The 57,671-nt window shown below is 39.6% G+C and carries 54 protein-coding genes and 3 pseudogenes (2 of these 57 cut by a window edge); 47 read left to right on the top strand and 10 right to left on the bottom strand.

Annotation, left to right across the window (positions count from 1 at the left end):
* Nucleotides 1–1,116, bottom strand: partial view of a DNA cytosine methyltransferase gene (locus BANVL01_RS09565; RefSeq protein WP_066085689.1) — the 5' portion only. 21 nt of this gene lie to the left of the window's left edge; only the first 1,116 of its 1,137 coding nucleotides appear in the window; the start codon lies at nt 1,114–1,116; the stop codon falls past the left edge of the window.
* A 341-nt stretch (nt 1,117–1,457) separates the two neighbouring features.
* Here BANVL01_RS09565 and BANVL01_RS28755 point away from each other — a divergent pair.
* Together BANVL01_RS28755 and BANVL01_RS28750 are read left to right on the top strand one after the other, a co-directional pair.
* Nucleotides 1,458–1,589, top strand: a pseudogene (locus tag BANVL01_RS28755) (DUF4865 family protein); the annotation flags it as partial.
* Complete coding sequence (locus BANVL01_RS28750) at nt 1,564–1,686, top strand: DinB family protein (protein WP_082804932.1); 123 nt, start codon at nt 1,564–1,566, stop codon at nt 1,684–1,686. The pseudogene BANVL01_RS28755 and the gene BANVL01_RS28750, both read left to right, overlap by 26 nt.
* 80 nt (nt 1,687–1,766) lie before the next feature.
* Here BANVL01_RS28750 and BANVL01_RS09560 read toward each other — a convergent pair whose 3' ends face one another.
* The 4 genes from BANVL01_RS09560 to BANVL01_RS09545 form a co-directional block, all read right to left on the bottom strand.
* The gene (locus BANVL01_RS09560) at nt 1,767–3,197 is read right to left on the bottom strand and encodes a PQQ-dependent sugar dehydrogenase (RefSeq protein ID WP_066085691.1); all 1,431 of its coding nucleotides are present in this window, start codon (nt 3,195–3,197) and stop codon (nt 1,767–1,769) included.
* Nucleotides 3,198–3,415: 218 nt separating this feature from the next.
* Nucleotides 3,416–4,102, bottom strand: coding sequence for a hypothetical protein (locus tag BANVL01_RS09555; protein WP_066085693.1), 687 nt, complete (start codon nt 4,100–4,102; stop codon nt 3,416–3,418).
* Nucleotides 4,099–4,995 (bottom strand): ABC transporter ATP-binding protein, encoded by an 897-nt coding sequence (locus BANVL01_RS09550; RefSeq protein ID WP_066085696.1) that lies wholly within the window; start codon nt 4,993–4,995, stop codon nt 4,099–4,101. Before BANVL01_RS09550 ends, BANVL01_RS09555 begins: the two co-directional genes overlap by 4 nt.
* Nucleotides 4,992–5,363 (bottom strand): GntR family transcriptional regulator, encoded by a 372-nt coding sequence (locus BANVL01_RS09545; protein ID WP_066085699.1) that lies wholly within the window; start codon nt 5,361–5,363, stop codon nt 4,992–4,994. The genes BANVL01_RS09550 and BANVL01_RS09545 overlap by 4 nt, the downstream gene beginning before the upstream one ends.
* A 227-nt stretch (nt 5,364–5,590) precedes the next feature.
* Here BANVL01_RS09545 and BANVL01_RS09540 point away from each other — a divergent pair, with 227 nt between their 5' ends.
* Nucleotides 5,591–6,508: a VOC family protein gene (locus BANVL01_RS09540; RefSeq protein WP_066085703.1), complete on the top strand. Its 918-nt coding sequence runs from the start codon at nt 5,591–5,593 to the stop codon at nt 6,506–6,508.
* An 80-nt stretch (nt 6,509–6,588) separates the two neighbouring features.
* Here the strand turns inward: BANVL01_RS09540 and BANVL01_RS09535 are convergent, their stop codons facing one another.
* Nucleotides 6,589–6,882: an EthD family reductase gene (locus BANVL01_RS09535; protein WP_235845523.1), complete on the bottom strand. Its 294-nt coding sequence runs from the start codon at nt 6,880–6,882 to the stop codon at nt 6,589–6,591.
* A gap of 411 nt (nt 6,883–7,293) precedes the next feature.
* On the opposite strand from BANVL01_RS09535, the gene BANVL01_RS09530 reads away from it, so the two are divergent.
* From BANVL01_RS09530 to BANVL01_RS26685, 10 genes are all read left to right on the top strand, one after another.
* A complete protein-coding gene (locus BANVL01_RS09530) occupies nt 7,294–8,367 on the top strand; it encodes a Wadjet anti-phage system protein JetD domain-containing protein (RefSeq protein ID WP_156482241.1) in 1,074 nt (357 codons plus the stop codon).
* Nucleotides 8,358–9,872, top strand: coding sequence for a hypothetical protein (locus BANVL01_RS09525; protein ID WP_235845522.1), 1,515 nt, complete (start codon nt 8,358–8,360; stop codon nt 9,870–9,872). The genes BANVL01_RS09530 and BANVL01_RS09525 overlap by 10 nt, the downstream gene beginning before the upstream one ends.
* Complete coding sequence (locus BANVL01_RS09520) at nt 9,869–10,615, top strand: DUF6063 family protein (RefSeq protein ID WP_066085710.1); 747 nt, start codon at nt 9,869–9,871, stop codon at nt 10,613–10,615. Before BANVL01_RS09525 ends, BANVL01_RS09520 begins: the two co-directional genes overlap by 4 nt.
* A complete protein-coding gene (locus tag BANVL01_RS09515) occupies nt 10,593–15,059 on the top strand; it encodes a hypothetical protein (RefSeq protein WP_066085716.1) in 4,467 nt (1,488 codons plus the stop codon). The genes BANVL01_RS09520 and BANVL01_RS09515 overlap by 23 nt, the downstream gene beginning before the upstream one ends.
* A 382-nt stretch (nt 15,060–15,441) precedes the next feature.
* Nucleotides 15,442–16,626 carry a branched-chain amino acid ABC transporter substrate-binding protein gene (locus tag BANVL01_RS09510; protein ID WP_066085718.1) on the top strand — a complete coding sequence of 395 codons (1,185 nt, stop codon included), beginning with the start codon at nt 15,442–15,444 and terminating at the stop codon, nt 16,624–16,626.
* A gap of 265 nt (nt 16,627–16,891) precedes the next feature.
* Nucleotides 16,892–17,878: a branched-chain amino acid ABC transporter permease gene (locus BANVL01_RS09505; protein ID WP_066085721.1), complete on the top strand. Its 987-nt coding sequence runs from the start codon at nt 16,892–16,894 to the stop codon at nt 17,876–17,878.
* 9 nt (nt 17,879–17,887) lie between these two features.
* On the top strand, nt 17,888–19,192 hold the full coding sequence (locus BANVL01_RS09500) for a branched-chain amino acid ABC transporter permease (RefSeq protein ID WP_066085724.1): 1,305 nt from the start codon (nt 17,888–17,890) through the stop codon (nt 19,190–19,192).
* Nucleotides 19,193–19,196: 4 nt separating this feature from the next.
* Complete coding sequence (locus BANVL01_RS09495) at nt 19,197–19,973, top strand: ABC transporter ATP-binding protein (protein WP_066085727.1); 777 nt, start codon at nt 19,197–19,199, stop codon at nt 19,971–19,973.
* A gap of 12 nt (nt 19,974–19,985) precedes the next feature.
* Nucleotides 19,986–20,687 (top strand): ABC transporter ATP-binding protein, encoded by a 702-nt coding sequence (locus BANVL01_RS09490; RefSeq protein WP_066085729.1) that lies wholly within the window; start codon nt 19,986–19,988, stop codon nt 20,685–20,687.
* Between the two features lie 100 nt (nt 20,688–20,787).
* Entirely contained in the window at nt 20,788–20,895 is a 108-nt protein-coding gene (locus tag BANVL01_RS26685; RefSeq protein WP_082804931.1) for a YjcZ family sporulation protein, read from the top strand.
* A gap of 201 nt (nt 20,896–21,096) precedes the next feature.
* On the opposite strand, the gene BANVL01_RS09485 is transcribed toward BANVL01_RS26685, so the two are convergent.
* On the bottom strand, nt 21,097–21,474 hold the full coding sequence (locus tag BANVL01_RS09485) for a hypothetical protein (RefSeq protein WP_066085734.1): 378 nt from the start codon (nt 21,472–21,474) through the stop codon (nt 21,097–21,099).
* Between the two features lie 259 nt (nt 21,475–21,733).
* Here BANVL01_RS09485 and BANVL01_RS09480 point away from each other — a divergent pair, with 259 nt between their 5' ends.
* The 5 genes from BANVL01_RS09480 (at nt 21,734) to BANVL01_RS09460 (ending at nt 23,956) form a co-directional block, all read left to right on the top strand.
* On the top strand, nt 21,734–22,129 hold the full coding sequence (locus tag BANVL01_RS09480; protein ID WP_066085737.1) for a PepSY domain-containing protein: 396 nt from the start codon (nt 21,734–21,736) through the stop codon (nt 22,127–22,129).
* A gap of 71 nt (nt 22,130–22,200) precedes the next feature.
* Nucleotides 22,201–22,680, top strand: a complete 480-nt coding sequence (locus BANVL01_RS09475) for a hypothetical protein (RefSeq protein WP_066085741.1) — start codon at nt 22,201–22,203, stop codon at nt 22,678–22,680.
* A gap of 80 nt (nt 22,681–22,760) precedes the next feature.
* On the top strand, nt 22,761–23,138 hold the full coding sequence (locus BANVL01_RS09470) for a fluoride efflux transporter FluC (protein WP_066147826.1): 378 nt from the start codon (nt 22,761–22,763) through the stop codon (nt 23,136–23,138).
* Between the two features lie 4 nt (nt 23,139–23,142).
* Entirely contained in the window at nt 23,143–23,502 is a 360-nt protein-coding gene (locus BANVL01_RS09465) for a fluoride efflux transporter FluC (RefSeq protein ID WP_066085747.1), read from the top strand.
* Nucleotides 23,503–23,617: 115 nt separating this feature from the next.
* Nucleotides 23,618–23,956, top strand: coding sequence for a hypothetical protein (locus BANVL01_RS09460; protein ID WP_156487432.1), 339 nt, complete (start codon nt 23,618–23,620; stop codon nt 23,954–23,956).
* Between the two features lie 156 nt (nt 23,957–24,112).
* Here BANVL01_RS09460 and BANVL01_RS09455 read toward each other — a convergent pair.
* Nucleotides 24,113–24,289, bottom strand: a pseudogene (locus tag BANVL01_RS09455) (MBL fold metallo-hydrolase); the annotation flags it as partial.
* A 96-nt stretch (nt 24,290–24,385) separates the two neighbouring features.
* Here BANVL01_RS09455 and BANVL01_RS09450 point away from each other — a divergent pair.
* Nucleotides 24,386–26,014, top strand: coding sequence for an ABC1 kinase family protein (locus tag BANVL01_RS09450; protein WP_066085759.1), 1,629 nt, complete (start codon nt 24,386–24,388; stop codon nt 26,012–26,014).
* A gap of 182 nt (nt 26,015–26,196) precedes the next feature.
* Here BANVL01_RS09450 and BANVL01_RS09445 read toward each other — a convergent pair whose 3' ends face one another.
* Nucleotides 26,197–27,327 carry a polysaccharide deacetylase family protein gene (locus BANVL01_RS09445; RefSeq protein ID WP_066085763.1) on the bottom strand — a complete coding sequence of 377 codons (1,131 nt, stop codon included), beginning with the start codon at nt 27,325–27,327 and terminating at the stop codon, nt 26,197–26,199.
* 315 nt (nt 27,328–27,642) lie between these two features.
* On the opposite strand from BANVL01_RS09445, the gene aspA reads away from it, so the two are divergent.
* From aspA to BANVL01_RS09360, 18 genes are all read left to right on the top strand, one after another.
* On the top strand, nt 27,643–29,067 hold the full coding sequence (gene aspA / locus BANVL01_RS09440; protein ID WP_066085766.1) for an aspartate ammonia-lyase: 1,425 nt from the start codon (nt 27,643–27,645) through the stop codon (nt 29,065–29,067).
* 416 nt (nt 29,068–29,483) lie between these two features.
* The gene (locus tag BANVL01_RS09435; protein WP_066096367.1) at nt 29,484–30,473 is read left to right on the top strand and encodes a VanW family protein; all 990 of its coding nucleotides are present in this window, start codon (nt 29,484–29,486) and stop codon (nt 30,471–30,473) included.
* Nucleotides 30,474–30,979: 506 nt separating this feature from the next.
* Nucleotides 30,980–31,153, top strand: a complete 174-nt coding sequence (locus BANVL01_RS27710; RefSeq protein ID WP_169803151.1) for a hypothetical protein — start codon at nt 30,980–30,982, stop codon at nt 31,151–31,153.
* A gap of 116 nt (nt 31,154–31,269) precedes the next feature.
* The gene (locus tag BANVL01_RS09430) at nt 31,270–31,617 is read left to right on the top strand and encodes a PadR family transcriptional regulator (RefSeq protein ID WP_066085769.1); all 348 of its coding nucleotides are present in this window, start codon (nt 31,270–31,272) and stop codon (nt 31,615–31,617) included.
* Nucleotides 31,598–32,236, top strand: a complete 639-nt coding sequence (locus tag BANVL01_RS09425; protein ID WP_066085774.1) for an HAAS signaling domain-containing protein — start codon at nt 31,598–31,600, stop codon at nt 32,234–32,236. Before BANVL01_RS09430 ends, BANVL01_RS09425 begins: the two co-directional genes overlap by 20 nt.
* A gap of 70 nt (nt 32,237–32,306) precedes the next feature.
* Complete coding sequence (locus BANVL01_RS09420) at nt 32,307–33,767, top strand: DUF4153 domain-containing protein (RefSeq protein WP_066085776.1); 1,461 nt, start codon at nt 32,307–32,309, stop codon at nt 33,765–33,767.
* A gap of 1,090 nt (nt 33,768–34,857) precedes the next feature.
* The gene (locus tag BANVL01_RS09415) at nt 34,858–35,733 is read left to right on the top strand and encodes an ABC transporter permease subunit (RefSeq protein ID WP_066085780.1); all 876 of its coding nucleotides are present in this window, start codon (nt 34,858–34,860) and stop codon (nt 35,731–35,733) included.
* Nucleotides 35,730–36,731, top strand: a complete 1,002-nt coding sequence (locus tag BANVL01_RS09410; protein WP_066085783.1) for an ABC transporter permease subunit — start codon at nt 35,730–35,732, stop codon at nt 36,729–36,731. The genes BANVL01_RS09415 and BANVL01_RS09410 overlap by 4 nt, the downstream gene beginning before the upstream one ends.
* 308 nt (nt 36,732–37,039) lie before the next feature.
* Complete coding sequence (locus BANVL01_RS09405; protein ID WP_066085785.1) at nt 37,040–38,788, top strand: SulP family inorganic anion transporter; 1,749 nt, start codon at nt 37,040–37,042, stop codon at nt 38,786–38,788.
* A 23-nt stretch (nt 38,789–38,811) separates the two neighbouring features.
* Nucleotides 38,812–39,165, top strand: coding sequence for an ArsR/SmtB family transcription factor (locus BANVL01_RS09400; protein ID WP_066085788.1), 354 nt, complete (start codon nt 38,812–38,814; stop codon nt 39,163–39,165).
* A 159-nt stretch (nt 39,166–39,324) separates the two neighbouring features.
* Entirely contained in the window at nt 39,325–41,136 is a 1,812-nt protein-coding gene (locus BANVL01_RS09395) for a TIGR04190 family B12-binding domain/radical SAM domain protein (RefSeq protein ID WP_066085791.1), read from the top strand.
* Between the two features lie 362 nt (nt 41,137–41,498).
* On the top strand, nt 41,499–41,699 hold the full coding sequence (locus tag BANVL01_RS09390; RefSeq protein ID WP_007083969.1) for a cold-shock protein: 201 nt from the start codon (nt 41,499–41,501) through the stop codon (nt 41,697–41,699).
* 160 nt (nt 41,700–41,859) lie between these two features.
* Nucleotides 41,860–43,005: an exonuclease SbcCD subunit D gene (locus tag BANVL01_RS09385; RefSeq protein WP_066085796.1), complete on the top strand. Its 1,146-nt coding sequence runs from the start codon at nt 41,860–41,862 to the stop codon at nt 43,003–43,005.
* Nucleotides 43,002–46,139 carry an SbcC/MukB-like Walker B domain-containing protein gene (locus tag BANVL01_RS09380; protein WP_066085802.1) on the top strand — a complete coding sequence of 1,046 codons (3,138 nt, stop codon included), beginning with the start codon at nt 43,002–43,004 and terminating at the stop codon, nt 46,137–46,139. The genes BANVL01_RS09385 and BANVL01_RS09380 overlap by 4 nt, the downstream gene beginning before the upstream one ends.
* Nucleotides 46,140–46,481: 342 nt before the next feature.
* Nucleotides 46,482–46,802 carry a PadR family transcriptional regulator gene (locus BANVL01_RS09375; RefSeq protein ID WP_066085805.1) on the top strand — a complete coding sequence of 107 codons (321 nt, stop codon included), beginning with the start codon at nt 46,482–46,484 and terminating at the stop codon, nt 46,800–46,802.
* A 71-nt stretch (nt 46,803–46,873) separates the two neighbouring features.
* The gene (locus BANVL01_RS09370) at nt 46,874–47,215 is read left to right on the top strand and encodes a DUF1048 domain-containing protein (protein ID WP_066085808.1); all 342 of its coding nucleotides are present in this window, start codon (nt 46,874–46,876) and stop codon (nt 47,213–47,215) included.
* Nucleotides 47,216–47,386: 171 nt separating this feature from the next.
* Nucleotides 47,387–48,148, top strand: coding sequence for an ABC transporter ATP-binding protein (locus BANVL01_RS09365; RefSeq protein ID WP_066085811.1), 762 nt, complete (start codon nt 47,387–47,389; stop codon nt 48,146–48,148).
* Nucleotides 48,149–48,898 (top strand): ABC transporter permease, encoded by a 750-nt coding sequence (locus BANVL01_RS09360; RefSeq protein WP_066085816.1) that lies wholly within the window; start codon nt 48,149–48,151, stop codon nt 48,896–48,898.
* Between the two features lie 349 nt (nt 48,899–49,247).
* Here BANVL01_RS09360 and BANVL01_RS09355 read toward each other — a convergent pair whose 3' ends face one another.
* A complete protein-coding gene (locus BANVL01_RS09355; protein WP_066085819.1) occupies nt 49,248–50,903 on the bottom strand; it encodes an FAD-binding dehydrogenase in 1,656 nt (551 codons plus the stop codon).
* Nucleotides 50,904–51,144: 241 nt separating this feature from the next.
* Here BANVL01_RS09355 and BANVL01_RS09350 point away from each other — a divergent pair, with 241 nt between their 5' ends.
* The 10 genes and pseudogenes from BANVL01_RS09350 to BANVL01_RS09310 all read left to right on the top strand — a co-directional run.
* Entirely contained in the window at nt 51,145–51,480 is a 336-nt protein-coding gene (locus BANVL01_RS09350) for a PadR family transcriptional regulator (RefSeq protein WP_425311808.1), read from the top strand.
* Complete coding sequence (locus tag BANVL01_RS09345; RefSeq protein WP_066085826.1) at nt 51,477–52,673, top strand: DUF2812 domain-containing protein; 1,197 nt, start codon at nt 51,477–51,479, stop codon at nt 52,671–52,673. Before BANVL01_RS09350 ends, BANVL01_RS09345 begins: the two co-directional genes overlap by 4 nt.
* Nucleotides 52,674–52,754: 81 nt before the next feature.
* Nucleotides 52,755–53,360 (top strand): hypothetical protein, encoded by a 606-nt coding sequence (locus BANVL01_RS09340; RefSeq protein ID WP_066085827.1) that lies wholly within the window; start codon nt 52,755–52,757, stop codon nt 53,358–53,360.
* 75 nt (nt 53,361–53,435) lie between these two features.
* Nucleotides 53,436–53,996 carry a sugar O-acetyltransferase gene (locus tag BANVL01_RS09335; RefSeq protein ID WP_066085831.1) on the top strand — a complete coding sequence of 187 codons (561 nt, stop codon included), beginning with the start codon at nt 53,436–53,438 and terminating at the stop codon, nt 53,994–53,996.
* 81 nt (nt 53,997–54,077) lie between these two features.
* Complete coding sequence (locus BANVL01_RS09330; protein ID WP_066085833.1) at nt 54,078–54,596, top strand: hypothetical protein; 519 nt, start codon at nt 54,078–54,080, stop codon at nt 54,594–54,596.
* Nucleotides 54,597–54,612: 16 nt separating this feature from the next.
* A complete protein-coding gene (locus BANVL01_RS09325; RefSeq protein WP_066085839.1) occupies nt 54,613–55,191 on the top strand; it encodes a uracil-DNA glycosylase in 579 nt (192 codons plus the stop codon).
* Between the two features lie 69 nt (nt 55,192–55,260).
* Nucleotides 55,261–55,917 (top strand): annotated as a pseudogene (locus BANVL01_RS28195) (HAD family hydrolase); the annotation flags it as partial.
* 21 nt (nt 55,918–55,938) lie between these two features.
* A complete protein-coding gene (locus BANVL01_RS28190; protein ID WP_169803161.1) occupies nt 55,939–56,394 on the top strand; it encodes a GNAT family N-acetyltransferase in 456 nt (151 codons plus the stop codon).
* 3 nt (nt 56,395–56,397) lie between these two features.
* Entirely contained in the window at nt 56,398–56,871 is a 474-nt protein-coding gene (locus BANVL01_RS09315) for a hypothetical protein (RefSeq protein WP_066085846.1), read from the top strand.
* A gap of 61 nt (nt 56,872–56,932) precedes the next feature.
* Nucleotides 56,933–57,671 carry the 5' portion of an NAD(P)-dependent alcohol dehydrogenase gene (locus BANVL01_RS09310; RefSeq protein ID WP_066085849.1) on the top strand. The gene runs 230 nt beyond the window's last position, so 739 of the gene's 969 nt are visible here — the first part of the coding sequence; the start codon lies at nt 56,933–56,935; its stop codon lies beyond the right edge, outside the window.

Here is a 57,671-nt window from a genome sequence, read left to right as displayed (position 1 = left end):
ATTTACTTGTGAATTTTCAATTTTTATTAACATTTCGTAAATGGACTCACCTAATACTTGAGCCAAACGAGTTGGAACAGCATTTCCGATTTGGGTGTATTGTTTTGTAAGAGTTCCAGCAACATAATAGTCTTCTGGAAACTCCTGAATCGCTAAGTATTCCTCTATACTTAACGGTCTATCTTCAAACGGATGACCTATGTTTGTACTCTTTTGAGCAGGTGACGTGAGAAGAGTAGGAGCTGGTTTTTTAATATCTACACGTCTAAAAAATCCTACTTTACCTCCACCAGACTCATATGCTCCACCCATAGCTTCTCGAACAACTTCTTCACCATATTGCCGAAGGTCTCTCCAGTTTCCTCCACCTTTTGGAATCATTTTCATCCATTTAAGACGATCAGCAGAATATTTAACGTGGTGGTGTTTTGTAACTTCTAACTCTTTCAAAACATCCCCAATGGTTCTCCATGGATTTTTCCCCTTTGAGCCAGTTTTATCATGAGTCGCTTCAGGGAATTCAAACTTAGTATTTAAATCGTTGCGGACACCAACAATAAAAACACGTTCACGGGTCTGGGCAACTCCATAATCGGCAGCATTTAACAGTTTGACGCTCACTTCATAGTTTCCAAAGTGCTCTAATATGTGTCGAAATGCACTGCCTTGTTGTTCATCAGGTTCAAGCGGTCTTTTCCCCCGTTCAGTCAATGGAACGTGCTTTAAAGCTGATGAAAGAAGTCCTCTCACATTTTCAAGAAGAAATACTTTGGGTTGCATTTCCTGGACAAGATCAGCAAATTTTAACATTGCTTGTCCTCTAGGATCTTCAAATGCTTGTCTCTTTCCAGCTGTGGAGAATGATTGACACGGACTCCCACCAATAAATAAGTCGATTTCCTCGTCTTCAGAGAGGCCAGCTTCTTCATATATGCGTTCACGAGAATAGTCCATAACATTTCCTTGTTTTACTGTTAGGTAAGGGAAGTTGGTTTGGAGTGTTTCGCAATATGTTGGTTCAATCTCAACAGCAAGTTTCACTTCAAAACCTGCTCTTTTAATTCCAATATCAAGTCCACCTGCACCTGCAAATAAGGATATTGCTTTTTTTACCATTTAATCACACCTACTAGATAGTTGTACTATTTTTAATAAATGTATTATAACATTTATCTTTAAATCGGTCCAGCAATTTAATTTCCATATTTAAAACGTTAGTTTATTATAATACCACAATATAAGGAAGACCGTCATAAATTTGGTCTTTCTTTACTAAACTATCAAACGGAACGGAATAGTTAGGGTCACTGCTAAAACACGGGATGAAGCCACAGATAGACTGTTGGATGAGATTTTTAGCGGAGCATTGCGTCAAACTACATCAAAGCCAATAAAATCCACACATGTGCTAGACAAACCTAAATAAATCTTAATACCGCCTAAAAGATGAGCTAAAAAGTGTAGGGGATTTGTTAGTTTACAATCCGGATAAATGGGGATATAGCCACTTCAGTTTTCACAATCTAATTCCAGTATTTGAATCTGGTAATCCAATTACAATCTATGAGATTTTACATGTTTCTCAATAATAGGTACCATAGAGGGAATATTTCAACGATGATACGGCAGCTAGGATATGGAAGAACAACAACAGAATTTATTTTTTTCTTAAGAATGAAAGGTTAATTCCGTTACAAAAAGCAAACAAGAGAGCAGGGGTGCTCTCTTGTTTTTTTGTGGTTTATCTATTAAATCGAATGTATAAATCATGGAACAATTTCAAAAACAGTACCTTGGTTAACATCAGTCACTTTCATTGAGCCATAAACCCCTAAATATAGTCTGGTTTGATCCAGATTCGTTCCCAAACTAACATAATAAGCTGACTGCGACCCAAAATTATAATCGGTTTCAATCACACTAAAATCATTTAGTTTACCATCTGTTCTTACCCTGGTATATGCTAAAACCCCTCTTACCGGAGGCCCCGATTCTTCATTCCGGGCAATATCGGTAAACACTACACTTCCCGTTAAAGTGGGGATTTCATTCCCCATAAAGGCTTGCACTCCTGTAAGTGCAGTTCCTCCAAACTTATCGGGGCGAGGGTCTGAATGAAAATAACTAGTTAGCGGCTGAAGACGCTTCACTGAAGTTTTTACTGCTTCATTGTAATAAGCAATTGTTTTCTCATCCGAAGTCGAATTTTCAGAGCAGCCCTTTATAGTCGAAGTAGGAAAAGCACCTTCCCACCCTCGCCAGCCAAGGTTTATAAATCCTTTTTGTTTAGGTTCATTGTTTCTTAAAGAAGCTTGAACAAGCTGGGTAACCGGTATTGGTCTATAATGAACAAATGAAAAAATCGTCTCAGCTAAATCCTGTCCGACATTCCCCACATATTTGATATACTGATTATAAATCCTTTGATATGAAATGCCTGGTATATTGCGGACCCCTTTGGCAATTACCGTAAGTGTATCCTGAATAGGTACGGGAAGTTCATTAAAACGTGTGACTACGGGTGGATTACCGATAAATGTATTCTTAACTACGTCAATTTCTATTATTTTTCCGGCTATTTCCATATTATCTTGGCTTGAATTAAATGGATCATAGCCTGCTCCGCCATCTCCGGTTGTTAAAACAAGTTTTCCTGTTTCAGGTGAAAAGTTTAAGCTATTGACACCATTATGATTGAAAAATGGTCTTCTTAAGTTAAGTAATGTCCGTCGTTTTTGAGGCTGCCCATTCGATTGTAAAATCCATTCTTCAACTGTATCAATATGATTATATTTAGTTTCTCTATTTGTCCACCTTAAGTTTAAGGTTTTTGGATCACACGGGTCAGGCTTAAAATGTTTAGTCAGTGCACCAGGACCTTGTGTTCCCGCGACTGAATAATGAAGATAAAATAGACCGTTATAAGTAAATTGGGGATGAAACGCCAGCCCCAACAATCCCCGTTCATCATATCCACCACGAGAAACTCCTGGTTCAGAAGTACCTAGTTTTATGATTTGCGGGCGTATATCTAAAAAAGTCCGTATAACTCCATTATCTATGTAAAAAATCTCTCCTACCTGGGTTGCAATAAATAATCTTTCAATTGAATCACCCGGAAGGATAGTTGTTTTTAAAACAGTGGGCAAATTGATTTTACTAACAATGGGCCGTAAACGAACCTTAACTTTTATCACCTAACTTTCCACTCCTTCTAATGGTTTTCTTTTACAAGAATATGATTAGAACAGTTCTATTAGTACCAAATGAGGCCAGGGCTGATAAGGCATAATACATATTTAACCGCACGGTGAATTTTTCACCCGTGCGGTTTTTATGATTTAATGAGTTAATTTTGCGTTTTTCCTTGTGAAACTTTTATGTGGAATATGATTTTTCGGGTAGTGGCACTGCATTAAATCACTGCCTTTCGCAGCATGCGGTAGGAGCCAAGTAGGTAGAGCAACGTGAAAGGGACAAGCCAATAGGCGATTTGTACAGCTGTACGACTGGTAAACCAACTAAAGATACTACCCCAAACTTCGTATTGGGAAATCAAGAAGAAAAATATACTTCCAATCAGAAGTAAGGCCAACGAGAAGATAAACATTCCTTTGCCGCCAAAACGCCGTGCAAAACTCGATATTAAAAAGCCTAGGAAGAACAAATTGAGAAGTATAATCATGTAGAGAATAAATTGTTCCGAGAGCGTACCATCATTAACATAAGGTAGATGAAAAAAGTGGAGTCTAGTGCCCCAGCCATTTGTCTGTTTTTCCAAAAGCGCTAATAAGAAAATCAAGCTGGCTATGAGCGTGCTGCTGATTGTTCCAAATAATGAGGAGCCAATAAAATAATCGATTCTTCTGATTGACATTCCAATAGCAAAAGAAAATGATTTCGCTACTAAGAAAATCCCTGCTATAAAGGTGTAAAAGAAAATAGAAGAAACACCACCTGTGTATAAATCTTTTTGATTAGTCATCAAGAAACTAATGATCAGATTAATAGCGAAACTTGAAAACAGAATAATCGCTGGAATATAAATCCATCCCCATTTATCACGATAATGAAGTTTTAATACACCTGAAATTCTTTTCACTTTGCAATCGCTCCCTTTTGTTCAGATTTTCCATTTGTCAAATGGATGACAAGCTGCTGCAAGGATACAGGTGAAATCTCGAGTCCGATTGCGGCCGCTTGTTTTCGATCAGTGTCATTTTGGCTGCGAATGACAGTGGCAGATAGCAATCCCCCAAACGGTTCACGATGCACGATTTCTTTTCCAATGAGAAACGCTTCCACCTTAGATGTTTGCCCAGTGACTGTGAAAGCCCAATCCCGTAATTCTTCTGCATCTTGATCAATAATCAGTTTCCCGTTGTCCATGACTAAAATATGTTCAAGCAGGTTACTCACTTCATCAATCAAATGGGTAGACAGAATCACCGTTCGTGGATGTTCAGCATAATCTTCCATCAGTCGATCGTAAAATATCCCTCTTGAAACGGCATCGAGTCCCAGGTATGGTTCATCAAAAATGGTTAGAGGTGCTCGACTGGCAAGCCCTATCACGATTCCCACTGCAGAAAGCATTCCTCGAGAGAGCTTCTTGATTCTTCGATTCAAAGGCAAGTTGAAATCCTTAATAAGCGACATTGAAAAATTGACATCCCAATTTGGAAATATGGATTTAGAAACTTCTAACACATCAAGGATATTGTAAAGATCGGGGTATTTCTGGCTCTCTTTAATAAAGCAAATTTGGCTAAGGACTTTAGCATTTTCATAGGGATTTTCCCCAAATACCTTCATATCACCACTCGTCGGAAAGATTTGTGCTGTGATCAATTTCATCAAAGTCGTTTTACCTGCACCGTTTCTGCCTAGAAGACCATAGATCTTATCTGCTTGAACGGAGAAACTAGTGTTGTGAACAGCTTTAAATGTTCCATACGATTTATCCAGCTGTTTTACTTCAATCACGTTTTTCATCGTTTTTTATCCCCTCTCTGAATCATATCAGTCAACTGATCTGTTGTAATGCCAAGTCTTTCTGCTTCACGAATCATTGTGATCACATACTGTTCGAAAAATTGTTCTTTCCGTTTTTCGATTACCATTGAACGTGCCCCTTTGGCAACAAACATTCCAATCCCCCTTTTTTTGTATAAAATGCCTTCATCCACCAACAAATTTACACCTTTTGCAGCAGTCGCAGGATTAATTTTGTAAAATACGGCGAACTGATTCGTTGAGGGAACTTGTGTTTCTTCTGGAAGCCCACCTTCAATAATGTCATCTTCAATCCGTTCTGCGATTTGGACAAAAATAGGCCGGCCATCGTCTATTAAGTTTTTCACTACATCACCACCACATCGGTTAGTTACTTATGTAATTAACCATATAACGAATGAAGCAGTATGTCAATAACTAAATAGAGAAATGTTAAAAATAGGTGTTTTTCTGCTTCGATCGAATATATGGAAATAATGAAGGTCAATCTTAAGCTGTAAAGGAATTCTTTACACTGAAATTTTGGTCCATTCTTGTTGTATAATAATTATCAGAAAATGAAGGAGGAATTACTATGCCAAATTCAAATCAAAAAATCGTTCCGCATTTATGGTATGACAAGGAGGCGAAAGAAGCAGCCGAGTTTTACGCTTCCATTTTCCCAGACTCAAAAATTACAGATGTAACATCAATCCACAATACACCCTCAGGGGACTCTTGTTTAGTCACTTTTGAGCTATGGGGGCAGAAGTTTATGGCAATCAGCGCAGGTCCTTTTTTCAAAATCAATCCGTCGTTATCTTTCATTGTCAACTTTGACCGATCACGGGATAAAGATGCAAGAGAAAAAATAGATGAGGTTTGGAACAGATTGTCCGAAGGCGGCACAGCGTTAATGCCACTTGAACAGTATCCGTTCAGCGAGAGGTATGGCTGGATTCAGGACAAGTATGGTTTGTCCTGGCAGTTAATCCTAACCAAACCAGAAGGTGAAGAGCGCCCTGCAATAGTACCATCACTTTTGTTTGTCGGTGATCAATGTGGTCATGCGGAAGAGGCGATTAGTTTTTATTTATCCGTATTTAAGAACTCAACGCAGGGCCTTATCGTCCGATACACTAAAGGCATGGAACCTGACAAAGAAGGAACAATCATGTTCTCTGATTTTAGCTTAGAAAATCAGTGGTTTGTCGCAATGGATAGCGCGCACGAGCATAAATTCAGTTTTAACGAGGCAATCTCATTTATGGTGTACTGCGACACGCAAGAAGAGATTGATTACTACTGGGAAAAGCTCTCGGCGGTTCCTGAAGCCGAGCAATGTGGCTGGCTAAAAGATAAGTTTGGTATATCCTGGCAGATTGTGCCGAGTGAGATGGACGCGATGATGAGCAAGGGCACACCTGAGCAACTTGCGCGCGTAACGCAAGCATTTCTTAAAATGAAGAAATTTGATCTTGTGGAATTACAGAAAGCATACAAGGGTGAATAAAACATTAAACGTAAATTTAACTAAAAAGCGAACATCTATTTAAAGATGTTCGCTTCAATTCTTATCTTTAATATCCGCACCTATTCAACAATCATAATAATAGGGGGTTTTTCCAAATACCGAAAAAGATTTGGACCATCTTCTTCAGCCTTTTTAGCTTCTGGACTTGCAAATGCTTCAGTTAGCTTTTCCATATTTTCGAATTCTAAAGTGGTAACAAGATATAAGTTTAATTGAGTATTCTGGGCACTAACGACACGTTGCACAGAATCTTTTATAATATTGGGGATACTCCTGCCAAGTGGAACATGTACATCAAAATAATGCTGATCAAATCCTTCCTTATCTTTTGGTTCCTCATACATAATAATCATTTTCGCCACTGCCCCATCACTCCTTTTGAAATATCTAGTATAATATATTTCATTATAAATATAATATTCTTCAAATGTATATATGAATGAAAACGGCTTTCACAAAAATTAAAACGTATTGATTTTGTGTTTTTGCTAACTCGAAATTACCGAAAGTTGACGGTATTCTCTGTCCAAAACTTGACAAGTATAATGGCCTTATAATTGTCAAATTTGGTAAAAAGGAAAAGACGCCTCCCATAATGAATAACCGACTTTTAATCTTCTATGACGAGCGAGTTGGTTCATTTGCCGTCTATTATTATGTTAAAAAAATTTCATTTACCAACAATATCGTAACTAGTTTATAATATAAGGATGTCCAAAATGGATATTAGGAGTCTATTCATGACACTAAGAAGAGGTAAGTAGGTGAGCACAATCGATATCATTGAATCACGGGTGAGAGGTTTTATCGCAGATATTCAACACCCTAACCAGAAAAAGAAAATAAATAGTAACGAGTTAGAATTTCAGTTGCGCAAGCTATTAGATAATTATTTTGAAATGGACGGTTATTCATTGTTTTATCGTGCAATCGAAACATTGCAAGCTGAAGGACAACTGATCCCTATTCAAAATAATCAATACAATGGTAAAACACCAGCGCTTGCCTTATATTACTGGGTAAATATAAAAGTTCAGGCCGCCAAATGGGATCGTCTCGAGATGATGAAATTAACTGATCAGTTTGATTTTTCCTATTATGAACGGCATCCCCAATGGCAAACGAAAGACGAATGGAATCGAATCCAGAAAGTATATATGTTTCTAAAGTCCAGTCAGGAACGGGAAATTGTATCGGTAGAAGAAAGAAGCCTCGAGCTCTTTGGCCATGAAAAATTCTTGATTGATAGTGTTAGCTTTTCTGATGGAAAAGGCTTTTTAGCTCGAATTGGAATAGCAGAAGACCAGCTTAAAATGGTGAACTATGGGGAGCCTTTTGTCTTTTGGATCAAACAAGGGAAAGAAATGAAAGATATTCAGAGAGTACTAATCGTCGAAAATCTATCTTTCTTTCATACTTCGATTAAATTATTGGAAGCGAATCAACTCGATTATGAACCTGAATTAATCATTTATGGGGAAGGTACTAAAATTGAGCGGAGCTTTTCCTTTTTCTTTCGAATGTTTCCGCCAAATGCCTATCTTTTCTACTACGCAGGAGATCTTGATGCCGCAGGATACGGGATCCTCATTCGGCTTATCGAAAAATATTCGGATTGCTGTATTCAGCCTGCCATAAAAATTTATCGAAAAATGCTCGGATGTCTAGAACAAAGGAATGACCAGAAAATGGGCCAATCACAGAACCTCAAATACCGTGATTTATTTTTTCAATGGTTTACGGAAGAGGAGCAAGCGTTATTACAGCAATTATGGCAGGAAAATAAGCGAATCCCACAAGAAGTGTTAACAATTGAAACATGGAGGAGATGGCTGTGAACGAATCATGGGAAGGTTTCGCCCAGCGTATGCAACGATTAAATCCATTGTTTGAGCTTGGCAGGGGAATGGAAGTAGGAGAGCTGAAGCCTCATATCCAAACGATTCTGATGCAAGTGCTCCTGACCATCTTTTATCGAGAATTAAATGATGATGATCATCGCCGCAAATCAGATATCAAATATATGGTAGAAGATTCCATTAAGCAAATGAAGCTTCTAGCAGACGAGAAGCAAATGGAACGGATTACAAGCGGGCTCCTGTATCAGGGGAAAGAAGAGTATAGTAAACCGTTTGAATCCTTATATTACGATGAAATAAGTCAATCTTGGGAAACTCAGGTCTTCCGTTATGTCACGATGGATGAATTATATACGAATTTAGAAATCGGCGGATCGATTGTTTATAAACTCACGGATGTCTCTCAGGAAATGATTTTTATGAGCAGGGAAATGGCGGAGGAATTCTCGATAACGATCGAACAACTCTATAGTATGCAGCTAATTAAAAATGGTAATTTTAGAAAAGCTACTCGAAACCTCGATCACCTCATTTCACGAGTAAACCGCTTAATGTCAAAAGAATTCACTTTTCAAAAGGAAATGATTAACAATCCTAAAATCTTATTGATCGAAGAAGAATGGCAAAGGGCCGACAATCGTGTAGAAATTGAAAAGCAATTTGAAGAAGAAAAAAATCATTTCCGTACCATTACAAGCATGATTGAAAAAACGAAGCGAAGAAATGAAGAAGATGATTATATTCAGAAAGAATTGATTCTTCTCCAAGAAAAAATTGGTCATACAAGGCAATTGCATGACCGTTTTGCCAAGCTCGTCATTCAAAATATCTCCTATGAGATGAAATTAAAAGCGGAAAACCCTTCGTTGTTTTGGGAAACGAGCCTGGTTTCATTTCGAGAACATCTTTATGAGAATTGGTTCATGAAGAAAGGGGTTCAAAGTTTCGAGACAATAGAAAAAGTCCTTTCTCCGTTATTTTCACCGAAGAATGAATTTATTTTACCGCTGGATTGGATATGGGGTGAACAAGAATTTGATGAAAAACAACTTACAGATGTTGTCATCGAAGAAGAGGCAGAAGAAAGCATTACTCGTCTCCGAGTAACGAACTGGGATTCTGTTATAAAGGCATGGAGTTATGTTTTTCAACATTTACAAACATACGGAGAATTTTCATTAGCTGATTTATCCACGATGCCATTAGAAGTGCAGGATTTATGGTTTGAAGAGTCTGAAACAATTGATTTATGGATGATGTTTGATAAAAAGCCGCTGAAGGTTCAAGTGCTGCATCGGAAGGAAGAAACATTAAGTGACGAGAGGGAAATTCTTCTTTATAAACTAATGCAGGAATATCCACAATTTCAAACTTTTGAAGGCTTGAAACTTTTTACCATGTTTGATCATCGAGCGGAGCCTCATCATTGGTATCAAATGAAAATTACCCCTTTCAAAATATGTGTACAGGAGGAGCAACGATGAATGCAGAATCAATCAAAAAAGCATCAGCTATCTATTTTACTCTATTAAAAGATAGAGTAATCGATGAAAATAGCGAACACTTTCAGACCTATTTTGATCCGGAAGTGAGACAGACTGTTCTTTTATTAGCTGATGAATCAGGTACATATATCATTGAATCGCCGAAACGGATTCACTTAGTTGTCCAGCCGACCGGCTCTGTCTTTGCTACGAATTTTACACATATGAAAGAAAAGCATAAGCAAGTCGAAACGAAAAAACACTTTCATCTTATGAGCGTTGTCATGATGGCTTTTTTAGCAGCCATAGACCGGAACCAGGCTGCGAAAATCCGCACGAAGCGGGAAGGGATTAGCTATTACGCATTAGAACGTCTTGTCAACGACCTCATCATGAATTGGGAAAGCATTCTGAAAGTGAAACCTGCCTTCGGTGAAGAAGAACGAATCGATATGAAGGAAGTTGTGACATCTTGGAAGTACATGGAAGTGGACACGGATGATTATGGGTTGAAAAAAGCCAATAGACGAACCAGAATCGGTTTAATTGCTAGTAGCATGCGCTTATTAGAGACAGAGGGCTTAATCGTCATTCTAGATCGGGATGATATTCCAAAGGCAATTCCAAAACAAGAGCTTTTTGAGCGAATTGAATACCTGTATCACGATTATGATCGTTATGAATTATTTAAAAAATTAATGACTATAGAGGAGGATGAGCATGCCGAAAATCCATCGAATTAGAATTGTTGGCCTGAAGTATGATGGCATGCAGAAGCAATATAAAGATACCACTTTTAACTTCCATAATGAAGAGACATCCACAAATGGTCTTATTGCGATGATGAATGGGGGTGGTAAAGGTGTATTCCTGCAAACCATCTTCCAAATCCTTAAACCTGGAACCTCGTGGGGAAAACAAAACAATCGTTATTATCAGCAGTTCTTTTTTAATAATAAAGAGCAATTTATTCCCTACACCTTTCATGTTCTTATTCAATGGGAATTGGACGGTTCGGACCACAGGCATCTGGTAACGGGAGGAATGTTCTCGGCCGAACAGCGGATTTCGATGAGTGAAGAAAGTGGAAATGAAAGCAAAACGTTGGAACAGGAAGCGAAAATTCTCCCGAATATTACCTTTTATACAAGAGAATTTGAACGGAAAGAAGAGGTTTCGCTTGAGCATATTCCACTTTATGAAAATGATGAGGTTGCGGAAACCGAAAGCTTGAAGGACTATTTAAAATGGAATGGATATGACGTTTACCGCGATACGAAGAAGCACTATCGTATTCTGGATACATACGGAATTAACCGTAAAGACTGGGATATTATGAAGGAGATTAACAAGGATGAAGGCGGCGTTGGGAAATTCTTTGAGGGAGCTGAGGATGATCATTCCCTGTTCCAAAAACGAATCATTCCTACGGTTAGTCAAGTCTTGCATCGGACGGAACATCAAAAGAACGATCTTATCGAGATTTTCAAGAGTCAGGCCAGTATCGCCAAGGATCTGCCCGTTCTTTTGAAAAGAGAACAAGCACATAAGGAATTTTTAGAAGACATTGTCCCTTTTGAAGAGAACCTAGCTAAAGGGGTAGAGCATAAAGAAATTGTTCATGAAAGTGTTAAGGTAGGAAGACAACTTTTGGGTGCTTTAGAGCATTTGAAGCAAACGGAAGAGGAATCGCAGCTTACTATAGCGAAAGACATGGAAAAATTAACGATAAGGCAAGCAGATTTACGCTATCAAAAAGACAATTTAGAGTTTGCAAAAGCTCACAGAGAGGTACGAGATTGGGAGAAGAAATTAGTAGAAGAAAGGAATAAGCACACTTCCTTACAAGCGGTCGTTCAGGATAAACAGGAGCGTAAAGAACAGCTTGCCTTTCTACTATTATTGAAAGAGTGGAGTGAAAACGAGCAAACGATTCGCTCTCTTTCACAGCAGATAGCGACATTAGAACAAAATAACGGTTTAGAGCAAGTGAATCAAAGAATGGATGAAATCAAAAAAGAAGCAGCACAGCAATGGGAGAAATCTTATCTATCATTACAAGAAGCTGTTAAGCAGTATTTGGGATATCAAAAGTTTTTAACGAAAAAAGGAAATGATCTGTCGCAGCAGGATAAACAAAAGACAAAAGAGATTGCTCAGCTTAGTACGGAAATTGATTTTCTCTATACGCAAATCCATACATTTGAGTCGAAGGAAGAAGCACTCATCAAAGAATTTGGCGACCGCTTAACCTATGACTTAAGGGGTTATATCGAGTTTCTTTCTAAACAAATTGAAGACAAAAAGGCTAAGTTAGAAGAGCTGCAAGCAAAAGAGAAAGAATCTAGTGAAGTGCAAAACAAGTTAGCCACTTCACATGGTACGCTTGTCCAATCGATTCATTTTTCAGAAGAAAAATGTGAAGAGTTAATGGCGGCAAATGAAGAGCAAAAGCAAAAAGAAGCAAAACTAGTAGATCGGCTTCATGGGTTAGTAGCTGATGTAACTGCACCGTTTACCCACGCGCTTCTTTCGAAATATGCATTACAGATTGAAGATATACTAGCCAATAATCGAGAACAAGGTGAACAAATTAAAAAAGATCTTTGGGAAATACAGCTGGACCATTCCTTAAATGATGAGCACTTCTGGATTCCCAATAAAGATGTGAAAGAATTAAAGGAATGGATTGATGAAAAGACTGGCATTGATGTGTTTTATGGAACCCAATTTCTCCAATCTTTAAGTAAAGAAGATATCGCGAACTACATGTTGACCTATCCGCTCCTTCCCTATGGTTTAGTCGTAAGCGGGCAGCAATGGCAAAAAATTAATCAGCAGGTTCTTTCCGGTAGAATGTTTAAAAGTCCTGTTCCGATTTTCCTGCGTGAAGCAATGAACAATGAACAACAACAGCCATCCTTCGTGATCATTAACGGAACAGAAAAAGAGCTATTAACGGATAAAAATCAATTTACCAACTGGAAAATAAAGATTGCTAAACAAATAGAAGAAAAGAAAGATACACTTATTGAAATTAATAAAACAGAAACCTCCTTACGTCGCATGTTAAAAGAAATCGATCGATTTTTATCGAGTGAGCTGGCTGTTGATATCGAGAAAGCTTTCAATCAGGAACAGAACGCCCTTCTTTCTAAGAAAATGAAATTACAGGAAATCACAACACAAGAGCAAAAAGAAAAAGAATTACAGATTCAGCTAAAAAAACAATTGGAGACTACAAAAGAAAAAATAGACAAGCTTACAAAAAATGTAGAAACAATCGAAGAATTTGATCGTGAAAAGCTTCTATATCAAGAAAATAAACGTGTGAAATTAGAGAAAGAGAAACAAAAGGAAGCCTTATGTATAGGGCAGCAAGAAATAGGAAAAGAGCACCAAACTATCGTTGAACTGCAAAACAAGTGGAATCAAACGTATGTAGAATGGAAGGTTACAACCGAACAAACGATAAAGGAGATTGCCTTCTTTATTGAAGCAGCGGTTTTTCCTGCTGATGAAAAAGCGGAGCAATCTGAAGAGGTTCCACGTTTATCACCTCATTTATTAGAGGAGATTAATGGAAGCATCTTAGAGTTAAAACAGCTTCAAAAATCAAAAGAAGAACAGTCGCGAGAATTACTGGTTATTCAAGCAAAAAAAGAAACAGAACAAAAGCAGCAAAAGAAATTAGAGAAAAAACTCGATACTCATAACAAGGAGTGGAAGGAAGCTCCGGAACCAGATGAACCGATAAGTATACTAGAAAATATGCTGCAAACGGCACAGAAGGAAGCGAAGACTGCGGAAAAAGAAGAACGGGAACAAGGAACGGCTGTAACCGTCGCAGAAACTTCCTTGCAGCTTGCCGTTGTTCAGCGTGTTAAGTCAGGAAAAAAGATAGCAAAGCATGAAAAACAGCCTGAAGAATGGGAAGACCTTGACTTAGAAGTAAAGGCAGTAGAAATAAAAGACCAAACGAAACAAACGATAGAGGAACTAAAGCAGGCTGAAAAGCGCCAAAAAGAAACAGAAACGAACATTGCGGGTTTCGAAGGGGATTTATTAACGTTATCCGTTATCCTTAAGGAGGAAGCGGCAGCATTTACAGATACGGATGTAGAAAAAATTAAGAGTCAAGGTAAAGCATGTATCTTATCCTGGTGTGAAGCACATCAAGCAATTCAGGAAGAAGGTCAAGAAAAACATGCGAAAATCGAACAATCATTGCGTAACTTAAAGCTAACGATTGAAGGCAAAGATTGGGAGATTCGTTTCAAAAATGAAGTCTTAACAACATTAGATCATATGGATACGAGGCATTATTCACATATTCAAAGCGTTGTTAAAAATATGAAGCGTTTTTCACAAAGTGGATTGGAACAATTAGAACGCGACAAAGAAAGGGCAGAAAAGGCGCAAAACTTCTGGGCCAGCCGTGCCAGCATGAAGGTCATGAGCATTTCAGAGGCCATTCGTTCTATGATTGCAAAAATGAAGCTGAAAAATGAACGAGGATCCTTTCCACTCGTCCAGCTCAAAGAAGACATCTTACCTAAAAAGGCTGAAGATATCGAGCCGCTCTTGAAGCAGCATTTTGTAGCGGCGATTAACAAAATTACCAAACAATTTGATACGATTGATCATAATAATCAAGTCGTAGATCAAGAAATAAAACAACTGATTAGTGATGAGCAAATTTTATTTGTATCCCTACGAAATCGCTATCCTGAGCTCCTTGTCTATAATATGCGAACGGATAATGCCTTTATGTACGGGAAACCGCAAAGAGATCATTATTCAACCTGGCAGACCATTAATCAAGGTTCAAAGACGAAATCCGATGGCAGCGGCGGACAAAAGCTATCAGCCCGAATGGTGATGATGATGATGTTATTATCGGTTAAAAACGAATCAGATCAAAGCTGGGTTCCTTTAGTCTGTGATAATCCGTTCGGACAAGCGGCGTCAGCACATGTCCTCGACCCGATCTTCTCAGTTGCCGAAAAACTGAAGTTCCAATTCATCGTCGTCACTCCGCCCGAACTGGTGAAAACGGAAATCAGCCAACGATTTGATGCCTATTATAAATTGGACTTCATTCGCGAAAAAGGAAAAGAAATTGTATCGGACACCATTGTTCCAGCCTTTCGAATTTACCAAGGAGCTGAAGAAGCTCCGGTATGATGAAACAAACTGGAACTAGAAAAGGATAAAAGCCGTAAAACAACTAATAAGTCAAAAAACGAACATAGTAGCATCAAAGCAAACAATTAGAGGCATCTTTTTAGAATGCCTCTTTTCTATTCATCGCAAATATTGTATTCAACCTTACATTGGACGATTAATTCTGCAAATAATTCCCCAAGGAATTCTCGTTTAATAATTATCCCTTATTAACAGGAATTGCTTCCATCTAGAATTTGAAGCGGAAAAAATAACCACTCCCCCAGTTGCAAGAAGTCTAGTGAATTTTCAAAATAATAAAACAAATATATAGTCCTACTTCTTGGTTCTGCTAAATATATATGTAAGGGGCTTGTTTAAAAGAAAAATAGGGAGGGTCACCATGAAATTGAAAAAGTCTTTAACATTATTGTTAACAGGAAGCTTGGCGGCAGGGATGATTTTGGCTGGCTGTGGTAGTTCCGGTGGCGATACAAAAGATTCAAATGTTATTAAAATTGCTACTCAGACGCCGCTTTCAGGTGGGAGTGCAACAATTGGGGAAGCCATCAAGTTAGGAGCACAGCTTAAATTAGAAGAGGAAAAGGAAAAGTTTAAAGACTTAGGCTTTACCTTACAGCTTGTACCCTATGATGATCAGGGCGATCCAAAAAAAGGTGTAGCCAATGCTCAGTTAATTGGCGCAGATAAATCAATCATGGCCGTTGTTGGTCACTTTAACTCGGGTGTCGCTATTCCTTCTTCAGAAGTTTATGAAAAATACGAGATACCGATGGTTTCACCTGCCAATTCGGCAGTAGAAGTCACCTCAAGGGGATTAAAGACAGTCAATCGGATCGTGGCCCGTGATGATTTTCAGGGTCCAGCAGGTGCTGAATTTGCCGTTAACAACTTAAAGGCAAAGAAGATTTTTATCGTTCAAGATAAAACAGCATACGGTACCGGCCTTGCAGAAGCATTCAAGAAGGCTGCTGAAGAAAAAGGAGCCGAAATTCTTGGATTTGAAGGAATTACCGTCGGAGAAAAAGACTTTAATGGCGTTCTTAACCAAGTGGTGTCTAAGAAGCCTGATTTAGTCTACTTCGGTGGAATCTATGCTGAAGGCGGACTATTAATCAAGCAAGCACGTGAAAAAGGCATTAATGTCCCGTTTTTAGGCGGGGATGGAATGGATGCTTCTACACTAGTTGAAATTGCCGGAGATTCGATTAAAAATACCTACATTACTTCGCTTGCCGGTGATTCAACAAAAATAGAAGAAGGTAAAAAATTTATCGAAACCTATAAGGCCAAATATAAAAAGGATACAGAGTCTTATTCGGTTTATGGCTACGATACGATGGGTGTGGTCTTAAAGGGAATTGAGGATGCGATTAAAGCAAATAATAACAAAAAGCCAACCCGCGCACAGGTAAGAGATGCCGTTCGCGGAGTGAAAGACTACCAAGGAGTGTTGACAAAAGTCAGCTTTGACGATATCGGCGACAATGATTATGCCAAAGTATTTATTTATAGTTTTAAAGAAGCAAAATATCCAGCCGAATATGTGGACGAAGTGAATAAATAAAACTAGTGGGGTTGGAAAGGGGTATGGCTCATTTAATGGGTGAGAGTACCCTTTTTTAAAAGATTAGAAAGATAAATTTTGACTTTGAGAATTGTCCAGCTCCAGCGCCCTAGCGGCTAGTGTCCTTCGCTCTCCGCCCTACGATAAGTCAACATCGAATCGCTCCGCTCTTCGTGTTTCCTTTATCTCAGTTGGAGCGCTCCAGGCCATACACCGCTGACCAGGGCGCTTGCGCTTTTCTAAATTGTGGACAAGGAGGTAACTTATGCTGAACGAAATACTCCAAACAATCCCGCAGGTGGTGATAGATGGGCTAACCTTAGGTGCAGTGTATGCGGTTATTGCTTTAGGGTATACAATGGTTTACGGGATATTGGAATTAATTAACTTCGCTCATGGTGAAATCTTTATGTCAGGTGCTTTTATTGGCACTGCTATCTTAATTGTGCTGACGGGAATGGGATGGGTTTCAGCGGTGCCGGCGATTGTTATGCTGATAACTGTTCTCGTGTTAACCGCAGTCCTGACAGGCCTTTTAGGGATGGGGATTGAACGAGTAGCTTATCGGCCATTACGAAATGCACCAAGATTAATCCCGCTCATCACAGCAATCGGTATCTCATTTTTATTACAAGATATTGTGAGATTCATAGCGGAATTACAAAAAGGGAACTATATCGTAACAGGGCCTAATCTTTTTAAAGATCAAATTTCGATTAAGGCCTCATCAATAAGTGCCATTTTTAACGACGCATCGATTAAAACATCGTTTGTGATCGTGCTGGTTACGGCAGTCATTATGATGATTGGTCTAGATATATTTGTCAATCGAACAAAATGGGGCATGGCGATGCGAGCCGTTGCCCAAGATCGCGAGACCGCTTCCTTAATGACGGTAAATGTGAACAAGGTAATTTCCATCACCTTTTTTATCGGATCGGCGCTTGGCGGGGCAACGGGGGTACTATTTGCTGTCCAATATGGAACAATCGATCCTTATATTGGCTTTATCCTTGGATTAAAAGCCTTTACGGCAGCAGTATTAGGCGGTATTGGAAATATCCGCGGAGCCATGCTTGGCGGTTTACTGCTGGGTTTACTGGAAATGTTTGCTTCAGCCAATTTAACCCTTTTATCTGGCGGCGTATTTGGCGCCGAATACAAAGATGTCTTTGCCTTTGCCATCTTGATTATTGTGTTACTTTTTAAACCGGAGGGCTTATTAGGCAAACCGGTTACTGAGAAAGTGTAGGTGAGAAGAATGAAATCTCAATGGAAAAAATATAAACAAAACAAACTTGCGCAGGGAATTTTTCTCCTCATTTACATTGGAATCACATCACTTAGTTTATTTATGGCTCAAAGGTCCGTTACTGCATTCCTGCTCCTACTATCTTCATTGTTACTATTATATTTTACAAATTTCAAGAACCTCACAAAATGGTTAATTGCGGGAATCGTGCTTGTGTTTTTACTTCCCTTCACCGCAAGTAACGGTGATGCCTATCAATCCTATATGGAAGTGGCAACACTTGTTGGAATCTATATATCTATGGCTCTGGGATTAAATATTGTAGTTGGCATGACAGGTCTTCTTGATTTAGGATTTATCGCCTTCTTCGCAGTTGGTGCGTACACCTATGGGATTTTTGCTACAGCCCAAGCAGCCAATTTTATGCCTTTTGGATCGTTTCCTCTATCAGGTGAAAGCTTTTGGATCTTTATTTTAATTGGCTGCTTTGTCGCCGCTATATTTGGCCTTCTTCTTGGCATCCCAGTCCTCCGGGTTAAAGGTGATTATTTAGCGATCGTTACCTTAGGTTTTGGCGAGATTATTAGAATTATTTTTAATAATCTGGATCGCCCGCTAAATATTACGAATGGGGCAATGGGGATTGCTTCCGTAACGCCGCCCCGCTTATTTGGAATTGATTTTCTTTATCCAAGCCAATTTTATTACATTGTCCTTGTGATCTTATTATTTACAATTTTTACGGTTCGCCGTTTTGAGCATTCAAAAATCGGCCGTTCGTGGAAAGCAGTCAGGGAAAATGAAATAGCTGCCCAAGCGATGGGTGTCCCGTTAGTACGGACAAAACTAATGGCCTTTGCGATTGGTGCTTCCTTTTCAGGAATGATGGGTGTCGTTTTTGCTGCAAAACAGGCCTTTGTCGATCCGACCAGCTTCACTCTCTTAGAGTCGATTACGATTTTGGTCATGGTCATCTTGGGCGGAATGGGCAGTGTCCCAGGAGTCATTCTCGGCGCGGCCGTTATGACCATCCTTAATCTTCAGGTATTAACAGAAGTGACAAATTGGTTGAATCAACTAAATTCAACGGGGGTCTTTTCCATTCCGGATGCGCTATCTCCTTCTAAAATGCAAAGGCTTATATTCGGCTTACTTTTAATCCTGTTTGCTTTATATCGACCCAAAGGACTCTTGCCTGCAAAAAACCATGTCTATAATGAAAAGGAATTACAAGAGGGATGTACGAAGGATAATGGGGATAATCTGAAAAGTATACCTGAACATTCGCAAATTGAGAAAGCTCAGGAGGTTTAGCGTAATGTCTATTTTAGAAGTTCAAAATCTTACGAAGAAATTCGGCGGCATTACAGCCAATCAAGATGTTTCGATGACAGTGGAAAAAAACTCAATAACAGCCGTTATTGGACCGAACGGGGCTGGAAAAACAACCTTTTTTAATATGATTACAGGTGTGTATCAGCCAACAACAGGGATGATTTTGCTTGAAAATGAAAAATTGATCGGATTAAAACCCCATGAAGTTTCCAAAAAAGGCATTGCAAGAACGTTTCAAAATATCCGCTTGTTTAGTGAAATGTCCGTGCTTGAAAATGTGCTTGTTGGCATGCATACACATATAAAAGCGGGGCTTGTCGGTATTTTATTCAATCTTCCTGCCATTCGGAAGGAAGAGAAAGCTTCCGAAGTGAAAGCGTATCAATTATTGGAATATGTCGGACTTGCCCCGCTTTTAAATGAAAAGGCATGTAATTTAAGTTACGGGGCACAACGAAGGCTGGAAATCGCAAGAGCTCTTGCTGCAAAACCAAAAGTCTTATTATTAGACGAGCCGGCGGCTGGGATGAATCCAAAAGAAACGAACGAACTTACTCAGTTGATAAAGAGAATAAGACATGAATACAATCTTACCGTTATTTTAATTGAGCATGATATGAAGCTTGTGATGGAAATTTCTGAACATATCGTTGTATTGGATCACGGCGAAAAAATTGCCGAAGGAAAGCCTGAAGACATTCGAAACAATCCTAAGGTGATTGAAGCATACCTTGGAACGGGAGCTGTTCAGGCAGGATAGGGGGGCTGGTTGATGCTGCAATTAAAAAAAGTTGAATCTTTTTATGGGGGTATTCAGGCTTTAAAGTCTATCGATGTTGCCGTGGAAAAGGGAGAAATTGTCACGCTAATTGGCAGTAATGGCGCAGGGAAATCAACCACTTTAAAGTCGATTAGTGGCCTCGTGAAAGTAAAAACGGGGAATATTGTTTATAATGGACGAGAAATTTCAAACAAACCTGCTCATGAGGTGACGCTACTGGGCATTGCCCATGTTCCTGAAGGCAGAAGGATTTTCCCAAAGCTTACAGTTAAGGAAAACCTGCTGATTGGCGCATTTTCTGTGAAAAATAAACATGTGGTTCAAGAAAGAATCGAAAAGGTTTTTCAGTATTTTCCTAAACTAAAAAGCAGGCTCGACCAAAAGGGCGGAACGATGAGCGGCGGTGAGCAGCAAATGCTTGCGATCGGAAGAGCGCTAATGATGAAACCTGATTTATTAATGCTCGATGAGCCTTCAATGGGGCTCGCGCCCATCATTGTTGAACAAATTTTTGACATCATTAAGGAACTGAACCAAGAAGGAATAACCATCTTACTTGTTGAGCAAAATGCTTATCAAGCATTGCAAATTGCCGATAGGGGTTATGTCATTCAAACCGGAGAAATTCGCCTGCATGGATATGGCCATGATTTAATTAAGAATGAAGAAGTCCGCGAAGCCTACTTAGCATAATGAAATTTTAGCCATTTTTTCTTCCCGAAAATTTAACCGCACCCACACAAAGAGGATTCTTTTACATAAGATATTCAGAATCAACTAGGAGGTGGATTAAATGGATGGTGCAGCAGGCTTTGGCGGAGGATTTGCCTTAGTTGTAGTTTTATTCATTCTGCTTATAATCATCGGTGCAAGCTTTATCGGTGGTGGCTGTTTTTATTAGATGACAACATCGTTTATTTTAATTTAAGCCGAATAGGGATTGTATCTGGCAATCCCTGTTTTCTTTCACCTTAAGAAAATGCCTAATTTTCTGTCCTTCTCTTTTTATGGTATGCGAAAGTTGTCCAATGGTTATAGGCAAATTGACGAGGATCTAAAAAATTGAGCATTCAATCCAGAAAGCGGTATGGTCATACAAGATTTATTCGTATGTTTGTAAAATCCGAATCTTACCTGTTGAATGATACTTAAAATAGTTGAAGACCTCCAGCTGATAGCCCGTATCGCTAGGAATAGAAAAAGTGTGAACAAACTCACCTTCAGCATGGTCGCCATAGAAAATGATACTGTCAAAATATTGAATGGAAGTTCCTAGGTTACTCATTTTTACAATGGAATACTTAATGGGCCAGGAATGATTGTGTGTAATTTGCGAGCCGGTAATGGTAATCGATTTATTTTCGATTGCAAACTTTGAACTGAAGAAAAAAGGAGTATCAATCCCTAGGCCCCATTTTATATACCCCTGGTCTTTCCTTACTAGCTTTTTTAACCTCCAAAGCTGGAGCCTTTCGTTCATTCTTCGGAAATATTGGCTCGAGGAACCAAAAAAACCTTTTATCCCATTATTCTCTCTCCCTCTTTACATAATTGCCTTACTGTATTATTTGCAGAATGTCATGGAATGGTAACGGCATTACCCCAGCTTGTCAGCTTTTTTTGGACAAATTATCTATACAAGGTAATAACGATTAGAGAACAGCAAATTGTCTTTTAAAAAAAAGAATAAGTTTTCCACTCCTGCGCAAGCTAATAAAAAAATAAAGGAGTGTGAGGGTTTGAAGAAATTAATCATGTTACTCACTTTACTAATCCCAATTAGCTTTACTGCTTTTGGGCATGTTAACGCAAGTCATTTATTAGATGCCAAGGCAAATCGAATTACGGAAAAAGAAGCAGGAGAAATCGCTTTAAAAAAGGTAAAAGGTGAAATTATCCACGTAAAATTAGAAATGGACGATGGAAGAGAGCATTATGAAGTAAAAATTAAAAAAGCCGGGACTTTTTATGAAGTGGAAATTGACGCAAAGACTGGTCAGGTTTTAGAAGTTGAGAAAGAAGGTTCACATCGTGGTGACGATGACGGCCACGGTGACGATGACAGCCATGGTGATGATGACAGGCATGGTGATGATGACGGCCATGATGGGGATGACGACCATTTAGATGATTAACAGTATTGCCCTTAAAGTTGCATGTCAAATCTGACATGCAACTTTATAAATTGTATAGAAGGAGAAATTGGATGGTAAAAAAGTGTGCGTTTATCCTATTTTTTTTCATTAGCTATTTATCAGCCGTCTTACCTTCCTTTGCAGCGTTTGATAATAATGAAAATGAAGAACAGTCCAATATAGACACAACAAAGAAACTGCAAGAATGGAAGGACATAGATAAAGAAGGTGTTTTAGATCCGTTTAAAATGCACCAAGAACAAGAGAGTACTGATTCTACTGATTCGGATTTAGATTGCACAAAAAATATTCGCTATACGGTAGCGCAAAAAAAACGTCTTGATCAAATTTATCATCGGATTTACATGGATTATATTGACCTGATAGAAACCTATGCCTGGGCCGGGGCAATGACTCAGGATCAAAAACTGATTCGCTATAAAATGTTAAGAAACTACATTCTTACTTTCCAGAAAAGAAATTACAAATGGTGCAGTGAGTATGAAGAAGATGAATGGGAAGAAGAGTGGTTTAATAGTGATAATGATTAAAAATCATCCTTAACACATTTATTTTATACCATCTAAGCATTTCTTTGTTTTAAGAGAATATATTAGGATAAAAAGAAGTGATGAAAATGGTATATGTTGCTGTTGGCTTTGGAGGAGTGATTGGTGCAATTTCACGATTTCTTTTAGATTCCTTGATTTCTCATACAGTCCTTCCTCCTTCTTCAGGAATCCTCATTGTTAATCTTTTGGGGTGTTTTATCATTGGTTTTTTCTTAGCATTAAAACACACCCGTTTCTCTGCCATTTTCCGGATTGGATTTGTAACAGGATTTGTCGGTTCCTTCACTACCTTTTCCTCTTTTAGCCTGAAAGCATTAGAGTTATTTATGAAATGGGGAATCCGGACAAGCCTTCTTTACATAACTCTTACGATCATTGGCGGGTTTTGTTTTGTACATCTAGGACAATCCGTTGCCGCGAAAATAGAGGAAGGGTAACGATATGGTTAAAACACTTCTGGTTATCGGTGCAGGAGGATTTCTTGGGGCCATCTTTCGCTATTATCTTAGTAATATTTTTTCCAAATGGACGATTTTTTCGATTCCAACAGGTACATACATAATCAATGTTTCCGGTTCTCTGGCGATCGGATTCATTTACAGCGCAAATTATTTTTCAGATAATCAAATAAATTTCTTATCAATTGGTTTTCTCGGAGCGTTTACTACTTTCTCAACCTTTAATTATGAATTACTTCAATTATTAGAGGGGAAAAAGAATCTGCAATTTTTTGTTTACGCTGCTTTCATGTACGCCTCCAATTTACTGGCCTGTTTTTGGGGATATTGGTGGGGGAAATAAAAGGAAGGAAAGTCGGATGGCAAGAAAGGAAGGTTTCCTAGAAAGTCTAGGAAACCTTTTTAATTTATAAAAAAGTAACTGCATTTTATTTATTTTGCAGGAAACGCTTTCATGTTTGTCGAAATATAGGACCATAGAAGGGGAGGTTTTGATGATGAGTTTGCAGACGGTTCATTCGACAAATAGGATTGTTACTGATAAAAAATCTTGTATCCTTTGCAGTAAAGACTTTGAGTATGCTGCAATCGTTAGTGGAGCTGAAATAGAAGAACTGCGGTCAATACATGACGGGAAAGTAGTTACTGATCAAGTGGTTATTCTTAAAAAGAGTTTTGCCAATAATAATAAGCTACAAATTGTTGATGTTGAGATTACTGTTAGATGTCCTTATTGTCAATCTAACAATCGATTTACTAGTTATCTAACTTTAGGAATTCCTCTTAAGGAGTCGTAAACTGTTACAGGAGTACTTAAAAAAAGATTGCAAATTATACATTGCAATCTTTTTTTTGCTAATGCAAATTTCCGTCTACATATGAGTGGCCTGGTGTATGAATCCATTTGTATCCGGGTAAATGAGGAACGCTTCCGTCGTGAGGAAGTTGAATTACATGATGGCATCTACCAAAACAAAATCTTTCGTTTCAGGGTTCCCGACTAAACAAATATTGACAATCTGAATCGTATGGCAATATAAATCAACGAGGACATTCATCCCGACACCACACGCAATGGAAGTAGCAGGGATAAATTTATAATCACTTCCATAAGACATCTCTTTATCCATTGAAAAAAAACCCTTGTCATATTAATGTATGTCTATGATTAGTTTTTTCATAGTGTTTTCCATTTATACAATAAGGATCCTGCAGGGGGCTAAATGATGAAAGGGAAGTATAATTGGTTACGGATGTGGAGGATATTATCTTTTGCATTTTCTGTTTTTATTCGAGTATATTGGTATCGAATCTTTAAAAAATCACAGTCCGAACGGGAAAAGCTATGGGGGAATATCGGACAGGAATTTCGTCAGACTTTATTTGAGCTAGAGGGATTATTAATCAAGGTTGGACAATTTTTAAGTATTCGTGCCGATTTGCTTCCAACTAGTTTTATTAATCAAATTCAGGATTTAGTTGACCAAGTACCGGCCTCTCCTTGGGAAGAAATTAACCTCGTATTGGAAAGGGAATGGGGAGGACCAATTGAGGACATATTGGCTTCAATTGACTCAAAAGTAGTGGCTTCCGCATCGATTGGAGAAGTATACCGCGGCAAATTAAAGGACGGAACCAAAGTAGCGGTAAAGGTGCAGCGTCCAGAGATACGGTCAATTATCCGAACTGATTTTCGTTCATTGGCGATAATTATTTGGTTTGCAGATCACTTTGCCCCTGTTCCTAAAGGGTTTATCAATTTTAAACTGTTGTTCCAAGAGTTAAAAACGGTGATTGAAAGAGAAGTAGATTTTATCAAAGAAATGGAAACCATTATTCATTTCCGGCAGCGGTTCCAGGCCTTTCCCAAGCTTCATATCCCAAAGGTTTATCCTGAACTTTGTACATCAAAGGTGTTGGTATTGGAATGGGTTGATGCGGTTAGAATTACCGAGGTAGATTTTTTAGATCGCTTTTCGATTGACAAGGTGGAATTATCACAGCGGTTATTCCGGTTATTCATTCCCCAATGGTTAGAGGCAGGTATTTTTCATGCGGATCCACATGCAGGAAATGTCTTGATAAAGTCGGATGGTACCCTTGTCCTGCTTGATTTTGGGATGGTGGGTGAAATTTCTAAGAAGGATGCTATGAATTTTCAAGATTTAATCCAGGCAATATTTGCGAAGAATTATTCATTGGCAGTAAAAGTATTGATGGATTTGGGCTTTTTTCTTCCAGATGCAAATACAAAAACAATAGAACCGCTATTTAAGGAAGCCCTTTCCATTGATCTTAACCAGTTGAAAGAAATGGATCTTTTTCAAGTGAAAAGGGATCTTAACGAGATGATTAAATCGCTGCCAATCCAAGTGCCAACACGGTTTGTTTTTTTAGGACGCTCATTTGTTACCATTGAGGGGATGCTTCATACCATTAACCCAAATCAAGAATTTTTGGAGATTGCAAAACCTGCGTTTATCGATTGGTTAAAACAAGGTAATCAAAATAAATGGAAGCTACTATTGAAATGGATCCAAGCTCAACCCGTTTTTCAAATCTTCCATTCTATTACTGATTTACTAGAAACACCAAAACGACTCCTTGAGCAAAAGGAAAGGCAGCAGCAAAGGGAGTTTTATTTTTCAATTTTTGAAAATCAAAAAAAGCAGTCGTTTTTCTTGGGTGTACTAGGGGGAGTAGGCGGCTTATCCGGACTCTATATGAATAATACGCTAATTTCACAAATATCGGCAGTCATCGTTGGCATTTCAGTAATTTTCTATGTGGTATGCAGCGTGAGGCAAAAAAAATGGCTGAAGAATTATGAAAAGCACAATAGTAAACATTTTTGAGGGAAATTTTACCAAAATATTGAAAGTTAATCTTTTTTGTGCCCGAGAAGGCAGTTTTTTTTCCTTACACGGTCACAAATAATTTTTTTTGTACCCCTGAAAACCATTTACCCCTTATTTGGGCAAAAAATATACAGAAAAAAGGTGACACTATCAGTCACCTTTTACAAAAAATTAAGTTACTATCTAGGTTCCACCAAAGCGGCGAATTGATTGATGGTTGTCGAGTTGGATATCCGTACACGTCGCATTTGCAGGAATTCATCGGACTGGCCTTTTTCGATAAATTGTCCCGGCTTTGTTGTAGTTGCAAATTTGTAATACTTTTTCGTTTCCTCAACGACCTGGTCATTGAAATGACCGTATGGGTAAGCAATCGCAAAAACGGGCTTACCGGTGATTTGCTCGATTTTTTCCTTGGAAGCATTCAATTCTTGCTCGTAATTCGTGATTTCTGGGAGATCTGCATGTGACATCGTGTGAGATTGGATTGAGAAAATCCCCGAATTCATCATTTCTTTTATATCCTCCGTTGACAGCCGATAGGGACCGCTGTCAATCCAGCCTGCGATGACATATTCAGTTGCTGCAGGCTGAAACTGGTCATCTTTCAATTCCTGAAGAATTCGAAAGGCATTTAGGTTGTTTTTCATACCATCATCGAAAGTGACGAGTATCGGTTTATTTACCTTATTGACTTCATCCCAGCGTTCAAACGTGAGAAGAGTGTAACCCTTATCCTTTAAATAGCTCATTTGTGCTTCGAAATTTGCAGGAGTAACGAATAAATCCTTTAACCCCACACCATTATATTCATCTATCGCATGATACATCAGAATGGGCACATGCTGTTGAAATGTCAAACTTGATTTTGCAAGCAGTACTTGAGTCCCATCTTCATTTACCTCGTATGCCTCAACCTGATACTCACCCCGAGCTCCCGAAAATTCCTTGATATCAAATAAGAACGAAAAGTCATTTTCCTTTTGGGTAGATGTGAACATCTTTATACCTTCTTTACCATCAGCAATACGCCATATATGGTAATTGATTTCGGAAACATCGCTTTTTCTTTCTACTGTTGAAAGGACTGCCCTAGTTGAATCAAAAGTAATCGAGCTAATCGCAATCATTGCGTGGGGCTCAAATACGGGAATTTTTTTAATCATTGGCGATACCTTGCTCATTTTCATCGTCATTTTTGAATTTGCTGCAGGCATGTCTTCTTTATGGCTGTTTGCATTTGCTTCCTTCAAACTACAGCCGGATAATAGTAATGTAAAAATAAGAGCAAAATATAGTAGTTTCTGCATTTTATCCATCCTTGAATTATAGTAATCTCGGACAATATCATACCATTTGCCTATGCGGAAGAAAAGATAATTAATAGTGCCTGACACCATTTATTTATTAGTAATAGGTTGCATTTTTTCCTTAAAAGTATGAACTGTAATTTTTGTATCCTTGAGTAATAATTACCAAATGGAAAAACGGGACTTTCGGCTTATGTGGGCTGATTTTTTGTATTAATATTGAAATAATAGTGTAAATGGGAGACAGGAATTGAATAAGCTGTTATTATTTCTGAGGGAAGTAAAATCTTTTTCAATATTAGGGGTGGAAGTCAGATGTTTACGGACTCAACAAGAACTGAACAAGATTTTTTAGGGAGCAAGGAGATACCGGTCGAGGCCTATTATGGCATACAGACCTTGAGGGCAGTTGAAAATTTCCCGATAACAGGCTATCGCATTAATGATGAGTTAATCAGGGCACTGGCAATGGTTAAAAAAGCGGCTGCCATCGCAAATATGAATACGAAGCGGTTGTATAGCGGTCTGGGAAATGTTATGTGTCAAGCAGCCGATGAAATTATTGAAGGAAAGTGGCATGATCAATTCATTGTTGATCCCATCCAAGGCGGAGCAGGGACATCGATGAACATGAATGCAAATGAAGTGATTGCGAACCGTGGCCTTGAATTGCTCGGACATGAAAAAGGCACATATATGCATTTAAGTCCTAATAGCCATGTTAATATGTCGCAATCGACCAATGATGTGTTTCCTACAGCCATACATATTGCCACACTGAAGCTTCTTGAAAAATTGCTTAAGACGATGAATGACATGCATCAGGTTTTCAAAGGCAAGGCAAAGCAATTTGAAAACGTTATTAAAATGGGGCGCACCCATCTTCAAGATGCGGTTCCAATTCGACTTGGCCAAGAATTTGAGGCCTACAGCCGGGTGCTGGAACGGGATATTAAACGGATTCAACACTCACATGGCCATTTGTTCGAAGTTAATATGGGCGCCACAGCCGTCGGGACTGGATTAAATGCAGACCCTAAATATATCAAAGATGTCGTTGAACAACTTGCGGTAATAAGTGGATTACCATTGGTCAATGCTGAGCATCTCGTTGATGCTACTCAAAACACGGATGCATATACTGAAGTTTCTGCGGCATTAAAAGTTTGTATGATGAACATGTCGAAAATAGCTAACGACCTCCGGCTGATGGCTTCGGGTCCACGTGCAGGGCTAGCTGAGATTACTCTTCCGGCTCGCCAGCCTGGTTCATCTATTATGCCGGGTAAAGTGAACCCAGTCATGCCGGAACTTATTAATCAAATAGCCTTCCAAGTGATTGGAAACGATCATACTATCTGCCTGGCTTCTGAAGCAGGTCAGCTGGAATTAAACGTTATGGAGCCTGTTTTAGTCTTTAACTTGCTTCAATCGATTAGTATTATGAACAACGGATTCCGCTCATTTACTGACCATTGTCTCGCTGGTATTGAAGCAAATGAACTCCGGCTAAAAGAATATGTAGAAAAAAGCGTAGGCATCATCACGGCCGTAAATCCGCATTTAGGTTATGAAGTGGCGGCCCGGATAGCAAGAGAGGCAACTGTCACTGGAAAATCCGTGCGAGAATTATGCTTGAAGTATGATGTACTATCTGAAGAAGAGTTAGATCTTATTTTAAATATTTATGAAATGACCAAACCAGGAATAGCTGGTTCTGCTCTTTTGGATAGAGATTAATCAGAAAAAGGCAAAAAAACAATTTATAGGACATACCAATCCGAGGTATGTCCTATAAATCATGTTTAAGCTCTTTTAAATGTTCAATTCCCTCTTTAAATCTATCCTGCTTAATCACAAACGTCTGATAGACAAAAACAGACATTATTTGATACCCCCAAAAAATTAAACAAACATACCTATACTATGTACGTAATTAAACTATTTATTCAATATTTTGCATCGTTTAATTTCTAGTAAATTTATTAGGGAAAAAATAAAATAAAACAATAGTACTAATTTGAAATTTTTAGCAGGAAAATGGAAATAAAAATGGAATAGAATAGGTTATTCAATGAAACTAAAGTCCAAGCGAAGACGTCTAAAAGAATAAATGGAAAATACGGTTTACAATAAAAGGGGAATAGTTGGGGAAAATGGCAAAGTTTACTTGGGCAATTTCATTATTGGTGGTAAGTAGTTTATTAGGTTTAGCTGGCTGCTCTGAACAGACGACGATAGAAAACCAAGCAAAAGCATCAGAACTGCAACAAAAAAAGGAAGAAAAAAAGGAGGAAGCTAAGAAAATAGAAGAAAAGCCGGTTATCGTTAATATAATCGACCCAAATACGAAAGACATTATTAAAACTTTTACACCGAAGGATATTGGATTTGGCATCGATACTGAAAAGTATAAAACCGAAATCGGCAAATGGGCAAAGGAACTTGCTAGAGGGACAAAAGAAAGACCCGGATATGACAAGCGGATGATTCTTGATAAGCTCGATGTAAATGGTCAGGTTGTAAAAGGGACTCCCCAAACCATTCTTGATGAAGCCGAGTTAATCGAAAATGTACTTCAGACTTCTGAAAAGGGCGGAAATGTAGAAATTCCTCTCTATGTTACAGGAAGTGGCTATAACCTTGAGGAGGCAGCCAATTTGGGAGAGGTTGTTGTCGCATCCTTTACCACCTATTTTAATAATGGTGCAGCCGGAAGAACTAAAAATATTGCCTTATCAGCAGAGGCCATCAATAATGTGATTCTCGGTAACCAGGATTCTTTCTCGTTTAATACAACGGTAGGACCGAGTGATGCAGAACACGGATATCAACCAGCACCGGAAGCCGTTGAGGGAAAATTAGTAGATGGGATTGGAGGAGGAATTTGCCAGACCTCGTCTACCTTGTATAATGCGATTGATCAATTAGCTGTTGGTTATATTGAAAAACATAACCACTCGCTCCATGTTGGCTATGTTCCTACGGGAAGAGATGCGACGGTCTCCTATGGAGGTCCGGATTTTAGATTTAAAAACACAACGGGTGTACCGATTCTCTTAAAAGCGATTGTCAAAAAAGGATCACTTACTGTAGAGGTAAGAACATCAAAAGCATATCAGAGCGTTATTAAGAAGCGTGCTTGAATAGGATAGATTAAAAATGGACTAGTGTCATAGCTGACACTAGTCCTATTTATTTAATTATTGCATTTCCTCCCAATCCGTGTAGTGGCCGCTGCCTTGACAACTCGGGCATTCGAAGGAATTAAAGTAAGCAAATTCATTATAAGGGTACACGGTGTAGCCACGACCCTGACAATCAGGACATTTGCCTTGGTCTTTCATTGTGGAGACATGATTTTGGTACCTTGTTTCTTTCCATTGATTAAATGAGTTGAGTAGTCCCATTTTCTTCACCTCAACGTTTTTTTTCTTAGTATGATGATAAAATGGAATTATTATACTTGTCTGTTTCTATTTCATTTCGGAATATTAATGAAATAAACCATTCCACTTTTTCATTCAATTCCTATTTGATAATAATATATTTTATGAAAAAATCACTATGATTGTGAGGAGTATCAAGTATTTTTGCTAATGGATAATGTCTTAGAAAACCCCAAATACTAATATGAAAAGAGGTGATTTTGATGGGAAAATGGAATGGGCAAGCTGCGCCAAATAATAATTTAGCTCCGAAGACAATTAAGACAGGAAAACTTGTCAGTGATGAGGCAAAACATGAGTTTTCAGAGGAGTTATCTGACGGTGGTGAAAGGGATCAATACATTGAGCGTCAGAAGCGCAATCAAAAAATGAAATAGTATTTGATCAGCAGTGACGATGATTAAATCGTCACTATTTTTTTCAAAAGACTTTACAAATTATTCGTGACGGTGTAGAATTTCTATGTACCTAATATATCTAGGTAGGTGAGAAAATGTTTAATCGTGAATTGGTAAAAGGCAGTACATCACTAATCCTGCTGCAATTATTAAATGAGCGGGATATGTATGGTTATGAATTAGTCAAAGAATTAGAGAAGCGCAGTGACAATGGCTTAAGCGTGAAAGAGGGGACATTGTATCCTGCCCTGCACAAACTCGAAAAGCAAGAGTACATCGAATGTTATTGGCAGGAACAGGAGAAAGGTCCAGCGCGCAAATATTACCGGATTACCTTGGCAGGAAAAGAATTATTAGATGAAAAAACACGTGAATGGCGGGACTTTGTTCATGTAATGAACAAGGTGATAGGGAGAACGAAAAATGGACCGGCCGAAGAATAGGTTTCTTGAAGAACTGGCAAATGGGCTTGGGAGTCATCCGGATAAAGAGAGTATCCTTTTTGAGTATGAGTCGCATATCGATGAAATTATTATTGAATCCTTTGACTGTACGAATGAAGCGGAGATTACAGATAGAATTATTTCAAGACTGGGAAGCGCTGAGGAAATTACCGCTTTGTGGAAAGAAGAACTGACTGTTACCCCAAGCAACATGAAGTGGCTGTTTATTCTGCTTAATATCCTCTTTTTTGGCGGAGGCAGTTTATTAACACTGGCACATAATCTTTATCAATGGCAGTGGCTGTCGGCGATTTGGAACCAGTTAGCATCGATTCCTACCTTATTAGCCTTTTTGTATTTGTTCTTCTGGGCCTTGCTTGGATACGAAATCGGCAAAGGGTTCGGACACAGTGGGAGAAGGCTCTTAAGAAAGACATTTTTGCTTGCACTCATTCCAAATGTATTGTTAATGCTATTAGTCGTCTTTAAAATTATACCGCATTCATGGTTCGCTCCGTTATTAACCAAAACGTTTATCATTGCTTGTATCATTTTTACCGGTATCCTTTACCCAGTAAGCTGGATTGGCTACCGCTGGGGGCGGAAAGCTTCGATATAGGCAGTTTTTTTTGCAACTATACCTAGTAAAACTATATATATAGAAATTCTACATTAAAAGAGGGATGAATATGGAAATGAAAATTGGGAAATTAGATTGGCTCTTTTTAGTTTTGTGCCTGCTTCTGGGTATTTTAGCGGAGGAAGCATTTTTTCGTGATAAAATTGGAATCTCCTATTTCGTGTTTATTTTAGCTTTCTACTCTGTATTTATGTGGCGCTATCGCCGCTTTTCATTTTCCCATCAGCGTATCGGGTACTTGGTTATTTGCTGTATTTGGCTGCTCTCGGCAAGCTATTTCTTAAATGACAATCTGTTTTTTTACTCCCTTAATATTTTGGTGATTCCTTGCTTAGTTCTATTTCATCTTGTCTTAGTTACGAGTCCGAAAACCTTTAAATGGAACCAGTCCGCATTTGTCAGCTATTTTTTCACAAGGCTTTTAGATGCTATTAAATATAACGCAGCTTTTGCTGGACTATTTGGAAAAGGTTTGAAGCAAGGCGTGGCTGAAGATAAATTAATCATCTGGAAAAAAGTAATGATTGGTGTATTGATTTCCGTTCCCGTGTTGTTAATAGTCTTAAGATTGCTTATGTCGGCAGATACGCAGTTTGAACGATTGATTGGCAATATCCCAGATTGGTTCCATATTTTTGATACGGAAGGGATTATCCGATTTATTATTATCCTCTTCTGTACTGCAGCCTTCTTTGGATTCATGCAGGTGCTGATTAAAAAACAAATAAAGGTCATGAAGCAGCAAACAGATCATCAAGTGGTTCAACTCGATTCAATTATCACAATAACCGTGCTAATTCTAATCAATACGGTTTATGTATTATTTACACTTGTGCAGTTTAAGTATTTCTTCAGCGGTACCTTGCAGGGAGACTTTACTTTCGCAGAATATGCCCGCAAAGGATTCTTTGAGCTTTTATTTGTTACACTCATCAATTTGTCGATAACCGTGGCTGTTTTAACCTTTGTAAATCGTACAACGAGTTTCATGAAACGATTGACACAAGTTATGCTAACTGTACTCGTCCTGGCAAGTTCGGTGATGTTATGTTCTGCCTTTTTACGGTTAAGTTTGTATGAGGATGCATATGGATTTTCTTTCATCAGAGTGCTCGTCCATTCTTTTATGATTTTTCTCGCGGTCATCTTTACGTATACATTGGTAAAAATTTGGGTTGAGAAGCTGTCATTGTTGCACTTCTATTTCATTTCTTCATTAATATACTTTACAATGATAACGGTTATTGATTTGGACAAAATTGTTGTCAAAGAAAATCTGAATCGCTATGAGGTCAGCGGGAAAATTGATGTTCATTACCTAAACCAATTATCATCAACAGGTGTACTTGGATTAATCGAGCTTTATGAAAGGGATAAGCATATCCCCGAGTTACAAACGATTTTGCTGGAGCGCCAAGAGGAAGCCAAATCAGACAGCCATGCTTGGCAATCGTATAATCTAAAACGAGCGCAAGTAACGGAAAAATTACTGAATCTCCAACTAAATTAGGAAATAAACGGAATGCAGCTAAATTTAACTGGTTCTGTTGAAGAGGTGCTTTGTTATTAAAAGACACAAGAATTGACGTATGAATTGGCATACGTCTTTTTATTTATTTATCAAGGTTTCTACGAAATTCTATTAACTATGACATCATTATTTTGATGGACAATAAATATTGTACAATTAAAAAAGAGGGTCTAAACTTCTGTCATTTTCAGTACCGTTTTTTGATCTTTATAAGCTGGGCGATAAGAAGTTGCTGATTCTCGTACCTAGGATCAAGAGGGTCCACAATTATCGGTTGGGGAATCAGGATAAGCACCATAGCTGATAAATAGACGGAGAAATTCCGCTTAATGAGTAATTATTATTAAAAAAGGCTTAAATAGACGGAGAGATTCCGCCTATTGCCTCAAAAAATTCGAAAATGGGGGATTTTGCTTGGGATAATCGGAAAATCTCCCCTTATTTACCCCAAAACGAGCTCCATTCTGCATTTAACCGGAAAATCTCCTCTTATTTTACTTTTTCTGGGTACTCGATTAAGGACAAGACATCTTATTTAAAAGGGGGTGAGTTTTCACTCAGTAATCCAAGAGAACCTCATTTTGATGCATTACGGTGAACCGTATCCAATACCACTGTCATGTCGACACGTATTTTAAGAAAAAGCACCTCAAAACCGAACCCGTTAATCTAAATTGCATGATTTTCCCATTTCGTGAAACTTATTTACTTTGTTTCCGTCTAATGAATTTGAGAATATTACAAAAGGTCAGGTTTGGCCTTTTCGATTTTATGAGACTAAGTTTCGACTTTCCCTTCCAAAAATAAATTAGGAATATTGCAAAAATACTAATTAAATGGTAAAAAGAGAAAGGACTGATTTTTTTAAATATCTGAATTTATATAATTGAACTTTGAGAAATGTCTAGCTCCAGCACCCTAGCGGCTAGTGTCCTTCGCTCTCCGCCCTACGATAAGTCAACATCGGTTCGCTTGCGCTCACCGTGTTTCCTTTATCTCAGTTGGAGCGCTCCAGGCCATACGCCGCTGACCAGGGTGCTTGCGCTTTTCTTAAAATATGGGGGATGAGATGAAACGATTATTACGCTTGCTTATTAGAATAATTTTGATCCTTTTCGGTTTTCTATTTATTTTTACGTTACCATTTGTATTTGGGAGTGCGAACGATACAGTACTTGTCAATTTTAGGACCTTTTGGGACGGTCTTAAGTTAAATTTTCAATCGTTAACCCAAATGAATGATAGCAGCTACTTAGCGTTTTTTAAGGAATTAGACATAACCAATAGTTATCAGTACACGATGACGATTCTTGGTGGGAGCCTTATTGTTATCATTTTCCTAGCCATAGTCATCTCTATTTTGATTATGCTAACACCGGAAAAAGTAAGCAATCGCTTAAAAAACGGCATTAATTTTTTTGAGGCCGTGCCAGATTTACTAGTGATTCTTTTGATTATGTTTTCTGTTATCACCCTATATAAAACAACGGGATTAAAGTTTTTACAGCTTTATGGGGTATTTGGTAACAAACCCTATTTTGTTCCAATCATGACCGTTTCGTTTCTCCCGCTGTTCTTATTGTTACAGTTCCTAGTAAAAGTCATAAATGAAGAGCAAAATCAGCAATATGTTCTTTACGCGAAAGCAAAAGGAATTGGTCGTTTAAGAATATTACTTGTACATATTATGAGAAACATTTTTCCACTTTTAATATTGCAGCTGCGAACGATTGTCTGGGTTTTATTATCCAATATTTATCTTGTTGAATTCTTGTTTAACATTAATGGCTTTACGCAGCAATTTCTAAAGGTCCTGTTTATGGGCGGAGATTTCGCGTCACTCGTTGCTTGTTTATTGATGTTATCCATTCCGCTCCTGGTTATGGAAGCATTGGCATGGTTCATTTCTAAGTTTATCAAAGGGAAAGAGGCAGTGAGTATATGAGAAAATATAAAAAGACAATCATTGGTTCATCCTTACTCCTTCTCCTGCTAGTAATGAGTATTTTATATCCTTATTACGGACCAAAGGATTTTAATCATCAGGTTTTAGTGAAAGATGATCAAGGCGCAGTCATTGGCCGGGCACCGTTTCCTCCTTCGGAAAATCATTTACTGGGAACCAATCGAAATGGCGAGGATATACACTGGCTATTACTTTATGGAGCCAAATTTACGTTAATAACGGCTTTTGGAGTCGCTGTATTAAGAGTGCTTCTAGGCGGGCTTTTCGGAATCATTCTGTCCCTTTGGGCTCCCTTTTTAAAAAGTTATTTTAAGGACTTTTTTTTAACTTTTCGCTACATACCATCGATTCTGCTTGGGATTATTTTAATGCTCCCGATTGTCGGAGGTTTTTCTGATGCGCCCATCTCTACCATTGTCATCTATCAAATTATGATTCTCGTTTTTATTGGCTTTCCATCGGTTACCCTATTCGCATCAGATGTAACGGATGAATTAATAAAAACGTCATTTGTGCAAAGCTCATTCTTAATGGGGGCAGGCAAACTGCATATTGTTAGGAAACATTTGCGGCCCTATATTGGCTCTTATGGTATTTTATTTACTGTTCAGCAGATTATTAGTACTCTCCATATTACGATGCAGCTTGGTCTATTTGGCATGTTTCTGGGAGGACGGAACAGGGCAGGGGTTTTTGGCTATGATGCTCCAGAAAAGCCGGCATCCTTATCCAATGAATGGGCCGGTTTAATTGGTCAGAATTTTAGCGAAATTATCCGGGCTCCATGGGCCATCTTGAGTCCAGTCTTTGGGTACTTTGTTGTGATTGTTATTATCAATTTTATTAAGAAAGAATTAGAAGAAAACTTAAATGGCTTCCAGGTTGTCAAGAAGAAACAAAAGCAGAATAAGGGTGCACGGGCTGAAGCCCGCTCAACTGCTAGAAGAGGATTATTTGAATTTGTTCAAAAGCTTTAGGCCGAGCTGATTTTGATGCTCGGTTTTTCTTTTGCATTTATAAGATAAAACAGAACCAATAAAAAAAGACGTCTGTATAAACAGACGTCTTTTGCGTATTGAGGCGAAAAACCACACTCCACATAGTGCGCTCCAAAAAGGAATGTTTCTCGACTTACACAACTCAGCTCATCGCTTTGCTATTATAACACGAGACATGCGCAAAATACAAGTAAATTATTTTTGAAGAAAAAACTTGCTTATTATTTACTATTATCGTATATTCAAATAATCAGATATAGTAAATTAATAAGATAAGAAGGGTGAATATGTTTACTGACAAAAGGTTCCATCATTATTCCTTAAGTAGCCTGCCAAAGGATCTCCTTGCAGGGGTGATTGTTGGGGTCATTGCGATTCCTCTAGGTATGGCATTCGCGATTGCTTCAGGAGTGAAGCCGGAGTATGGAATCTATACGACCATTGTCGCCGGGATTCTCATCTCGTTATTTGGCGGATCGAAGTATCAAATCGGCGGGCCAACCGGGGCATTTATTCCGATTTTGTTTGGGATCGTGATGACCTACGGCTATGAAAATTTACTCATTGCCGGTTTTATGGCTGGAGTTATTCTCCTGTTAATGGGAATTTTCAAACTGGGTTCCTTGATAAAATATATTCCCAGACCGGTTACAATCGGGTTCACCACCGGAATAGCTGTCACCATTTTTTCAGGTCAATTAGCTAGTTTCCTAGGTTTAGAGGGACTTAAAAAGCATGAGGAATTTATTAGAAACATTCAAGAGATTTTTATCCATCTAAATACAACCAGTATTTATAGTGTGTTAACGGCAGTGATTTGTTTAGTAACCGTGATCCTAACACCAAAGATTGCGCCGAAGGTTCCGGGACCGCTTATTGGACTAATTGTTTCTACCCTGGTTGCGACATTGTTTTTCCCAACTCAGGTGGCTACAATTGGAACGGCTTATGGTGAAATCCCAAGTACATTACCCCAAATCCATATTCCGAACATAAATATGGAGATAATTATTAAACTAATCAAGCCTGCCTTCATTATTGCCATGCTTGGCGGTATTGAATCCCTGCTTTCGGCCGTTGTCGCAGATGGGATGACGAATAGTAAGCATAACAGCAACAAGGAATTAGTCGGTCAGGGGATTGCCAATATGATTACGCCATTATTTGGCGGAATTCCGGCGACCGGTGCGATTGCCCGGACCGCAACTAACATTAAGAACGGAGCTGTTTCTCCTTTTTCGGGAATCATCCATGGGGTAGTGGTATTACTCGTCTTATTGTTTTTTGCACCCTATGCTTCCTATATTCCATTAGCAAGTATGGCCCCCATCCTCATGGTAGTTGCCTGGAACATGAGTGAGCGAAAAGTATTTGGCCATATTTTAAAAACAAAATCAACCGATTCACTTGTGCTTGTCGTTACGTTTTTATTAACCGTTTTTGTCAATTTGACGATGGCTGTCGAAGTTGGTCTAATCATGTCAGCGATTCTGTTTGCCAAACGGATGAGTGATGTGATGGTTACAAAAAAGGCATTGCCCAACCCTGATACGAAACACGAAAAGGTTGAGACAGGCATGGTTACCGATACCCATGACTGTCCACAAATTAGTATCTTTAATGTCGAAGGGCCGTTATTTTTTGGAGCAGCGCTAACATTTGAGGAAACCATTATGAAGACGATCAATTATCGGCCAAAAGTTCTTTTGCTAAGAATGGGGAGAGTTCCGTTTATCGATACAACAGGGGAAGCGAATTTAGCACGGATTGTTCACCATTTTTCGAAAAATGGTATAGTATTGATATCGGGTTTAAATCCACAGCCGGAAAGTGTTTTGCGAAAAACAGGGCTATATGGAGCGATTGGTGAGGGCCATTTCTTTGAACACACCGGAGAGGCCATCCAATATGCACTATCGCAAATCAATAAAAATAAATGCCTCGGCTGTAAACATTTTGCGTTCAGAGAATGCCAAAAACTATCAGCTTTAGGTGCGGTGGAAGGAAGCAGGAAAAAACTCACAGCTACCTTCTAGATATAAGTAAGGGTGATGATGAATTGAATTTGGAAATGCAGCGGTTTAAAGCAGAGTTTTTTAAAGCATTAGCCCATCCATTACGGATTCGGATTTTAGAGCTGCTGGCAGAAGGGGATAAGAATGTAAATGAAATTCAAACCCTTGTTGGCAGTGAGGGGTCAGCTGTTTCACAGCAACTTACCATTCTAAGAGCGAAGAATATTGTTTCAGGTACAAAAGAAGGAAATAAAGTCATCTACACATTAAAAGACCCGATGATTATTGAATTGTTAGCCGTAGCAAGGCAAATATTTAACAATCATCTCGTTGATACCATCACGATATTAGATAAGTTTAAAGAGGATGATGACCTGATCACATCGCCGAAGAATTAAATTCTTCGGTTTTTTCTATATTAAAGGTGAAAAAGAGGGTATTGTTATATTTTGGTAATTGCCGTTATTTTGTAATATTTGAACCGCTTTTTACCCGAAAAATAGACTACTATTAAGGTAGTAGTACTAGATATAGAAAAATTAGGAAGGTGATTGAATATGTATGATTTGGTATTGCTTCATCCGCCTACGGTTTATGATTTCCGCAAAGAAATGCTGTTTACCGGTCCAATCAGCGACGTGGTTCCCTCTTCTCCCGTGTTTGAAATGTACCCAATCGGATTAACAAGCATCGGAGATTATCTTGAACGTTTTGGGTTAAAAGTGAAGATTATCAATATCGCTAATCGGATGCTGCTAAATCCCAATTTTGACGTCGAAAAGAAAATCAGAAAAATGAAGACAAAGGCGTTTGGCATTGATCTTCACTGGCTGCCGCATGCCCATGGGAGCGTGGAACTGGCAAAGATCATCAAGAAATATCACCCAGATACGCCAGTAATGTTCGGGGGGCTTTCCAGCACTTATTTTCATAAGGAATTAATTGACTATCCTTGTATCGATTTTGTTATCCGCGGCGATACAACCGAAAAGTTGATTCTGATGCTGCTGAATAAGCTTGAGAATAAATCAAATGACAGTTTCTTCGATATTCCAAATTTAACTTGGAAACGCGGGGATTCCTGCCATTATAACGAGATGACCTATGTGCCTGACAGTCTGGATGAGTTTAATTTACCGGGCTACCGTTATATCATTCGCTCCGTCTTCAAGTATTTTAATCTGTTAGACCCATTGCCCTACAAGGGGTGGCTCCAATACCCAAATACGGCCATCCTAACTTCAAAAGGGTGTACGTATAATTGTTTAATTTGCGGCGGCTCTAAAGATGCCTACGAGCTTAACTGTAATCGAAAAAAACTGGTGATGCGCTCGCCGAAGAAAATGCTGGAGGATATCGCGTTCATTCAACGCTTCACCAGGGCACCGATTTTCCTTTTAAATGATATCAGGCAGGGCGGCAAAGAGTACGTGGATGAATTCTTATCCGGTTTAGAAAAAATGGACTTGAAGAACGAAATTGTTTTCGAATTGTTTAATTATGCAGATGAAGAATTTTTCAAGCGCCTTAACAAGGCAATGCCTAAATATAGTATTGAGCTTACGCTTGAATCGGCCGATGAAGATATTCGTAAATATAATGGTAAGCTTCCATGTACAAATGCCAAGGTAATCGAAATGCTCCAATATGCCTTAAAACATGGCTGTGCCAAGATTGATTTATTCTTTATGACAGGGATACCTAACCAAGATTATGATAGTGCAATGAGGAATGTCGATTTTTGTGAAATTATTCACAAAGAGTGTAGTGAAGATCTGCGTATTTCGTATTTTGTTGCACCGCTTTCGCCATTTCTTGATCCTGGCAGTCCAGCCTTTGAGCACCCGGAAACATTTGGTTATAAAAAATTCTGCCATCAGCTTGAAGACTTCCGGGCGGCAATGAAGCAGCCATCCTGGAAAAACATGCTCAGCTATGAAACGAACAAAATGACCAGAGCGGACATCGTTAGAGCCACCTATGATTCCGCCTTAAAATTAAATGAATTTAAATACAAAAATAATATCGTAACGAAGGAGGTTCATGATGAGGTAGCCGTTAAAATTAAAAAATCAGTCGAATTCCTCAAGCGGCTGGATGAACTGGCACTACTACCGCAGGACGAACAAAAGGCGGCGATGGCAATAATTAAAGATGAAATAGATCAAATCAATCGGCACAGCATCTGTGGGAAGAATGAACTGAAATGGGAAGTAAAAAAGCTGTTTGCTGATTTCCCGTCGTTAACCTACATCGGCTTAGAATTATTAGTAAAGGACATTATTAAGGGAATAAAGTGCCGGCTAGGAAAAATTGACCGAAATATCACTGTAACCTCCATTTCCCAAAATGGAAAGATGAAAGAATAGTAACTTAAAAGGCAGTAATTATCGGCGAATTTCGAATTCATCGACAATTATTTTACTGAAAAATACGACATTGTGTCTTAATAGGCTGCTCATGAATCGTAATTAGAGGATAATTCCCTCTCGAAAGTAGGGGGAAATGTAGAATTCTGTAGGCTTTTGTCACTTATTCCTCCCTTGACATTTTGGCAAAAATTATGATAAATTTTAATCAGCCGTTGCACGAGATTAGATTTATATTTTACTAGCTTGTTCAAAGTTTTAACTGATTTTTGGATAAGGAAATGAAGGTAAAGCTATCACGTTGTAATTTGGTGAATTTACACATGGCTTACGTTTATAAGCCAATAGGAGGATTTTTTTACATGAAAAACGGTAAAGTTAAATGGTTTAACTCAGAAAAAGGTTTCGGATTCATCGAAGCTGAAGACGGTAACGACGTATTCGTTCATTATTCTGCCATCCAAACAGAAGGTTTCAAAACTTTAGAAGAAGGTCAAGAAGTATCTTTCGAAGTTGTTGAAGGAGCTCGTGGACCACAAGCTGCTAACGTAACTAAAAAGTAATTTTAAAAAAACTAATGACAACAGCCCGGACTTTTGCGCCGGGCTGTTTTTTGTTGTCTAAATTTCAAAATCCATAGAATTTCCAAATCTTTTCATAATGGTATTTTGTTATAATAATAGTATTGGAAAAAAACACAGAAAAATAACTGGGGTGAAGTAGATGAAATTTATCCATACCGCTGATTGGCATTTAGGTAAATTAGTTCATGGTGTTTATATGACCGAGAATCAACGGGAAGCACTTGAGCAGTTTGTGGCAATCGTCGCTGAAGAGAAGCCGGACGCTGTGGTCATTGCAGGTGATCTTTATGACCGTTCCGTGCCGCCAACGGATGCCGTTGAATTACTAGATGACATTCTTTTTAAAATTAATGTCGAGCTAAAAACGCCAGTTGTCGCAATCGCTGGAAATCATGACAGTGCAGAAAGACTCTCGTTTGGCAGCTCGTGGTATAAGCATAGTCAATTCTATTTATCAGGAAAATTAAGCAACAGCTTTAAGCCGGTGCAAATCAATGGAGTGAATTTCTATCTCGTTCCATACGCAGAGCCAGGCCTCGTCCGCCAGCTGCTTGAGGATGATTCGATTCACTCCCATCAGGATGCGATGAAAGCGCTGATCGGAAAAATGGAAGAAACGATTAATCCGAATGAGCCGAACGTTTTAGTTGGACATGCCTTTGTCTTAGGCGGCCAAACTTCTGATTCTGAACGAATATTATCCGTAGGTGGGTCGGGATGCGTGGGTGCCGAATTGTTTGAACCGTTTTCCTATACTGCACTTGGCCACCTGCACAGTCCCGATGCCATTAACCATGATAAAGTGAAATACTCTGGTTCTCTCTTAAAATATTCTTTTTCCGAAGCAAAACAAAGAAAGTCGATTTCAATTATTGAGATGAATGAAAAAGGGGATTTTACCCATCGTTACCGTTCGCTCACACCAAAACATGATATGCGAGAGCTAGAAGGGCATTTGGAGGAATTGCTAGATCCCCAATTTTATGAAAAAGAACGAATCGAGGATTATTTAAAAATCACCTTGTTGGATGAGGGGGCATTGATTGATCCGATTAATAAATTGCGGCAAATATACCCGCATGTCCTCCACCTGGAACGAAAAATTGATCTTACCGATTTGAAGAAGAAACAATCCTTCAACGCGATTCGTAATGAAAAGAAGTCGGAGATTGAGTTGTTCGAACAATTTTACGCAGAGATGACCACTTCTGAATTTACACTGGATAAAAAAGAAGCAATGGCTGCAGTAATCGAAAAAGTGCTAAGAGAGGAGGGGTTGAAATGAAACCGTTAAAACTGACGATGCAGGCATTTGGCCCATATGCAGGCAGTGAATCAATTGATTTTACCGCGCTCGGCAACCGGACGATGTTTGTGATTTCCGGAAAAACCGGTTCCGGGAAAACCACGATATTCGATGCGATTACTTATGCGATTTATGGAAAAGCGAGTGGGGAGGATCGTAATGGCCCTGAGCTCCGCAGCCAATTTGCCGCTGACAACCTGTTAACAGAGGTTTCTCTTGATTTTTCACTTCGGAACAAGGTGTATTCGATTACCAGGTCACCCCAGCAGCTGAAGAAGAAGGACAAGGGGGAAGGCTATACCCAGTTGGGAGCAAAAGCTGAATTATATAGCTGGAACGCTAATGGCGAGAGAAAACTAATTGCTTCGAAAATCAGCGATGTCGAGGAAAAAATTAAGGAAATCATGCTGATTGATGCCAACCAATTCCGGCAAATATTGATGATTCCGCAGGGGGAATTCCGTAAGCTGTTAACCTCTGACAGCAAGGACAAAGAAGTCATCCTTCAGCGGCTGTTCCATACACAGCTTTATAAAATGGTCGAAGAAAAGCTGAAGCTAGAAGCAACTGAGCTGAAACGGTCAGTTGAGGACCAGGTGCAGGCACGAAATGAAGCGATTCGCCGCATACAAGCAGTGACAAACCAAGAACTCCGTGATTACCTTGAAGCGGGAAGTGTGAATGACACCATCATCATACCGCTTTTACAAACCGAAATATCCGGTATGGGCGAATTGCTCGAACAACTGGACAGCCAATTAAAAGCCAAAGTTCAGGAGCAGGACCGGCTAAAGGGTCAGCTTTTTGAAGCAGAAGCGATTTTGAAGCAAATGCAAACAAAAGAGGTATTGAAGGAGAAAAAAGTCCAGCTAGAATCTCAAAAAGAATTATTTGCAGAAAAAGAAGAGCAGGTTCAACGAGCGCAAAAAGCGACTTTATTGGCTAAGCAGGAGGAGCTTTGCCATCGCTTAAAGCGTGATGCTGACCAGCTGGAGGCAAATGTAAAGTCGCTCCAAGTGAAAATCGAAAGCTTGAACGGGCTTGCTTCACAGCATGAAAAGCAGCTGCAAAAAGAGCTGGAACGAGAAGGCGAGCGGCAGGCAGCGCTAGAAGAGGCGAATCGTTTAGTCAATATGAAAGACGATGTCTATTCGTATGCCGCATTGGTCAAAGAGACGGCATTGAAGGGGGCTTTTTTAAAAACGGCCAAAGAAAAGCTGCAGACCTCAGAAAGAAATGTGGAACAAAATGAAGAAATGGTGAAATCTCTTCTTCAGCAAAAGGCCGAGATCGAAAAGGGGCAGCTAACCTATTTAGAAATTGAAAGGCAAGTGGAAAAACTACAAGCGGAGCTAGACCGCTGTGAAAAATTTGAAAAAGTCCTCGGACGCAAGCATTTGGCTGAGCAAAATCTTAAAGGAATCACAGACCGCTATGAAAATACGGCTGCGAAGTTTATCGATGCAAAGGCACTTGTAGAGGACATGGAGCGAAAATGGCTTCATGGTCAGGCCTCATTGTTAGCTTCAAGACTTCATGACGGGGAAGCATGCCCAGTATGCGGATCCGTGGACCATCCAACGCCTGCTTTACAGCATGATGGCAGCATGCCGAACGAAGAAGATTTGAAGGCAGCAAAGGATCAGCTTGGCAAATGGGAAAAAGAAAAGGCAGCAGATGAGGCAAAGCTTTATCAAGGTCAATCAGCCGTACGAACGCAAGAGGAAGCCGTTGCGGAAATGCTCGCGGAAATTCGTACGTACCGTTTGAATTTTACTGAAACGGATTTAACAGATGTGAAAGCAGAAGTTGTTACGGCGAAAAACTCTCTAATTCAAATGCAAACGAACCTGGCTAAGCAGATTACGCAGCTTGGGCAAGTAAAAATAGACCTAGAGAAACGGGAATCCGAAAAAGCCGCTTTACAAAACGCGATTCAACAATTATCGGCAGAAGTGACGGATTTAACGGTGCAATATACCGAAAGGAAAACAAATTTGACGAGAATGATGAGCGTCATTCCCGAGCATCTGCGGTCGGAAGCGGAATATGAAAAAGCGCTAACCACATCGAAAGAGCGCCATGAACAGCTTGTTAAACAGCTCGAAGCTGCCCAGCAGCACGTACAAGCAGTCAAAGAAAAACTTTCAAATGAGACAGCAAGATTAGTAGATGCAGAAAAGCACTATGCCAGTAAACTTCAGGAACTTGACAGAGAACGTGAAATCTTTATAAATAAGCTATCCGAGCAGGGCTTTGAAAAATATGGTCTCTATGCTGCTTCTAAACGGACAGAAGGAGAGATTCGCGGTCTTGAAGCGGAAATTCGCAGCTATCGCGAAGAGTTACGTTCGGTTTCGGACCGATTAGAAGAATTAACAGAACTATTGGCAGATGTGAAAACTCCCGATGTCGAGGGATTAAAGCTAGAGCTTGCAAAGCTGACTAACGAAATCGGGGGACTAACCCAGCATCACACAGATCTTTTCGTTAAAAAACGGGATAATGAAGAAATTTATACCCGGGTGGAAAGCTTGAATGAGCAGATGAAGGTTCTCGAAGAAAGGTACAAGTTAATTGGTCACCTTTACGAAATTACCAAGGGGCAAAATAACTTCCGAATTACCTTTGAACGTTATGTCCTTGCGGCTTTCTTAGATGATATTTTACGAGAAGCCAATGTGCGCTTACGAAAAATGACCTCAGGGCGGTTTCAATTGCTGCGAAAAACAGACCGGGCAAAAGGAAATGCCCAGAGCGGTTTGGAATTGCTGGTATTTGATCAATATACGGGGCAGGAACGACATGTCAAAACGTTATCGGGCGGGGAAAGTTTCAAAGCTTCATTATCTCTGGCTTTGGGACTGGCAGATGTGGTGCAAAATTATGCCGGCGGCGTATCTTTGGAAACGATGTTTATTGATGAGGGATTCGGCACGCTTGACCCTGAATCATTGGACCAGGCAATTGAAGCATTAATGGATATCCAAAGCAGCGGCCGTTTAGTAGGCATCATTTCACACGTACCGGAACTAAAGGAACGGATTGATGTGCGGCTCGAGGTTATTGCCGATCAGACCGGGAGCAGGACCGAATTTATGTTTACGAATTAGGATTTTGGCAAAATAAGAGTATCTCCCTGGGATTATGCCTTTGGGACATACTCTTTTATTATTTGAGAGAAATCGTGAAAAATTGTTATTTTATCTGCAAATTTAAGAAATGCGCGCCTTTATGTCTATTCAAACCAAGGAAAAGAACCGCTGTAATGCGACTTTTTCTTTTTATTTGCGAAAAAAGAAATAGTTGACACCCCCTGCTACTCGGTGTTACAATGTACCTGTAATAAGCAATACTTAATAGCGGGATTTCCCAAAAGCTATTAAGTAAAAATTTTTACCTCGGTACTATGTTATACTGAATATAAGTCAGACAGAATAGAGGTGGCTCTGAATATGAATAATTTAACTGAAATGCTGAGGGGTTCGCTGGAAGGCTGTGTGCTGGAAATCATCAGCCGCCATGAAACCTATGGCTACGAGATTACCCGCCGCCTGAACGAGCTTGGGTTTACCGAAGTCGTGGAAGGGACGGTCTACACCATCCTCGTGCGATTAGAAAAGAAAAAACTCGTGAGCATAGAAAAGAAACCGTCAGATATGGGACCGCCCCGCAAGTTTTACTCACTTAATGAGGCTGGCCGTCAGGAACTTGAATTGTTTTGGAAAAAGTGGGATTTTGTATCATCAAAAATCAACGTCTTGAAGACAATCTAGCTTCATAAGATATTACGTGCGATATTTTTGGAGTGTCTTGTTCAGCTTTATAAAAAAGGAGGAAAAATAACATGATGGAAATGTTCAAAAAATTGATTGGTGATAAAAAAGAATACAAGATGATGATGGCACGGGTTGAAGCCCTTCCAGAGGACTTCCAGTTTGTATTTAAGCAAATCCAAAACTATATGTGGAAGTTCGCAGCGGGCAATGGGATGGATATGCTGCACATGCAGTATGAATTAATCGAGTTGTTCGAATCCGGTGCGGCGGAAGGCAGACAAGTGCTGGAAATCACTGGGGACGACGTGGCGTCCTTTGCCGACGAACTAGTGGCAAACGCTAAAACCTATGTCGCCAAGTATCGTGAAGATTTGAATCAGAGTATCATGAAGCGATTGGGAAAAAAATAAATTCAATAGATAATACCGACTGAATAGCTGGTTACAAATGTGAATTGCCGCCTTCGTTATTCAGTTATTTTTTCAACTAGGTACTAAGTCATACAGATTATCAGTCAGACTAAATAGGAGAGTGTAGGCAATCTAGCACCAAAAGGCGCATTTTATAAGGAGGAAAAAAGTATGAACAATGCAGCGATTTCTGTAAAAGGGTTAAAAAAATCCTTTAAAAACAAGGAAGTCTTAAAGGGGGTGGATTTTGAGGTGCAGCGTGGCGAAATTTTCGCCCTGCTGGGCTCAAATGGAGCGGGCAAGACGACGACGGTCAACATCCTCTCGACGCTAATGAAGCCCGATGGCGGCGAAGTAGGTATTTGCGGCTTTGACGTCCAGCGTCAACCGGATCAGGTTCGCCAGAGCATCAGCCTGACAGGGCAGTTCGCAGCTTTAGACGGCATGCACACTGGGCTGGAAAACCTGATGATGATCGCCAAGTTGCGGGGAGTTTCCCATCCCGCTCAAGTCGCCGACAATCTGCTTGCAAGATTCAGCCTGCGTGACGCGGCCAACCGCCGAGCGGACAAATATTCCGGGGGGATGAAGCGCCGGCTTGACATCGCCATGAGCCTGATCGGGACGCCAGCAGTCATTTTTCTCGACGAACCGACGACAGGGCTTGACCCCGAAGCGCGAATTGAAGTCTGGGATACCGTCAAGGAACTTGCTGGCGGCGGCACGACGATCTTGCTGACGACCCAGTACCTCGAGGAAGCCGAACAACTGGCGGACCGTATCGCCATCCTGCATGGCGGAAAAATTATCACGACCGGTACCCTTACCGAACTCAAAGTGATGTTCCCGCCAGCTAAAGTGGAGTACATCGAGAAGCAGCCGACATTAGAGGAAATTTTCCTCGCGATCATCGGCAAAAAGGAGGAGATATAAATGAAAAGCAAAACAGGAGTATTACTAGGGCGTTTAATGCGCAACATCATGCGCAGCCCGGATACGATTATCACGGTTGCGATTACGCCGATTATGATGATGTTGTTGTTTGTATACGTATTTGGCGGCGCTATAGAGACAGGCACGGACAACTACGTCAATTATTTATTGCCGGGAATCTTGCTTATGGCTATCGCTTCCGGCGTCGCTTACACTTCCTTGCGGCTGTTTAACGATGTAAAGAGCGGACTGATGGCGCGTTTCATTACCATGCCCATCAAGCGCTCATCGGTATTGTGGGCTCACGTGTTGACTTCGCTTGTTTCCAATGCGCTTACTGTCTTGGTGGTTATCCTCATTGCGCTCTTGATGGGCTTCCGTTCCAGTGCTGGTATCCTGGATTGGCTCGTGGTAGCTGGGATACTCGGGCTTTTTACGCTGGCGCTGACATGGCTGGCGGTCATTCCCGGATTGACAGCGGGGTCTATGGAAGGGGCGACAGCCTACTCGTACCCGCTGATTTTCCTGCCGTTTATCAGTTCGGCCTTTGTCCCCACCGAAACCATGCCAAAAATAGTCCGTGCGTTCGCTGAGAACCAGCCCGTGACTTCAATCGTGAATGCGATTCGTGCCCTCTTGTATGAAGGGTCTGTTGGCAACGATATCTGGATCGCGCTTGCCTGGTGCGTCGGCATCATAGTTATCGCTTACTTCTTCGCCAGTAAATCATTTAAACGCCAGTTAGGGTAAGTACACCATCGGTTCGGTGTCTCGTGGCAACTAAATCTTCCGAAATGAAATATATGTTTGAAAAAGCACGGAAAAAATTATCCGTGCTTTAATTATTTGTCATGTTCTCAAGGTAGCCATTGTCGATATAACACCTTCATGTTATTCAACAATCGGGCGAAATTCTGGAATAAAATTTTGCTTTTATTATTAACTTTTTATTGGAGAATTCTGCAAATTTATCAGCGAATCCACACCATTTATCAGCGAATAATGGATTTTATCAGCGAATCGAAAAATCTACCCTAACTATTTTTACAAAAATGAACAAAAAGACTGCCTCAAAATTTAGAGACAGCCTTTTCGCTTTTTACCCCAATTCCTTCGCCAGTGCACGCCCCGCCTGCCTTCCCGTAAACAAACAGCCTCCAACGAAAGTTCCTTCTAGTGAGCGATAGCCGTGAATCCCGCCTCCGCCAAACCCGGAAACTTCGCCGGCAGCGTATAGACCAGGAACCGGGTTTCCAGAGGAATCTAGCACTCTGCCGAATAAATCAGTTTGCAGCCCGCCAAGCGTTTTACGACTAACGATATTTAAACGAACAGCGATTAATGGCCCCATCTTTGGATCGAGAATTTTATGCGGTGAAGCCACTCTAATCAGTTTGTCGCCCAAATAATTCCGTGCGCCGCGCATCGCCGTTATCTGCAGGTCTTTCGTAAATTTATTATCAATCTCGCGATCCCTTGCAAGAATTTGCCGTTCAATCTCCTCAAGATTAAGTAAGTTCTCCCCGGTGAGCTTGTTCATCCCGGCAACTAGTTCCGGTAACGTGTTGGCGATAACAAAATCCTCACCTTTGTTCATAAATGCTTTTACCGGTGCTGTCGGGCCTGGCAGGACACGAGCCAACACCTTTTTAATACTCTTCCCAGTTAAATCAGGATTTTGCTCCGACCCTGATAAGGCAAATTCTTTTTCAATAATTTTTTGCGTTAATATGAACCAGGAATAATCATAACCAGTCTTCATGATTGCATCAAGGGTTCCTAATGTGTCGAAGCCTGGAAAGTTTGGTGCCGGAAAACGCTTTCCTTTTGCATCGAACCAAATGGATGAAGGTCCCGGAAGGATGCGAATCCCGTGCATCGGCCATACCGGTCCCCAATTTTTTATGCCTTCTGTATAGTGCCACATCCGATCACGATTGACGATTCGGCCGCCAGCTTGTTCTGTAATAGACAGCATTCTTCCATCAACATGCTCCGGCACCCCTGATATCATATTTTTCGGTGCAGCCCCGAGCCTTTCTGGCCAATGTTTTTTGATAAGTTCGTGGTTGCCGCCGATGCCGCCGCTTGTTACCATCACGGCTTGCGAGTGAAACTCAAAATCTCCAACCTTTTCACGAGAACTTGCTTCTCCCCGTGCGACTGAACTTGGAATCAGAATATCACCATTGACTCCGATTACGGCGCCATTTTCAGTGATTAATTTATTGACACGGTGCCTTGGACGATAGTCAACAAGACCATTTGCCATCGCTTTTCGGACTCTCTCCTCAAATGGCCGAACAAGGCCAGGTCCTGTTCCCCAAACAATATGAAATCGCGGTACGGAGTTACCATGGCCATCAGCAAGATTACCGCCACGCTCAGCCCAACCCACCACCGGAAAGAAACGGACGCCCATATTATATAACCATTCGCGTTTTTCACCGGCAGCAAAATTAACATATGCTTGCGCCCATTTTTTACCCCAATAATCCTCATCTTCTTCTCTGTCAAACGCTGCCGATCCTAACCAGTCCTGCCAGGCAAGCTCATGGGAATCCTTTATTCCCATTCTTCTTTGTTCGGGTGAATCGACTAGAAACAACCCACCGAACGACCACCAGGCCTGCCCGCCAAGAGAGGCTTCAGGTTCTTGATCTAAAAGGAGCACTTTCTTTCCCGCATCCGCAAGTTCAGCTGTTGCAACTAACCCTGCAAGCCCAGCCCCAACCACAATCACATCAAATCTCAAATTCTGTTCCTCCTTAATGGGTAAGTACGCATTTCACGAAATTCCAATATTCACAATTATAACACAATTTAATTTGTTGTTTTAAGCATTGAGTAAACACCTGTCTACCATATAAAAAACTACTAACAAATATTTTACCAATTTTAGTAAAGAATGATTTGAATAATATGTCACGTTGTGATATAGTCGCGATATGACATGTTTATGTGCGACATGATTTTAAAATCAAACTTGTGAGGTGATGATTTTGGAGATTGAAAAGGTCTTGAAAAAGTATATACCGATGACGGAAACGGCGTTTTATATTCTCCTTTCCTTAACCGAACCTCGCCATGGATACGGAATTGTTAAGCATGTTGAGGAAATCACTAACTCAAGGATTCAATTGGGATCGGGTACGGTGTACGGTACGTTGACAAAAATGCAGAAGGATGGGATTATCACTGTCTTCGCCGATGAGGAAAGAAAGACTGTTTATGAAGTAACTGAAATTGGAAAAAAATTAATCATCTCTGAAATTAATAGACTTAAAGAGCTGCATCAGAATGCGTTGAAATTCGAGGGGGATTTTTTATGATTAAAAAAGTAGTGAGACCATTCTGGAGCTATGATGTTCAAAAAACGGAAAAGTGGCTCTCGTCTATGGCTGAAAATGGTTATTTTTTAATAAAGATCAATCGAGTAACTCGGTGCTTTTTCTTTCTACAAGACGAACCTAAAAAGTTAACATACCGAATCGGGTTTGATAAAATGCAGGGGGAGTCACTTTCAAGAGGGTTATTAGCAGAGGGCTGGACAAAGGTTTTGCGGACTGGCCACTGGTTTGTAACGTCTATTGAAAAGCCGAGTGAGCAAATTAAGTCTTCCCCCGTTCGAGAAGGCATTATCAAACATAATCGAATTATCATGTATATTTTCGGCGGTATAGTTGGTTATTTTTCAATTGTGGCGATGTTTTTTCTGAGTATATTTGGAATGATGTTCATTTCTTCAGATTCTCAGGTTGAAGTGGTAGATAGCCCCTATTGGATTTTTACGTATTTGTATTTTGGTGCTGTAATAGCTATTTTCGTCCTTGCCCTTTATTCTATGATAAAAATTCATAGGACCAATAAAAATCTAATTAAAGAAAAGCCTAGAGATGACCTTCACTTTGGGACGCAGCCTGAGGGCAAACTTAGCAAAGCGGAAGAAAAGCAGTTGAAGCGTTCAGGACAGCTAATTGTGAAACGAAAGCTTGGCTGGATGTATGCTCCAGATAAGCTTGAGCAGTGGCTCGAGGAAATGGAAGAACAAGGATATAATCTCTATCGTGTCAGCAAGACAGGAACGGTCTTTCGTTTCTTAATAGGACGTCAGCGGAAGGTAAGCTATTGTGCGGATTACCAAAATATTGCTGATGAGAGTTACTTTGAGATGCAAAGAGAAGCAGGCTGGAAAAGCGTGTTTGCTTCCTTAGGATCGATCCAAAAATGGTCGCTATGGAGTCGTGAGTATAAAGAGGGGGAAGAGCGGCCGCAAATCTACAGCGAAAAAACCGATCAATTAAAACATGCAAGAAAAATTGCAATCGCTTATTCATGTCTTTTTCTTCCGTTAATTATTGCCTATCTATTAAATCTAGGCATAGGATTCGATTTGTTCATTCATAACCAAGTGGATAAATTGCGTATTATGACTTTGATTATCATGGTGATAGCTATCCTTTCATTTGGTTCTTACACGATCAGGACTTGGCTTTATTACTTTCGACTTAAAAAAACGGTATGACCATGATTTGTATCAAAAGATAGGACTACTACTAGTGACCTGCAATACTTATAAAAAAAATAAAAAAGCGGGGCGATGCGTATGCGGAGGATTTATTTTTTCATTTTTGTTCTCTTGCTTAGTTTACCGGTATTTAGTTCACGAGGTTTTGCGACAAGTTGGGTTTTGTTGGATCCACAGGAAGTTGTTGATCGAGCTGAAGTGATCGTACTTGGAAAATATGATTTTAGCAGTAATCCTGTTTCGGGGGAGATCCCATTTCACGGATTGGAATTTAAGGTTTCCAAGGTTATTAAAGGTCAAGATATACCTTCCACAATTATTGCTGGCATCGATGGTAACGATAATGGCTGGGTGGATGATTTCCAACAGCAGGGTGGAGAACTTCTTTTATTTTTAGAAAAAAAGGGTTCTAAGTTTCTTACCCCAGTGGCCGGACCCAACGGGATGATTCAAGTGAAAAATGGAAAAGTAGATGACCAGAGCGAAACCGTTCGAGCTTTTTATGAAAAGTACCTTCATGAGGAACAAGAAACGATAGTAAATACTGAGCACAAGGTAAAAGCAGTCACTGATGTAAATCAGCCAAGTGAGGAAAAAAATCAATCCAAGTTTTTACCTGCTATTATTTCAGCAGCTGCTGTATTATTGGTGTTAGGTGTAAGATATGCAAGAAGAAAACGCTAACGTGTTATTTGTTGTTCAACCGACGTGTAATAATTAACTGATGCAGAAAATAATTTAGATTAGGAGACTATGTCCATGAAAACAGAAAAAGAAAAAATGATAAACGGTGAACTTTATGTTGCTGGCGATCCCGAACTAGTAAAAGAGCGGGAGAATGCAAGAAGACTAACAAGATTGTTTAATTTTTCAACAGAAACTGAGGGAAGCGAACGGACAGAACTCCTAAAAGAACTCTTTGGTTCAACAGGAAAAAATTTATACATAGAGCCAACCTTTCGCTGTGATTACGGCTACAACATTCATGTCGGCGAAAACTTTTATGCCAACTTCAATTGTGTATTTTTAGACGTTTGTGAAATTCGGATAGGGAAGAATTGTATGGTTGCTCCGGGTGTTCATATTTATACAGCAGGCCATCCGTTGAACCCAGTAGAGAGAAATTCTGGCGTTGAGTTTGGTGCGCCCGTTCAAATTGGTGATAATGTTTGGATTGGCGGCGGAGCGATTATTAATCCTGGTGTTAAAATAGGTGATAATGTCGTCATTGCTTCAGGGGCGGTTGTCACAAAGGATGTACCCGATAATGTTGTCGTTGGCGGAAATCCAGCTAAAATAATAAAAAATATTGAGTTATAGTTTTTATTAAGACTTTCAAACAGTATAGATCACCCCGCAATGAAGAATAATATGTTCATACATTGAGGGGTGATTTTTTTGATGAAAAAAACAACTGCCATTATAGCTGGCCTATTCGTATCCGTTTGTTTATGTTCCATTGAAGCCAATGCTGACGAGCTGCCTAGACTTTCCCCTGATTGCATTGAAAATATGAAAAATCGAGATTTTAAATATAATAAAGCACTTATGAAAGATATTATTACCGGACTGGAATTAGACATAGATGATCGAAGCTTTATAGAGGTTACGGACAAGGGACTTGATGCTGCTAATCTTATCTATGGCGGGAAAGAAATCGATGAATATTATCAATCATTACATCAACATTTTATTGTCGCCTCTCGCGGAAAGCCGACATTGTTCATAAAACCATCTGAAGCCTATTTGCTATATAAACAGCCGGACAACACGAATGTCGCAGTGCATTTAAAACTATCTGATCTCAAATGGGAAGTGATTGAAAAGAAGAAGAAGGAAGGGAACGCTGTTAATTATATGCTGCTGAAATGTGAAAAGGAATATTTAAAGGAAAAGCAAGAATATAGTAATAAGGATTAATTCTGGAGGGAAATCAATGCCTGAATTTTGCCCAGTTCTTTGGCCGGAAGAGCCTACACCAGTGGACCAAATAAACTGCTGTAAATGCGGTCTCGACCAGCATGGTTCCCGAATGATCTGGGGTGAAGGCAACCCGAATGCACCGATTATGATTATTTTGGATAATCCCGGTGCACGAGAGGACCGTGAAGGGAACGCCATTGTATGTGGAACGAGACAAACGCTGCAACAGGCGGCTGTTGAAGTGGGCTTAACGATGGAAGATTTGTACGTGACGTTTATTTTAAAAAGAAAACCAGTACGCGCTTATAATAAAGAAAGAACTCGGCAAACGTGTATGATTCATCTTGAGCAGCAGCTTAAGGCTAAAGAACCAGAGTTAATTTTTTGCTTAGGAAATGTTGCGGTTCAATCCTTTTTCCAAGATTATGAGGCAGAAGTGAAGGCACTTCGAGGCGCCATCCATCAAGTGAAAGGGTACCCAACAGCGGTAGGTTACCACCCTTTGGCTGTCAGGCGCCGGCCAAATCTTTGGTCAACATTTGTGGAGGATTGGAAATTAGTTGCTAAACATTACCAAAATCAACTAACATAGAATACAAAAGGAAAAGCGATACTTGTTCGACTAAAGTATCGCTTTTAAGATTAGGGTAAGGAGTGCAACATGATTAAAGCAGTAATATTTGATTTAGATGGCACTTTATTAAATCGAGATGCTTCCGTCCAAAAATTTATCGGTGACCAATATGAGCGCATGAAAAATTGGCTCGGGCATATTCCAAAAGAATTATATACATTCAGATTTATAGAATTAGATTCTCGTGGATACGTCTGGAAAGATAAGGTGTATCAGCAATTAATCGCTGAACTTAACATTAAGGGGATTACATGGGAAGTGCTGCTTCAAGATTATTTGCTAGAATTTAAGAATTATTGTGTACCCTTTCCCAATTTAATCAGCATGTTAGAAGCATTAAAGGAGAAATCCATACTCTTAGGGGTTATTACAAATGGAAGGGGACAGTTCCAATTAGACAATATTGTTGCCTTGCGCATTGAAAAATATTTTGAAACAATCCTTATTTCCGAATGGGAGGGCATGAAAAAGCCTAATCACGAAATATTTGATAATGCGCTAAAGCAACTCAATGTATTAGCAAATGAAAGTGTTTATGTTGGTGATCATCCCGAAAATGACATAAAAGCAGCCAGAAGAGTTGGAATGAAAACAATTTGGAAAAAGGATATCTATTGGAATGATGTTAAAGCCGATTTTATTATTGAAGATTTAAGTGAGATTCCGTTAATAATAGAAAAACTGAAAGGAGAAGGGGATAGCCGCATGATAAAAAAGTTTGATCTTCAAAATATGGACAAAGTCAGGGCACTGTTTGATTTGCAAAGGGTCTCCTATCTCATCGAAGCCAAATTAATCAATTTTTTCGATATCCCACCGTTGAAAGAGTCTATGGAGGAACTGATGGAGAGTAAGGAAACCTTCTATGGATATTTTGAGGGAGATGAATTGGCTGGAGCTATTTCTTATACAATCGATGATCGCGAGCTCACGATTTGCCGGATGGTTGTTCATCCCAAGCATTTTCGTAAGGGAATTGCTCAAGCATTATTAACCTTTATCGAGAAAGAACATCCGGATTTACTAGTTTTTAAAGTTTCGACAGGTAAGAATAATACACCTGCCAAGAACTTATATTTGCGTAATGGATTTAAATTGGTTCTTGACATGGAGGTTGTTCCAGGTTTATTGATAAGTAACTTTGAAAAAAGAGGGGAATAAATCATGAAAACTGTAAAAGAGACTCCAACATTCACGCACAAACAATTAGCCATAAATTGTTTTAATGCGTCATGGGATTTATTGGATAATACTGAAAGGTCATCTGAAGAGGCAGAAGAAATGATTAATCTAGCGCATACTTCGTTTTGGCATTGGACAAAGGTTGTAGATCACACATCGCAAAATCTCTCGATTGGGTATTGGCAATTATCAAGGGTTTATGCTGTTGCGGAATTGGGGGAACGAGCATTATATTACGGAGATCGTTGTTTAGAAGTTAGCTTGGCAAACGAAATTGAACCATTTTATATTGGCTATGCCTATGAAGCACTGTGTCGAGCAAATGCTCTTTTAGAAAAAAATGATCTAGCAAAGGAACAATATAACTTCGCTATGGAATATGCACAACTGGTTAAGGTCGAAAAATCAAAAGAAAGTTTAATAAAAGATTTAGATTCGATTTGGGATAATCGATAAAACTTAGGTATTAAAATTAGAAATACTTTTACTCATACCGAAAATTAAAGGAGAAGTCCTCATGAAGGCGATGGTATACGATAAGTACGGAACGACTGATGTTCTTACTCTCAAAGAAGTAGAAATACCTACTCCACAGGATAATGAAGTATTGGTAAAGGTCCATGCTGTTTCTGTGAATTCTTGGGACTGGGATCTCCTAAGAGGTAAACCATTCCTGGCTCGAATGGGAGGTATGCTAAAACCAAAATATAAGATACTTGGAGCAGACATAGCAGGACGGGTTGAAGCGATTGGCAGAAATGTTAAACACCTTCAACAAGAAGACGAGGTATTCGGGGATATTTCTTGGTGTGGCTGGGGTGGATTTGCGGAGTATGTATGTATACATGAAGAAGCATTGTCAATAAAACCAGCTAGTATGACATTTGAACAAGCAGCGGCAATTCCACAAGCTGCTGTCCTCGCCTTGCAGGGACTTCGCAATAAAGGACAGCTTCAGGAGGGTCAAACGGTTTTAATTAATGGTGCCGGTGGAGGTGTGGGCACGTTTGCGCTGCAGATTGCCAAATTACATGGTGCTGAAGTAACTTGTGTGGACAGCGCGATTAAGCTGGATATGTTAAAGTCGCTGGGCGCAGACCATGTTATTGATTACACTCAAGAAGATTTCAGCCAAAATGGACTGTTTTATGATCTCATTCTTGATGTTGTAGGAACTCGGTCAATCTTCGATTACAAGCGTTCATTAAATCCAAAGGGCAAATATGTTATGGTTGGAGGCTCTTTATCTCTAATTT

The organism is Neobacillus novalis NBRC 102450 (assembly GCF_001591805.1).
Taxonomy (GTDB): domain Bacteria; phylum Bacillota; class Bacilli; order Bacillales; family Cytobacillaceae; genus Neobacillus; species Neobacillus novalis.
This window is presented reverse-complemented; position numbering and strand designations above follow the sequence as displayed.

Excerpts from the sequence above, each read along its gene's own strand:
- BANVL01_RS09500 (WP_066085724.1), top strand. The coding sequence starts at position 17,888 with ATGAAATCTCAATGGAAAAAATATAAACAAAACAAACTTGCGCAGGGA.
- BANVL01_RS09335 (WP_066085831.1), top strand. The coding sequence starts at position 53,436 with ATGAAAACAGAAAAAGAAAAAATGATAAACGGTGAACTTTATGTTGCT.
- BANVL01_RS09420 (WP_066085776.1), top strand. The coding sequence starts at position 32,307 with ATGGAAATGAAAATTGGGAAATTAGATTGGCTCTTTTTAGTTTTGTGC.
- BANVL01_RS09485 (WP_066085734.1), bottom strand. The coding sequence starts at position 21,474 with ATGAACGAAAGGCTCCAGCTTTGGAGGTTAAAAAAGCTAGTAAGGAAA.
- BANVL01_RS09315 (WP_066085846.1), top strand. The coding sequence starts at position 56,398 with ATGAAAACTGTAAAAGAGACTCCAACATTCACGCACAAACAATTAGCC.
- BANVL01_RS09365 (WP_066085811.1), top strand. The coding sequence starts at position 47,387 with ATGAACAATGCAGCGATTTCTGTAAAAGGGTTAAAAAAATCCTTTAAA.
- BANVL01_RS09345 (WP_066085826.1), top strand. The coding sequence starts at position 51,477 with ATGATTAAAAAAGTAGTGAGACCATTCTGGAGCTATGATGTTCAAAAA.
- BANVL01_RS09340 (WP_066085827.1), top strand. The coding sequence starts at position 52,755 with ATGCGGAGGATTTATTTTTTCATTTTTGTTCTCTTGCTTAGTTTACCG.
- BANVL01_RS09505 (WP_066085721.1), top strand. The coding sequence starts at position 16,892 with ATGCTGAACGAAATACTCCAAACAATCCCGCAGGTGGTGATAGATGGG.
- BANVL01_RS09380 (WP_066085802.1), top strand. The coding sequence starts at position 43,002 with ATGAAACCGTTAAAACTGACGATGCAGGCATTTGGCCCATATGCAGGC.
- BANVL01_RS09375 (WP_066085805.1), top strand. The coding sequence starts at position 46,482 with ATGAATAATTTAACTGAAATGCTGAGGGGTTCGCTGGAAGGCTGTGTG.
- BANVL01_RS09475 (WP_066085741.1), top strand. The coding sequence starts at position 22,201 with ATGGTAAAAAAGTGTGCGTTTATCCTATTTTTTTTCATTAGCTATTTA.
- BANVL01_RS09525 (WP_235845522.1), top strand. The coding sequence starts at position 8,358 with ATGGCTGTGAACGAATCATGGGAAGGTTTCGCCCAGCGTATGCAACGA.
- BANVL01_RS09465 (WP_066085747.1), top strand. The coding sequence starts at position 23,143 with ATGGTTAAAACACTTCTGGTTATCGGTGCAGGAGGATTTCTTGGGGCC.
- BANVL01_RS09430 (WP_066085769.1), top strand. The coding sequence starts at position 31,270 with ATGTTTAATCGTGAATTGGTAAAAGGCAGTACATCACTAATCCTGCTG.
- aspA (WP_066085766.1), top strand. The coding sequence starts at position 27,643 with ATGTTTACGGACTCAACAAGAACTGAACAAGATTTTTTAGGGAGCAAG.
- BANVL01_RS09495 (WP_066085727.1), top strand. The coding sequence starts at position 19,197 with ATGTCTATTTTAGAAGTTCAAAATCTTACGAAGAAATTCGGCGGCATT.
- BANVL01_RS09395 (WP_066085791.1), top strand. The coding sequence starts at position 39,325 with ATGTATGATTTGGTATTGCTTCATCCGCCTACGGTTTATGATTTCCGC.
- BANVL01_RS09540 (WP_066085703.1), top strand. The coding sequence starts at position 5,591 with ATGCCAAATTCAAATCAAAAAATCGTTCCGCATTTATGGTATGACAAG.
- BANVL01_RS28190 (WP_169803161.1), top strand. The coding sequence starts at position 55,939 with ATGATAAAAAAGTTTGATCTTCAAAATATGGACAAAGTCAGGGCACTG.
- BANVL01_RS09450 (WP_066085759.1), top strand. The coding sequence starts at position 24,386 with ATGAAAGGGAAGTATAATTGGTTACGGATGTGGAGGATATTATCTTTT.
- BANVL01_RS26685 (WP_082804931.1), top strand. The coding sequence starts at position 20,788 with ATGGATGGTGCAGCAGGCTTTGGCGGAGGATTTGCCTTAGTTGTAGTT.
- BANVL01_RS09520 (WP_066085710.1), top strand. The coding sequence starts at position 9,869 with ATGAATGCAGAATCAATCAAAAAAGCATCAGCTATCTATTTTACTCTA.
- BANVL01_RS09325 (WP_066085839.1), top strand. The coding sequence starts at position 54,613 with ATGCCTGAATTTTGCCCAGTTCTTTGGCCGGAAGAGCCTACACCAGTG.
- BANVL01_RS28750 (WP_082804932.1), top strand. The coding sequence starts at position 1,564 with ATGAGATTTTACATGTTTCTCAATAATAGGTACCATAGAGGGAATATT.
- BANVL01_RS09510 (WP_066085718.1), top strand. The coding sequence starts at position 15,442 with ATGAAATTGAAAAAGTCTTTAACATTATTGTTAACAGGAAGCTTGGCG.
- BANVL01_RS09385 (WP_066085796.1), top strand. The coding sequence starts at position 41,860 with ATGAAATTTATCCATACCGCTGATTGGCATTTAGGTAAATTAGTTCAT.
- BANVL01_RS09515 (WP_066085716.1), top strand. The coding sequence starts at position 10,593 with ATGCCGAAAATCCATCGAATTAGAATTGTTGGCCTGAAGTATGATGGC.
- BANVL01_RS09350 (WP_425311808.1), top strand. The coding sequence starts at position 51,145 with ATGATTTTGGAGATTGAAAAGGTCTTGAAAAAGTATATACCGATGACG.
- BANVL01_RS27710 (WP_169803151.1), top strand. The coding sequence starts at position 30,980 with ATGGGAAAATGGAATGGGCAAGCTGCGCCAAATAATAATTTAGCTCCG.
- BANVL01_RS09490 (WP_066085729.1), top strand. The coding sequence starts at position 19,986 with ATGCTGCAATTAAAAAAAGTTGAATCTTTTTATGGGGGTATTCAGGCT.
- BANVL01_RS09405 (WP_066085785.1), top strand. The coding sequence starts at position 37,040 with ATGTTTACTGACAAAAGGTTCCATCATTATTCCTTAAGTAGCCTGCCA.
- BANVL01_RS09410 (WP_066085783.1), top strand. The coding sequence starts at position 35,730 with ATGAGAAAATATAAAAAGACAATCATTGGTTCATCCTTACTCCTTCTC.
- BANVL01_RS09390 (WP_007083969.1), top strand. The coding sequence starts at position 41,499 with ATGAAAAACGGTAAAGTTAAATGGTTTAACTCAGAAAAAGGTTTCGGA.
- BANVL01_RS09370 (WP_066085808.1), top strand. The coding sequence starts at position 46,874 with ATGATGGAAATGTTCAAAAAATTGATTGGTGATAAAAAAGAATACAAG.
- BANVL01_RS09470 (WP_066147826.1), top strand. The coding sequence starts at position 22,761 with ATGAAAATGGTATATGTTGCTGTTGGCTTTGGAGGAGTGATTGGTGCA.
- BANVL01_RS09360 (WP_066085816.1), top strand. The coding sequence starts at position 48,149 with ATGAAAAGCAAAACAGGAGTATTACTAGGGCGTTTAATGCGCAACATC.
- BANVL01_RS09435 (WP_066096367.1), top strand. The coding sequence starts at position 29,484 with ATGGCAAAGTTTACTTGGGCAATTTCATTATTGGTGGTAAGTAGTTTA.
- BANVL01_RS09535 (WP_235845523.1), bottom strand. The coding sequence starts at position 6,882 with ATGATTATTATGTATGAGGAACCAAAAGATAAGGAAGGATTTGATCAG.
- BANVL01_RS09550 (WP_066085696.1), bottom strand. The coding sequence starts at position 4,995 with ATGAAAAACGTGATTGAAGTAAAACAGCTGGATAAATCGTATGGAACA.
- BANVL01_RS09445 (WP_066085763.1), bottom strand. The coding sequence starts at position 27,327 with ATGCAGAAACTACTATATTTTGCTCTTATTTTTACATTACTATTATCC.
- BANVL01_RS09330 (WP_066085833.1), top strand. The coding sequence starts at position 54,078 with ATGAAAAAAACAACTGCCATTATAGCTGGCCTATTCGTATCCGTTTGT.
- BANVL01_RS09425 (WP_066085774.1), top strand. The coding sequence starts at position 31,598 with ATGGACCGGCCGAAGAATAGGTTTCTTGAAGAACTGGCAAATGGGCTT.
- BANVL01_RS09415 (WP_066085780.1), top strand. The coding sequence starts at position 34,858 with ATGAAACGATTATTACGCTTGCTTATTAGAATAATTTTGATCCTTTTC.